The following is a 57,671-nucleotide window of genomic DNA, read 5'->3' as shown; positions in this document are numbered from 1 at the left end:
TTCATCTTGCCCACATTTGACTCACCAAAATAGGCGATGGGAATGTGCGCTTCATCATCTATAAAGCATGGCATACTTAGCGGCCATATTTGCTCTTCACCAATATTATCAATAACGAATTTATGGATATCTTTTAACTGAGAAATCGTTTTGGCAGCACTGTTTTCTGGCGGCGTAATGAATTCAAGCAACGATTCAGAAAAGTCTGTTGTGATTGAGTCATGGGTTAGCGCAGATCCCAGCGGTTTAGGATGGGGTGTTTGTGCCAACGTACCGTTCGGGTTTATACGAAGGGCTTCGCGCTCAACGCCGCGCTTAATATCTTTTAGCGCAGCGAGAAATTCGGGTGACTTAAGCGCAGCAATGCGCGCATCAAAACGGGATGAGTCTACAGTCAAAATGGTGGTCCGTTATGTCAATATAGCCCCCTGTTATGGGGGGCAATAATGTAAATTCAACAAAAATCAATCTATCAGTTTAACGTTTCTCGGGTATTACTCTCTACTGATAACTCGATAATTGGCATCGATAGCGCGTTTAACTGAGGCAAAATTTTAGCTTTATCGCCTACTACAATAATTTGCATCTTATCAAGATTCAAATATTGCTTTGCCAAGGTATCCATCGTTTTCTTATCAATATTGTTGATAATAGCAAGCTGCTCTTCACGATAGCCTTTATCAAGACCATAGCTAAGCAATTGCCTTAAAAAGCGCGCTTTACTGGTAGGTGTTTCAAATTCAAGTGCGTCGCTTAACGTAAAGGCATTGCGCATGAACGCAATTTCTTCCTCGGTTACACCTTCAGTGCGGTAGCGATTAATCTCTTTTAAAATTTCAGCGATACCTTCACCTGTGTTAGCAGCAGTGAGGTCGGTACTTGCTTCAAACCAGCCAAGGGTTTTGCCACCAACGAAACCACTATTTGCTCCATAGGTGAAGCCTTTATCTTCTCGAAGGTTCAGATTTATGCGGCTATTAAATGCTCCCCCTAATGGGAAGTTCATAAGGCGAGACTTAAAGTGATCGCCTGTCGCATCAAAAGGTAAGCTTCTATCAACAATAAATACTACCGACTGAACCGCTTCTGGGCTATCCACTAGGAAGATTTGGTTTTCTTCGTACTTGGGAAAATCGCTGTAATCAGCAAATTCATAGGAATTCCCCTTCCACTGACCAATAAAGTCTAGTGTATTCACCATGTCTTTTTTCGGTAAGTTACCAACAACGACGATACTCGCTTTATTTGGCGAATAGTAATTGGCATAAAACGTTTTAACATCTTCCAACGTGATATTCTGCACAGTTTGCAGCGTGCCTTCATCCGGCAGGCTCACGCGGTTATCTTCACCAAAAAGAACGAGGTCACGCTCGCGGCGAGCTAAGCTAGATGGCGTTTTCGCTTGTTGCTGCAAGCCTTGTACAACACGCTCTTTCATGCGGTCGAAATCTTCTTGAGTGAACGCAGGGTTGAACAGCTTTTCTTTTAACAGCGCTAGGGTTTCATCTAAATGCTTGGTTAAAGTAGACACGTAAACTTGTGAGTATCTACCTGCAGTACTAAATCGGATAGCGCTACCCAGTTTTGCAAGTTCGCTGGCTAATTCTTCGTTGCTGTAATGCTTTGTAGTTTCATTCATAAGTAACGCGGTTAAGTAGGCCGTACCCGCTTTCCCCTCAGGGTCTAGCAACATGCCTCCATCCATACCTAATGTAAGCGTTACCGTTGGCGTTTCGGTGCTGGTTACGCCAAGTATTTCAATGCCGTTAGCAAGTTCAGACTCCCAATAATCAGGAACTTCCACAACCGGTGCCTCACCGGCTTTCGGCATTACGCTTCTATCAAAGCTAGGGGCGGTATTGGTAGATAGGGCACTGGTAACAGCTTCATTTTCAAACACTTCTACCGTATCGATTTGAATATTTCTCACCGGACGTTCAAAGGTCTGCTCAGCCGCAGCGAGCTGAACCTGCCCTTTGGGCACCACGCTTAATACAACGCTATTGGCGTCTTTAATATATTTATTGTAAACACGCATAACGTCTTCAGCAGTTACGGCGTTATAACGCGCAATATCTTCGGCAATCAAATCTGGCGCTTGGTAAAAGGTTTCGTTAGCGGCGAGGGCTGACACTTTGCCAGACACACTTTGTAAGCCAAATACCGTACGCGCTTCAATTTGTCCTTTTGTACGCGCTAAATCATCTGCCGTTACACCACGTGCCTCAAACTCTTTTAGGGTTTCATTCAGTACGTTCTGGAGAGTAGAAAGTGAGGTAATTTTTGCAGGATTAGCCAAAGCGAGTAGCTGGAATTCACAGGCAAGTTCGCGGCAAGGGTGAGACACCACGGCTTGCACCGCCATGCCTTCTTTCACTAGGTTTTTGTAAAACAGTGAGGTTTTTCCACCGCCTAAAATATCGGCCAATACGTCCAGTGGCGCTTCGTCTTCATGGCGACCATACACTGTAGGATAAGTTATTTGCAGAAGCGGAAGATGAACTTTATCTTCTAACGTTACATAACGGGTTTCGTCTAGCGTTACTGGCTGAGGCTCAGGCTCTTCTACTTTAGGTCCTGATGGGATTTCCCCAAAGTACTTGTTCACCCACGCTTTGGTTTTGGCTACGTCGATATCGCCACCAATAGTTAGGACCGCATTGTTCGGGCCATACCAGCGCTTAAAAAAGGCTTTTAGGTCATTGACGTCAACCCGGTCTAAATCTTCTACATAGCCGATAGTCATCCACGAGTATGGGTGCCCTTCAGGATATAGCGCTTCACCATTAAGCTCGAAACGCAATCCATAGGGCTGATTGTCCACACGCTGCGCACGCTCGTTTTTAACCGTTTCTCTTTGGTTTTCAAACTTAGTTTGGTCTACGGCTTCTAACAGATAGCCCATTCTGTCAGATTCTAGCCAAAGGACTTTCTCCAATTGGTTAGCCGGTACGGTTTCAAAATAGTTTGTGCGATCGGTATTGGTTGTGCCGTTTAAGTTACCGCCCGATTCCGTAATAACCTTAAAATGCTGCTCATCGGCAACGTGTTTTGAGCCTTGAAACATCATGTGCTCAAAAAAGTGAGCAAAACCCGATTTACCTACCTCTTCTCGCGCAGAGCCAACGTGATAGGTAACGTCAACATGAACCAGTGGATCAGAATGGTCTTCGTGGAGAATGACGGTAAGTCCGTTTTCTAATGTGTACTTTTCGTAAGGAATAGACACGGTGTTCGACGAATCAGCTACTGTGTTTAGTTGGTTATTCGTCTTCTCTTCCTGTACGTGCTGACACGCTGTTACTGCAATGACGCCTATGGTCATAACGAAGGTACGTAGGGTCAGTTTTCCTGACATGATGATTCCTTTTAAATTACTACACATTCTTCACTCTGCCTTTTCACTCTATATTCACTGAGTGGTACTTGGCTTATTGGGTGAAAACAGAGGTTGCTATCTCTATAGCGCAAGCGAATTTTCGAAGACTACCAGACTTTTTAGCGCTTTACTTGCTTCGACTTTGCTATGATTGTATTAATTTGTGTATTTCTGAAATACACTTACACTTCATAGTCTTTTGTAAAATAGGCTTTAGCCAGTTGAATTCGCTAAGTGGTACGAATGAACTGACAAACGGTTTCCATTTGGAATAGAAATAGCCCAATAGAAGTTGCGAAATAAAAAGGATAGTTGCATGGATCAGTCAACAACAGTAGTCGATATTGATTTTGGAATGTCACAGCTAAGTGGTAACAAAAAACTGTTGTTCACCCTACTTGGTAAGTTTACGGACGAATACCGTTCTCTTGATGCTGACTTGCAGGCGCATGTTGCTAAGGGTGATTTTAATAAGGCTTACTCTATTGTTCACACACTAAAAGGCGTGACAGGAAACCTAGGGCTTTTTGCTTTGCACAATGCGAGCAAGCCTGTAGAAAGCGGCTTTAGAAACGACAAACGCGTTGCTGAACAATACCCTGCTTTTATCGCAGTACTAGATGAAACCATTGCTGCGGTTGATGCGTTGATCAAAGAGCCAGAAGTCACAGCTTCTGCCCCGGCACCGGCGAATGGAGCAGCAGCTGAGCAAGCGCGAAAACAGTTAATGACAGCGCTGAAAGCGAGCGAGTTTATCGCCCAGGACAAACTGGATGAATGGCTAGATGCCCTTGCTTTACCTCAAGACAAACGGGCCGCAATTATTGATGCAGTCGACGAGCTTGACTATGAAGAAGCCATTTCAGAGTTAGAAAATAGCTAGTGCAGCCGATCCCCGTTCTCTTTGAAAATACAGACCTTATTATTGTCAACAAGCCTATTGGCATTGCTATGCACGATGCCACCAAAGAGGCTGACTTTGGTGACAGTACTGCCGAAAACGGTAAAGCAGAGAAAGTAGAAGGCATTGTTACCCGGTTAAAAAAGCAGTTGAGTTTGACAGAACTGCATCTTTGCCACCGTCTAGATACGGGCACTTCGGGTTGTTTGTGCCTTGCTAAAAATGCAGCTGTAGCCAGTGAAATTGGCGAGCTTTTCTCATCAAGACGTGTGAGCAAATACTACTTGGCGCTAAGTGATCACAAGCCTAAAAAGAAACAAGGCACGATAATGGGCGACATGAAAAATCGTCGAGGCGGCCAGCGGATTTTGCTAAAAACCACAGAAAACCCGGCTATCACTCAGTTTTTCAGTAGCGCGGCTAAGCCCGGCACACGGGGCTTTATCGTAAAGCCTCACTCGGGGAAAACCCATCAAATTCGTGTGGCGCTTAAAAGCATTGGCGCACCTATTTTGGGTGATACACTTTATGGTGGTGAGGCATCAGACAGGCTGTATCTTCATGCATGGCATTTGCACCTACCTTTGTCTTCTGGTGAATTATCGGTTACGGCACCTTTCGATACAGGTGAAGTCATAAACGAAGCCGATGTGCAGACTTGGTACAACGGGCTTAATGCGCCTGAGACTTATCCATGGCCTTCCCTGCCCGCACGCTTTTTGCCGGCGTGCTAGGGGAAAACGCGAACGGCCTAATAGGTGCCAACCTAATAGGTGCTAATAGTCATAAGAAAATAGAAGCTACTTTGAATGTTTAATAGGTGCTAATGGGTAAACTACATATAGTTGGCGGCGGTGCCATAGGAAGCCTGATTGCTGCAAGCGCCCAGAAAAATGGCGTGCCGTATGACTGCTACCCCAGAGACATGAAAACCATGCCCTCTTGCGCACACTGGCAAAACGGCCAAACCACTGCGCTAAAACCTGCGAAGCCTTCACCTATCGTGTTACCTAAAAGTGATGTGCTGATAATCCCCTTAAAAGTATATCAACTTAAAGCAGCCCTATTGCAATGGCTTCCCTATCTCACACAACAACCTACCGTTGTGCTGCTTCACAACGGTATGGGCGGACTTGAGATCGCAAGAGATTTACTAGGTGGCGATTATCCGTTGCTTCTTGCTACAACCAGTCATGGCGCGTTAAAAGTAAGCGCGTCGAGCGGCGATTTTCATGTTAAGTATACTGGCGTTGGCGCAACGCAAATTGGCGCGCCTAATGTAGATAAGCCATCACCTCAAACATTAGACGCCCTTTCACAAATAGCGCCACAGCTAGCTAGCGCAATTGCGACGTTAGATAACGCACTTCCGCCGGTGCAATACCAAAATAATATTCTAAAAGCACTATGGACGAAGCTTTCCGTTAATGCTGTGATTAACCCACTAACGGCGCTTCACAATATCCAAAATAAGCATATTGCTAAGCCTGAATTTGAACAAAGCCGTATTTCAATTTGCAATGAGTTTACTCAGGTAGCGGATGCTTACGGGCTAGATTTTGATGCACTGTCAGTTCATGAAAATGTGCTGTCTGTAGCCAAGGCGACCGGAGAAAACTACTCAAGTATGCATCAGGATGTTGCTCACGGTAGACAAACAGAAATAGACGCCATCAACGGTTACATTGTAGATATGGCAACAAAAAAGGGTATCCCCGTTCCCGAGAATACCCTTTTAGTAGAGCGTGTTAAGACGCTGAAGCTTTAACAGCGCCGAGCACCTAAATCACGCTATTTGAGGATTAAGATTATTCTTGTTCACCCGCTTCTTGCGCGTCTTTTGGCGCCTGAGGCTTCATGTGTGGGAACAAGATAACATCTTTAATTGTTGAGCTATCAGTAAATAGCATAGCTAGACGGTCAATCCCGATACCTTCACCCGCCGTTGGCGGCAAACCATATTCAAGCGCGCGAATGTAATCGTCGTCAAAGTGCATGGCTTCATCATCGCCTGCATCTTTTTCTTCAACTTGCTTCGCAAAACGTTCTGCCTGATCTTCCGGGTCGTTAAGCTCGCTAAAGCCATTCGCTAATTCACGTCCACCTACAAAGAACTCGAAGCGGTCGGTAATGAATGGGTTGTTGTCGTTACGGCGCGCAAGCGGTGATACTTCCCACGGATATTCTGTAATGAACGTAGGTTGAATAAGCTTCTCTTCCGCGGTTGCTTCGAAGATTTCGCAAAGGTACTTACCCGCACCCCAAATGCCGTCAACTTCAGGCTCTTTAATGTGAAGCTGTTTCGCCATTGCTTTAAGCGCGTCAAGGTTCGCCTCTGGGTCGCGAATAGCTTCCTCGTTAGCTTCTGGCCAATACTTAAGAATAGCTTCGCCCATGCTTAAGCGGTCAAACGGCTTACCAAAATCGTATTCAACTTCAGACGTTACGTTACCTTCAGCGTCTTTAGTTGTGTTTTTGATAATGCTTGTACCAAGAATATCTTCTGCCAGCGTGCGCAGCATATCTTCGGTAAGGTTCATCAGGTCGTTGTAGTCTGCATACGCTTGGTAGAACTCAAGCATAGTAAACTCTGGGTTGTGACGAGTTGATAAGCCTTCGTTACGGAAGTTACGGTTAATTTCGAATACACGCTCAAAACCACCAACCACTAGGCGCTTAAGGTAAAGCTCTGGTGCAATACGCAGGTACATATCGATGTCTAACGCATTGTGGTGAGTCACAAACGGCTTCGCCGTCGCGCCGCCAGGAATAACCTGAAGCATCGGTGTTTCTACTTCAAGGTAGTCACGTTCGGTAAGATAATTGCGAATACCGTTTACGATCTTGCTACGGATCATGAACGTTTTGCGCGTTTGTTCACTTGTGATCAAATCAACGTAGCGCTGGCGATATTTCGTTTCCTGGTCACTCAAACCGTGGAATTTTTCTGGCAATGGACGAAGTGCTTTGGTTAGCAACTCGTATTGCTCCATGTTCACGTAAAGGTCGCCTTTACCTGACTTATGCAGCTCACCCGCCACGCCAATAATGTCGCCAATATCTAGTGCGCCATATTTTGCTTTAAGGGCTTTTTGCGTGTCTTTATCTGCGTATGCCTGAATGCGGCCAGTCATATCTTGAAGCAACATGAAAGGACCACGCTTTGCCATAATACGGCCAGCGATGCTTACTTTGTTACCCTGCTCTTGTAGCGTTTCTTTGTCGAATTCACCGAACTTAGCTTGAAGCTCATCCGCATAGTTTTCGCGACGGAAGCTGTTTGGGAAACCGTTTGCACGGCACTGCTCGCGAATAGCGCTTAGCTTAGCACGGCGCTCTGCAATCAATTTGTTATCGTCTGTTTGTTGGTCAGTCATAACCTTTCACTTCGTTGTTCGGTTTACAGCCCGGATTTCAGGCTGGCTTCAATAAATTTGTCCAAGTCGCCATCCAGCACGGCTTGAGTGTTGCGTGTTTCCACGCCAGTACGCAAATCTTTAATGCGGGAGTCGTCCAAAACGTAAGAGCGTATTTGGCTTCCCCAGCCGATATCAGACTTGCTGTCTTCCATCGCTTGTTTTTCAGCGTTTTGTTTTTGCAGTTCAAACTCATAAAGTTTGGCTTTTAACTGCTTCATCGCCTGATCTTTGTTTTTGTGCTGCGAGCGGTCGTTCTGACACTGCACCACAATGCCCGTAGGTTCATGGGTAATACGTACCGCTGAATCTGTTCTGTTTACGTGCTGGCCACCCGCGCCCGATGCGCGATAGGTGTCTATACGTAAATCAGACGGGTTGATTTCAATATCGATGTCGTCATCAATTTCAGGATATACAAACGCAGATGAAAACGACGTATGACGGCGGTTGCCCGAGTCAAACGGCGATTTACGTACTAAGCGGTGTACGCCTGTTTCTGTGCGTAGCCAGCCAAACGCATATTCGCCCTGAACGCGCAGCGTAGCACTTTTAATGCCCGCGACTTCACCTTCCGACACTTCAATAAGTTCCGTTTTGAAACCGTGCGCTTCGCCCCAACGCAAATACATGCGCAGCAGCATATTGGCCCAATCTTGTGCTTCTGTACCACCAGAGCCCGACTGAATATCAATATAGCAGTCGTTTTCGTCGTTAGGGCCAGAAAACATGCGGCGAAACTCAAGCACTTCTAGCTGCTCAATTAAGCCTTCAAGCTCACTTTGAGCCTCAACGAAGGTATCTTCATCTTCGGCTTCAACGGCCAATTCAACGAGACCTTCAACGTCTTCAGTTCCCTGATCGAGCTTGTGGATCGTCTCTACGATTTGCTCCAAGGCCACTTTTTCTTTGCCAAGGGCCTGCGCTCTGTCTGGCTCGTTCCAAACGTCAGGACTTTCTAACTCTCGGCTAACTTCTTCTAAACGCTCTGACTTTGCATCAAAGTCAAAGATACCCCCTAAGCGCTTCAGTGCGCTCGCGGATATCTTTTATCGCATTCATAACGGGGTTTATTTCAAACATAGTCCGCTTATTTCGTTAAAAATTTAAGACCGCGGATAGTACCGAATTTGAAGGAATTTTGATAGGGGTTGGCGCAAATATTGCGACACTGAGCTTGTGCTAATTTTCGTATGGATTTTAAGCACCTTCGTTGAAGCGAGTATTTTCACCGTTCAATGGCGCGCACATACTGTTGGGTAGGCTGTCTTAACCCATACAAATAGAGTAAACGTTTTTAAAGGCAGCCTACAGCTGCACTAGTTTGGAGCATTATTGCTTAGTGTCGCGTGCGTTTAGAGTGCGAATTGTTTGGAAAATCTTTTAGGAAAAGTATGTCGTTCAATAATTTGTCTTATGCCGTTATCGGCGTACTTCTCGGTCTTTTTGTATTGGCCTTGGGCCAACTCGTCGATTGCCAGAACCTTGCGGGGGCAACGATGGCGTTGCAGTGCCCCAACGGCACGCCCATTTCTAAATTGTGGCTTGCCACGTCAATGTTAATAGCGGGAAGCGGAATTTTCACTTGGCTATATCGCAATCGTAAATATTAACCGTAACGTGCAGAAATGACTCGGTGAGTATCAACGGTGTTAACACATCACTGCGTATAACTGTTACGTAATGAGTCTAACTGCTGACTGACGAAAGTAAGATTTAGAACGAACAACATGTTTTAAGTGCTGTTCGTTCTGGTAAAAAAGAGCCATGCTCATTTTTAATGGATTGCCCCTTTTTCCTGAGCAAAGTGTTTTTTACACACCCGCTGGAATTTCCGGCTATTTAGCAAAAGAATAATCTGTGTAGCCCTTCTGACCACCGCCAAATAACGTATCGGGGTTGTGCTCATTCAGGGGTACATTATTCGCTAGTCTGTAGGGTAAATCTGGGTTCGCCACGAAAGGTCGACCAAAACCAATCATATCTGCCCACCCTTCAGTTAGAGCTTGTTCGGCACGCTCTGTGTCGTACTTTCCGGCATAAATGAGCAGACCGCTATAGGCTTCACGAATAGCCATCTTGAATGATATTGGCATTTGCGGCGCATCATCCCAGTCGGCTTCAGCAATATGCATATAGCCAATCTTGAAACTATTAAGCATGGAAGCAATCGCAAGATATGTCTCTTCGGGATTGTCGTCGACTGTCCCGTTTAATGTTGTTAGGGGCGCCAAACGTACACCTACTTTATCAGCGCCAATTTCCTCAGACACAGCCTGCACCACTTCTTTCAAGAATCGAATACGGTTCTGTACACTTCCGCCGTATTCATCAGTTCTTGTATTACTTTGAGAATCAATAAACTGGTTAAGCAAGTAACCATTAGCCGAATGCAACTCAATGCCATCAAATCCGGCATCTACGGCATTGCGCGCCGCAACGCGATACTCTTCCACCACGGCTTTTATATCTTCAATGTTCATTTCTCGGGGCATGACCGACTCAACAAAGCCAGGGTTGCCGCCTTCATCAACAAATACTTTTACGCCTTTTGCTTGAATCGCCGATGCGCTAATTGGCTGCTGCCCCTCTGTATTTGAAGGATGGGATACGCGGCCCACGTGCCAAAGTTGCGCAAACATCACACCACCCGCTTCATGGACTTTATCTGTTACCAACTTCCAGCCATCGATTTGCGCCTTGGTATAAATACCCGGCGTCCACGCATAACCCTTACCGAGTGCCGAAATTTGTGTGCCTTCACTCACAATAAGCCCTGCACTTGCGCGCTGAGCGTAATATTCAGCCATAAGGGTGTTGGGCACATCTCCCGGCTGCGTTGAGCGGGAGCGGGTCATTGGCGGCATAACAACCCGATTGTTCAGCGTTTTTCCAGACAGCGATAGGGTTTCAAATAATTTCATAATACGATCCTTTGAACTTTATTCTTGCAATTTACACGTTTAGATAACGGTAAATATAAGGCCCTATAGCTGGCTTAGAACCCGTACTTTTAACAAAGCACTTTTGCATTTTTCACAAAAGTACCGGTGTATTTCGACGACGTTACCCCAAATTTCATGCATCTCCTCTTGACGCAGAAAAAATTAAGCTTACACTTGTGCGCTGAGTTGGCGTACAAGTGTAAGCTAAAATATTTTCATCCTTTTTGTATTTAAGATATTCCGACGAAATAAAGGTGTGATTTCTACATTGAGACTATTACTAGATAAATTCACTGATCGCATTTTTCACCATGCCTCTTGGAAGGGCTACTGGGAAGTGCTGATGCAGCAAGTTAGACCCGCGTGGCGCGATGGGTATTTCAGAGCTAGGGTCGTGACCGTAAAAAAACTGAGCACGGATATGCTCGAGGTGTTACTTATACCAGAGAGGTCTTGGCCAACGCATGTTGCAGGGCAACATATCGCATTAACCATAGAAATTAATGGCAGGCTCACCACTCGCGTGTTTACCATAGCGAGTGGTGCTAACACCCGACAAAAAGAAAAGCAGATTCGTCTTGTAACCAAGGTTAAAGCTCAGGGCGCATTAACACCTTATCTTCACTCTTGTGTGCCTAATCAATGGGTAAATATCTCAGCCCCTATGGGGGAATTTATCTGGCCGAAGGTTGAAAAGCCCCTACTTATGATAGCGGGCGGCTCGGGTATAACTCCTTTCATTGCCATGCTTGACGATGCCGTCAACAACGCGCAGCTAAACCATACACCGGTACACTTACTTTATTTTGCTAAGCCGGACGAGCATGTATTACTCAATGAATTATCAGCGTTCAGTCAGCGCTGTGAGCACTTCACCTATGATATTTTGAGCAAACAAAAAAACGGAGACGTAGAAGCGCATTTGTGTAACTTTGCCAATGCACACTGGTTAGTGTGTGGTCCACATGCCATGTTCGAGCAAGTTGAAAGTTATGCAAAAGTGATCAACGTGCCTGTTTCGAGCGAGCACTTCGCTGCGCTTCCTGTGGTGAGCAACACCAGCCTTACCGAAAACGAAACCTTTTCCTTGGTACACAACGGCCAATCTTTAACTGTCGACAATCAGCAAACCCTACTTATACAACTTCAGCAAGCAGAACAACCTGTGATTTATGGCTGTGGCATGGGAATTTGTCATCAATGCCAATGTGTTAAGAAACGGGGCGTAGTGAGAGATACCCGCACGGGTGAGCTTTCAGATAGCGCAGAGCAACTTATTCAGCTGTGTGTATCACAAGCCGTTACTGATTTGGAGATTCAACTATGAACACCAGCGTTGCAATAGACAACCAACACCGTGAAGAAGCCATCGAACAGGCGCATTCTCCGATAAGTGAAACCAAAGCTATTCGGTCAACGAGCACTAAAGAGAAACCGAACTACGAGTTACTTGCCGCACAGCTTGATGAAATTAAAGCTGACATTAAACGAAAAGTGGGTGCTGAAGATGCGGCCTATATCCGACGTATTATTCTTGTTCAGCGAATTTGCGAGTGGAGCGGACGGATACTTTTAATGTTGGGGTTCATTCAACCGCTGCTCTGGGTTGCCGGCGTATTGAGTTTAGCTACAGCAAAAATTCTCGATAATATGGAAATAGGCCACAACGTAATGCACGGCCAGTACGATTGGATGAACGACAAACACATTAATTCGAAAGGCTATGAGTGGGATATTGCCTGCGATGGTGCGAGCTGGAATCGCGTTCATAATTACGAGCATCACACGTATACCAATATTATTGGGAAAGACAGAGACTTTGGCTACGGCTTGCTTCGCCTGTCTAACGATTTTAGATGGCGTGTAAAAAACCTATGGCAGTTTGCGACTTACATCGTACTTAGTGTTTTATTTCAGTGGGGTGTGTCGTATCACGAAATGGCCGCTGAGCGGGTCTTTTTTGGAAAAAAGAAGGACAACCGTAAGAATCAGGTTACCCATAATGAACTTAAGAAACGCTTTTTTAGTAAAGGCGCACGTCAGTTAGTAAAGGATTATGTACTATTTCCTTTGTTAGCTGGGCCGTTATTTTTATGGGTATTTACCGGCAACCTTATCGCCAATTTACTACGCAATTTATGGACATCTACTATTATCTTTTGCGGCCATTTCACTGGCGACGTGGAAACGTTTAAACAAGAAGATTGTGTTAATGAAACCCGAGGGCAATGGTACTACCGACAAGCGCTGGGCTCGTCGAACATAAAGGGCGGAAACCTGTTTCACGTGCTTACTGGGCATTTAAGCTTTCAAATTGAGCACCACCTGTTTCCAGATATCCCAGCCAGACGCTACCGAGAGATGGCCCCCAAGGTAAAAGCCGTATTCGAAAAACACGGCATGCACTACAACACTGGCAGCTTTTTAAAACAATACGCCAGCGTGTTAAAACGCATTATTCGCTACTCTTTCCCTTAACCAGTTGAAACCCTAACCAGCCGGCCATAGCGCTAGCGCTGGTTAGGCACGTACCCCACGCCCAGTCAATCAACATGATAAACAAAGTAAAACCTTCAATAATGCTGTACGCCGTTAAGTTGTAGGCGCCATAACTGGCCAACCCTAGAAGCGCGCCATCGATCCCTGCATAAAGTAACGACTTATCTCTGTTCGCCACCACAGCAAGTACAAACACCACACATCCATACATGAGGTAAAAAACCACCCAAGGCCACGTGATAAATTGACTTCTAAGCAGAGGAGCCATTTCACTTTGATACCAGCCATCCGCAATAACGCCAAGCCACAAGAAGTCGAGCACACCAAAACACACAAAGATTGCAATTAACGACACGACGATGTTTTTCGCAAAGCGAATGATGTTGGAAAGCATGGAACCTATCCCTGTAAATAAGCAAATTGCGGATGCAAGTGATTTAAAATATGAATACGCAAGTGTTGCACAATAAGCGCATCACTTGAATGATAATTCAAGGTAATGCGCATGGGATGGTAATTCACTTAGCTTTTAAATACTCAGCTTTTCATTTTCGCAGCAAGTGTTGCACGCAGAGTTGCAGTTGGACGACCAAGTAGTGATGATAAGGTGCCGCTGTTATCTTGGAGCCACCCCGAGGCGGCGTAATGCTCTGAATCTGCTAATGCTGCTGCCATACCTTCAGGCAGCCCAGCTTTAATGAGTGCTTCTCTATAAGCGCTCTCATCCATGTCTAAAAAACCAATATCTTCGCCGGTAATCTCAGATATGATGGAAGCATACTCCATAAGCGTAAAGCCCGTGTCGCCAGCAAGCTCATAAATTTTACCTGCTTGATTTTGCGATGATAAAAGAACGGCCACTGCGGCGTCTGCATAATCTTGTCGGCTAGCGGTAGACAAAACTCCCTGCTTTGCAGCGCCTGCCACCGCTCCCATCTGCAGTACGCTGTCTACATTATCGGTGTAATTTTCCGTGTACCACCCATTTCGAAGAAACACGAAAGGCGCTGACACATTTTTAAAGTAAGCCTCGGTTTGTTTATGTTCTTGCGCTAACAGCAAAGGAGACGTATCTGCTTTCAACAAACTGGTATAAGCAATGAGGCTAACGTTTTGTGCCATAGCTGCATCTATTACCGCTTTGTGCTGCTCAAAGCGTTTCCCAAACTCTGTACCTGATATTAGCAACAACTTCTCAACACCCTCAAAAGCTGACTTAAGCGTTTCCGGGTTATTATAGTCGGCCTGCCGTACTACTACTCCCAACTGCTTTAATACGTGTGCGTTATCAGGGTTGCGCACTAGTGCAACAATTGTGTTTGCCTTCTCTGTATTAAGCAGTGTTTGAATAACTTTTTGACCTAATTGTCCGTTAGAGCCGGTTACTGCAATCATAATCTATCCTCTATCAATTAAATGAGTACTGGTTGAACACAGAGGTGATTATGTGCGTGAAACACTGTTATGATAAGTAGACATATGCAGAACAAATTGTCACGAATATGAGTACAATTAACTATTCACATCTTAAGGCACTCGCCATATTTGCCAGCGTAGTAGAATGTGGAAGCTTTGCGGAAGCTTCCCGCCGTTTAGGCACCAGTCGATCTAGAGTTAGCGAGCAAGTGGCAGGTTTAGAAGCATCTCTTGACGTGCGATTACTGCAAAGAACTACTCGACAGCTCATGCTTACTGACGAGGGAAATGCTGTATTTTCCCATGCGAAAAAGTGCCACGAGATTTTGCATGGTATTGATGAAGAGCTGCGTCAAACAGCGCCAAAAGGAAGAGTATCAATAACAGTCACCAACGACATTGCACACAAGTTTTTATTACCGTTGCTGCCTGAGTTCAAGCGCCGCTATCCTGAAATAGATTTACACATAGTGAGCAGTGACGATAAGCTCGACCTTATCGCTCAGAATATTGATGTAGGACTTCGAATTGGTTTGCCACGAGACGACTCGCTCGTCGGTAGGGTCTTATATCAAGAACAATTCGCCTTATATGCTAGCCCTGATTATCTCAAGAAATATGGTGAACCTAAGACTATTGCAGAACTGAATAATCATACCTGGATTTTGCTATCTCAGTTAAATTCACGAATCATGCATTACCTAATGCTGGACAACACACCAATCGACATTACACCCAAACATTACGAGCTGTGTAATTCTCCTCACCTTGTTCAAGAAATGGTCAAAGCAGGGTTGGGAATATCTACGCTGCTACCTTCAACTGTGCAAAAAGAAGTCGCATCTAACGAACTGGTACGAATTTTCCCTTCACTTGGAAGTGAAACCTTGTTGTTTACCTTGGTTTATCCTTCTCGTAAGCATGTGCCAAGCCGTACCCGAGCACTTATTGACTATCTGGTTGAGACTTGTCGCTTCGGCAATGCCGCTTCTTTTTGACGTAAAATGCATAACGTAATGAGTGTTGCTTGTAACGATACGCTCGTTATGAAGTTTGCATACCGAAATGCTTTACTTAAAACTTACACTGGGTGCTGCAACTAAAGAGGCGTTTGAATCTCAAAGTGACGTGGTTCAAATAAGCGTTAAATAAAATGAATAAAACACTATTAGTAATAACGACCTCTTTGATTGTCAGTGCGTGCGCTCATAGGCCACCACCTTTAGACATGGATGAAATATTTTTTGAAACGAAGATCAAGCAAGACGGTACCAAGCTCTTCGCCTTTAGCATTCCGTTAATGCAGCATCGTGACAGTGCCAAAGGTGGCGGTAAAGGCGGCCGTGGTCAGGGAGGCGAGCGAAGTGGTCGTGGCGGTCGCAAAGGACAGGAAAGTCGCGAAGGCTCGTCACATAGCAGCGATAGAATGACTGAGCAACTTTATACATCTCTAGATGAGAAACTGGATGAGACCGGTTACTGCCAAACGGGCTTTCTAGAAATAGATACACACCAAACCGAAGATAGGCTTCACCTATTAGGTGAGTGCAATGAAACGGCGAGCGAACTGGACAAAATCGAGTTCCCCAACGTTAATTAACCCGCGTTGTTGTGAAGCGCATTGCCGATGGCGTGCGCTTCATTCAACGTTCGTTTGCTAAACAACCTCTTAGTCAACACACAAGGTATGCTCCACAACGCCGTTAGACACATAGGCTCTACAGCCGAATAAGTCCGTACTTTCTAAACACACGCCGCGCGCCTTTTCTCCCGCTTCCATATTATTGTTTTCCATAACACAAGCCACTTCGCACTCGCTGCTGTCATTACACGCATTACCGGCATCGTTTGCTGGGAGCACACAAGCATGCGCCTGCTGTCGGCCTACTTTCTTCCAGTTACCACCGTGTTTATCGCACACTTTTTCGGACTCAATGGAATAGGCCTGCTGTACCAAAGGCAATGAGGTATCAACAACTTGCTCTAATCTTTCGACGTCTTCAACACTCGCGATTGGCTCATCAATAGGTTCTGGGGGCTGAGCGCCACAAGCAGACAAGGCTGCACACACGCCTGCTATTAACCAGATCCTAAAACGCTTCTGTGCTCTACTGCTTGCTTGTTTCATTTTTTCTCTCAATTTATTTTACTTTTTAAACCACTACTATTTAAGCCCCACATTACTTAAGACCTAATTTATTTAAGACCGCTGCTACTTATGACAACCGCTATTAGATAAGTTCTTATTTTGTCGATAAATCCTTATTTGCTTATTGCGCTATGCCTAATAAATTATCAAACCTATGAAATTTTAGTGCTACCTCGACGGGTCTCTACATACACTTCGCAAAACTAGCAGTATTTACGGACGCTTTATGACACTAAACCAAACCGAAAACATGGTCACCGCATTGCTCACTTTTAGCTTCGCAGTTCTTGGCCTAACATTTTTATTGGGTGCAAACCCCAATGCACTTATCGCTACATTTAATTTCTACTCGTTAGACACTGTGTTGAGCAAGAGTGCCCTTGGTGCTTTTTCAGGTATCGCATTGCTGTTACTACCGTTAATGACCATTGCAGCACGTTTTAGCCTTGTTTCAGCAAAAGCAGTAACAATATATGCCGCTTTTGTAACTGCCATTCCATTGCTGACGTTATTATCACCAACAAGATGGATGGCCGATTTAGGGGGCTTCCCGATTATTGGCAGCGGTCAAGGCATCATCAAGTACTTCGCAGTATTACCACTTTTCCTATTCTTGTTTTATCGCGAAAAATTTTCGCACAAGCAACTGACATACCTCAACTTTGCTCCTGTAGCCATGGTCTTATTATGGATAGGAGGCATGAAGTTTTTCGAGTTTGAAGCTAATGCGATTGTGGGGCTAGTTGAAACATCACCGTTTATGTCGTGGCTATATGCTGTGTTTAGCGTACAGGGGGCATCGAATGTATTTGGTGGGTTTGATGTCCTCTTTGCACTGCTATTGGGTGCGGGCATCTTTACTAAGAACAAGCCGATGCTCATTGCGAGCGGATTGGCTTGTTTATCGGTTTTTCTGATGACACAAACGTTTTTGTTTACTGTGCCGGATACCTTTAACAGCACGACTATCGTCAACCGCCTAGGTCAATTCGTTATTAAAGACCTTTGGTTTGTCGCTAATCTTGCTGTGGTGGCTTACTTTACGCTGTTCGAGGCAGTTTCACGAGAACGCGAAGAAGCGCAGTTGGGACAATCGCCACAGTAAGGCTTTACGGCAAAGTCAGGTTAAAGATGTTGTAGTAATTAACCACTACCCCACTTATCGTTTATTCGAAAATGGTCACTTGGTTGCGGCCATTTTCTTTTGCAGTGTAAAGTGCTTGGTCGGCATGGGTTAACATTCTGTCGTGATCTCTCGCGCCATCTGCACTTGCTACACCAATACTGATTGTGACTTTCAGCGTTTGCGCTATAAAACTGAAATCATGTGCTGCCACGATTTTTCGAACATGATCCATAGCTACCCTTGCATTTATCAAGTCATATTCGGGTAACAACACAGTAAACTCTTCGCCGCCCCACCTTGCACATTTAGCATAATGCGGAACTTCGCGATTTAATATACGGGCCACCTCAGTAATGACTTTATCCCCTACTAAGTGAGAGTACTGATCATTTACCTGTTTGAAATGGTCAATATCGATAACGGCAAGACATAGAGGAGATTGTTTCGCTTTAGCCTCTTCAAAATATTGTACAAGCCAGCGGTCGAATGCTCGTCTATTTGCAATGCCGGTGAGATCATCATGAGTTGCTTGGAACTCGAACCGCTTGGTTTGTAATTCTAGTGATCTGGTTTGTTCATCGACTCTTTGTTTTAAAATCATTTCTGATTTTTTCAAGTGATGAAAACGTACTTTATAAAGTGCATAGATAACAAAACAGAAGAAAAGAAAAACCGAGAATTTAAAAGCAAATGTCTGATAAATGCTTGGTAGCACGCGAATAGAAAATGGTGACGTAATCTCTTGCCAGGTGCCTCCAATGTAACGAGCACGTACTTTAAACTGATAACGACCAGGTGCTAAATTAGTGTATTCAGTCATTCTAAATTGATGACGGTTAACCCAATCTTGGTCATATCCTACTAACATAGCCTGATACTCTATACGCGAAGGCATAGCGAAACCCAACCCTGCATACTGAAACGCAACTCGCGTGGTTAACGGCGTTACGTCTACTTCCCTTTTATCCGTATCAAATTGCTGGTCAGCACCGTCCAGTAGTACCGCCTCTATACTTACCGGAATAGGGAATTCACTCAACATGGCAAGGTTTGCAGGCGTCACTGTGGCGAGCCCTTTCGCAGTAGGAAGCCAAACATTTCCGTCTACATCGACAATCTGAGATGGCTGTGATCCACCATTGATTTGAATACTCGCCAGGCCATTTTCTTCCTTAAAATGCTCAAATTCCAATAATGCACTTGGATGTGTCAGACACTCCTTAAGACTTGATAGTGAAGTGAGAATGACCCCTTGGTTTGAACTTAGCCATACACCGCTGTTGTGATCTATACCGATTGAAAACAGTTTATCTACGGGAAGCCCCTGCGACTTTTCGATTACACTAAGTGCCTGAGTAGCATTGTCAAAATACGCAAGTCCTCGATCGGTTGTAATCCAAGTTCCCTTTTCAACAACGCTAAAACTGAACGCGTGCTGCGCATCTGAATGTTCAGGAAACGAAACTACGTGCACAATACCCTGTTGGATAAAGGCTAGCCCTATCCCTGTAGCAATCCAGATTCGTCCTTCACGATCTTCTGCCAAGCCCATCGAAAAATGGGCAGGTAGCCCATTTTGTTCATTAAAATGGCTTAGCTTTCCATCTGGTGTTTGTTGAACTACACCTTGCGCCGTGGCATACCAAACACTGTTATCACTCGCTAAAAGAATGGCCCTTACTTCATTACTCGGTAACCCTAAATGTCTATTGAGGTACGGAGTAAGTTGGTCGTTTTCATATCGCAGTACACCTTTTGTGTAGGTGCCAACTAACGTTACCTCTTCAGTTACCGCTGCCAAACTGAGTACAGAAAAAGCTTCACCCGTAGTAAGCGATGCGCTGGAAAACGCATCATTGGAAAATATATCTAATCCAGCACTTCCACCTGATAAAAGTTTGCCATCAGACGTTTGCAAAACAGTTCGCAAAAAGTCTCCACTCATTCCTTGGCTTTGCGAGAATGTGGTAAATAGCGCACGACGCAGCCTAAACAAACCACCATTAGTGCCAATCCAGATATTTTTTTCCAAATCTTCAAGCAGTGAAAAAACACGGTTATTGGGAAGACCTGCAGTTGCATCCAGTTTTTCTAGGCCTAAGTCACTTAGACGATAAAGGCCATGATTGATGGTGCCTACCCAAATGCTATTTTGATGATCAAGCAAAATACTACTAATTGATTTGTCGGCAAGTGAGCTGTGAAGTAGCGCGAAGGTACCGTTTCTTTGCTGCCAAACACCGTGTTCCGTGCCAACTAAAACACGTTTTTTGCTATCAAGAGCGAGAGTAAATGATGGACCAGAGAGTATGTTGTGGTCGGGTACAGCTAGCTGAAATTTATCGTTTATGTATTTGAATAACCCTTGGTTTGTTGCAAACCAGATTACGCCAAATCCGTCTTCGATTATGCGGTAAGCACTCGAATTTACAATGTATTCTTTTTGCGTACCGTCAGGCGTTCTCATTGCAATCCCCGTGTCTTCCAGCGCAAACCACAACACGTTATTACTGTCTCTGAATGCATGATTAACCATTGAAGACAGGGGCGCTTGAGCATGCCACTGCTCGGCAATAAGCGACGTTATACCGCCTCGGTTTCCTGCCACAAGTAGCTCGTCGCGGGGCTTGTTGTAATACAAGCTTCGAATGCCGGAGTCTGGTAATCCTGTTTGCGCGCCGCGGGTAAATACAGTGAACTGCTGACCATTAAACCGAGCAACACCTTCCCAAGTACCCGCCCATAGATACCCATTGGACGTTTGTGCTAATGCGTGAATACTATTGTGAGGAAGCCCGTCTTTCGTTCCCCACGATTGAGGGAAATACCGGTTGAGCGGCATGAGCTGAGAAGACTCTACCGAAAAGCCATCTATGGGTATCACCCACAGCAAACACATCACAAAAGTGAGAGACACAAACTTCAATGGCTTCTCGGTACATTATTAGATAGACGATGTAATAATACCTCTATCTATTAACTAACACAAAAATTGTGGTTTTTAGTTATCTTCGGTCAACGACAAGCTAATCCAGACTAACCTGTGATCTGAGCTGGCTTCACGGTCTTTAACTAATCGATATAGGTCACTGGTTTTTGCAGGCCAGAAAACGCCAGCATCGTTCACATCGAAGCCAAATCGAGATGGCAAAACATAGTCAGCTCTGGCTCCCCAATAGGCAGTAAAGCGGTTACTAAACTCTGCACCTGACGCGCCTGCACCGCCTGCGCTTGTTGGAATGATGTCGTTATTAACTAACGGGTGCTCGGTCAACTGTTCAATCACACCCTCGCGATGTTTATCTCCAATATCCGCCGCGTTAAAATCACCAACAAGTACAAAACGCGCGTTCTCTGACAGGCTGACTTTCTCGCCATTATCATCGTAGATGTAGGCTCCTTTATCCGGAGAAAGGTAATCTGCCATAAGCCTAATTTCGTCAAAGTTGCGCTTGCCGTTGCGGTCCTCGCTCCCATCGAAATTAGGTGGTGTTGGATGCATAGCAAGTATGTGTACGGTTTTACCTCCTACTTTCACCGGCACATCCCAGTGAGACTTAGAACTCAACCTTAGCGCGGCCCACTCTTCTACGTCGTACCATGGCTTGCCCTTATCAGTACTTCCGCTCTCATCGGGAATAATAGGAACCTGTGGATGAGGCATGTGATGCCATTTAAACGTCTGAAAGGTGCGAATACCATCAACATCAATAGGGTATTTTGACAAAAGCGCCATACCATATTGCCCGGGATAAAGCCCAAAACCATATGCATCGCCACCAAAACCGTCTGCTTTGCCATTGTTATCTAAGTCGAATTTCGTGGGCTCCCCTGTGTTGACTGTGGCCACATACGTATACGGGTAATCCACAGGCTCAAGGCCGTCTTGTGAAACATTCAGGTAGTTCTTAACAAATGCTTCTACCCCTTTACGCTTATCTGCAATGTAGTCAAATTCATTCAACATCAAGATATCGGGGTTAACGCGTTGAATAATTTCAGCAATGTTTTTAACTTGGCTATGCTCACCCGTTGAAAGAACGTGTTGAAGTACCTGATCGCTTGGCTTCATACCCAACGCTTTGTAGTTAGTGGCTTCCATACTTACATTAAACGTTGCGACTTTAAGCATTTGCTCTTCTTGCGAGCTAGCCAGCGTAGATACGAATAATGCGGGTAAAAGAGCTATTGCACAGAAAAGCGCCCTATTTTTCATGTTGTTACCTGTAAGTAAAAGCGAAATGCAAAGATAGCAACTTTAGCGGCTTATCTGAACTTTTTTGTTTTATTAAAGACCGTTGTATCAACAAGACAAACATGCTCTCGCTCTTACACAAAAAAGAAATTTATTTTCACAAATGAGACCAAAGAAAGAAATATTTTTTACTATAAAGCCCTAAAGCTAAAATAATAGAATCAAATACTCGTTCTTAACTGGTATTCTATTTTTGTTTTATACAGCTAGCATTAAGCGAACTACGCTTAACGTTTCGCATTTCGGGTGAATGAGAGAAGGTTATGAAAAGCTGGGTTTCAAAAGCGATCAATATTATCAATGCAGATTATCAACGTTCGGCTGATACGCACTTAATCAAATTAGAGCAGATCGCCTTTAGAGATATTGATATCTATCTTAAAGATGAAAGCACCCATCCAACAGGCAGCCTCAAGCACCGTCTAGCCCGGTCCCTTTTTCTGTACGCCCTTTGTAATGGAAAAATTGTAGAAGGAACTACTGTGGTTGAAGCCTCGTCAGGCAGCACAGCGGTGTCTGAAGCTTATTTTGCTAAAATGATTGGCGTTCCGTTTGTTGCGGTTATGCCTAAATCTACCGCCCAAAGTAAAATCGCGCTTATTGAGCGATATGGCGGGCAGTGTCACTTTGTAGATTGCCCTACGCAAATGCACAGCGAAGCAACCAAAGTAGCTCACGAGCTTAATGGTTATTTTATGGATCAGTTCCTTTTCGCAGAGCGCGCTACAGACTGGCGAGGCAATAACAATATTGCTGAGAGTATCTTTGAGCAAATGAAAGCCGAGCCCCACCCTATTCCACACACCGTGGTTATGAGTGCAGGTACAGGTGGAACATCAGCCACCATAGGGCGTTACATTCGCTACAAAGGTCTCTCTTCTCAGCTTGTCGTGGTAGATCCAGAATTCAGTGTGTTTTTTGATAGCTTCAAAAACAACGATCATACACTTACTGCTACCCGTGGTAGCCGCATAGAAGGGATAGGACGCCCTAAAGTGGAAGCCTCTTTTCAACATGACGTTATAGATGACATGATTGCCGTTCCCGATGCCGCCAGTATTGCAACCATGCATTGGTTAAACAACACCATGGGGATTAAAGCCGGCCCATCTACCGGCACAAACCTATGGGGCGCATTAAGTATTGCTGAACAAATGAAGCAGCGAGGAGAAGTGGGATCGATCGTAACGCTTATGTGCGACAGCGGAGAGCGGTATAGTGAAACTTACTATAATGCTGGTTGGGTAGAAAAGACCATTGGCTCTTTCGCTGAATACACCACCAAACTAGAGGCCATCGGGGCCCCTGCTTAAATAGCCTGTTTCTGCTGTTTAAAGTGCTGGGGCGTTATGTATCGCGCAGCACTTTATTCAAAGCGTTTATCTCTATACATTGGCGATATACTTCTCATTGATAAAGCGCGCAAAATTATGATCAAAATAAAAAACGTTGTTAGCTGTACAGTTGCATTTGCCACAGCGTTTGCTGCACACACTACCTTTGCTACTAGTACGTCGACTGTTGAAACTGCGAACACAAGCAACACTAGTATTAACCGAGCCGCAGACGCGACCGCCAAGACTGACGTCCCTAACAACAATTACGAAAGCGTTTTTGCTAACCTCGCGCTTCATTGTATTCATCAAGAGTTTCCAAATGTAGTGAAACACATGATGAATAACGGCGATGACGTTAAGGCACCAAATCAACTATACCCTTCATTTTATGGTTGTTTAGACTGGCACTCGTCGGTTCATGGCCATTGGCTTTTAGTAAGAATGCTAAACACTGCGCAAGATGCAGTGGATAAGGATGAGATCATTGAAAAGCTCAACATCAGCTTCACGCCTAAAAATATCCAAGGTGAATTGACGAGCCTTAAGCGTGAAAACAATGCCTCATTTGAACGCCCCTATGGTCTTGCTTGGTTCCTGCAGCTAACCGCTGAACTACGTCAATCTTCCCTTCCTGAAGCAACAAAATGGCTAAATACTTTACGTCCTCTCGAGGACGAAATTGTAGCCAGAGTAAGCGCATGGTTACCCAAATTAGCTTACCCAATCCGTACGGGTGAACATAGCCAAACCGCCTTTGCTTTTGGCTTAATGTTGGATTGGGCGAAAACAGCAGGTAATAAGGAGTTTGAAGCACTGTTAACGTCCAGGGTGAAAGACTACTATCAAGACGATACACAGTGCCCTCTTGCCTACGAGCCTTCGGGACAAGATTTCTTATCACCGTGTTTGGCCGAAGCTGATTTAATGCGAAGAGTAATGTCTAAAAAGGACTATAGCCAATGGCTTTCAGCGTTCTTTCCAAGCCTCACAGCTAGAACATCAAATTGGCTAGCTCCCGCTACAGTGACTGACAAGACGGATGGTAAACTCGCTCACCTAGACGGGCTGAACATCAGCCGAGCGTGGATGATAGAAGGCATAATGCAAGCTTTGCCTGAAGGTGACAAACGCTTACCTGTGCTTAAGAAAGCATTAAGTTCACATCGTGAGGCCGGGCTCAACGCGGTGTTTGGTGACATGCACTATATGGGCAGCCATTGGCTTGGCAGCTTTGCCAGCTACTTAGAAACACAGCGCGGTTTGAATTAACTTATATCCTACTAAAGTGTGAGATGAATGAGCACTAAAGTGCTATTCGTCTCACACGCCTACCGTGGCATGCTCATTCTATGGTGATATGAATAAAGCGCAGCTATGGAAATTTTACTTGTTGATGATCACGCAATAGTGAGAGAAGGCTTTTCTACACTGTTATCTTCGGTACTCGAAGGCGCTGTCGTCACCAATGCAAAAAATGCGCAGCAAGCCACAAATGCACTTCGTGCCAACCACTTCGACCTCATTATTTTAGACATTAATTTAGGAACCACCAGCGGACTCACGCTAGCAGAATATATTGTTCAGCGCTGGAAGCACGCAAAAGTACTTATGTTCAGCATGTTCGATGATATTTCCATCATCGATAGAGCTATGAAACTAGGGGCAATGGGGTATGTTAGTAAACAAAGTGAACCTGATGTACTGATAAGCGCGGTGACATCTATCATTAAAGGCCGCCGTTATTTAGAACACAATACTGCCATTGAGCTCGCTACATTCAACCTGTCACATTCTGGAGGCAACTTAACAGATCTGACACAAAGAGAGTTGGATATATTCCTTGGTATAGCGAACGGGCTTTGCCGAAAACAGGTCGCTGAAAGCCTCAACATTTCTGAAAAGACGGTCTCAAACGTTATCACCCAGCTCAAGCGAAAACTTGAGCTACAGACAAATGCCGAGTTTGTTCACCTTGCCATAAAGCAGGGTTATATCAAAATTGCCAGCTAAACAAGCGCCACTAAACAAGGTCGGGAAAACTTCCCTGTACTTTCGTATCTTTTTTATACCTCTTTGGTACTGACTTTGTCTCATGATAAAGATATCTCATGTAAATCAACATATTAGCGTTTTTGTTACACTTCAATCTAAGGGAATTTTTCCCGCATTTTGAAGGACGGAATCCGTTTATCAGGGCCTCTACTTAGTTACATACTGTTAACACAACATCAAGGTAACAGTGGAAATAAAACTATGGCTAAGTTCTATTCAAAGGCTTCATTGGCCTTAAGCGTAATTATTGGTTTAGGTACGAGTTCACATTTATATGCGGACGATGGCGTGACATGGGCAGACATTGAAAATGATGCCAAGACGCCTAAGAACGTGCTGATGTATGGTATGGGTCCTGAAGCTCAGCGTTACAGCGGACTTGATCAAATCAACAAAGAAAATGTACACATGCTATCTCCGGCTTGGGTGATGAGTTTTGGTGATGAAAAGCAACGGGGTCAAGAGTCCCAGGCAATCGTGTACGACGGTATTGTCTATGTAACCGGTAGCTACTCCCGTATCTACGCCTATGAAGCAAAAACAGGTAAGAAGTTGTGGGACTACGCCCACCGCCTTCCAGAAGGTATTCGACCGTGTTGTGACGTGGTAAATCGCGGCGCAGCAATTTATGGTGACTTAGTCTTTTTCGGTACGCTGGATGCTGGCGTTGTTGCCCTTGACCGGCTAACGGGCAAAGTAAAATGGAAGAAGCGCTTTGAAGACTATCGTGCAGGCTACACCATGACGGGGGCACCTACGATTGTTAAAGACCAAAAGTCAGGAAAGGTCATGCTTATTCACGGTTCATCAGGTGATGAGTTTGGTGTTGTAGGAAAACTGTTTGCACGCGATCCTGAAACCGGTGAAGAGATTTGGATGCGTCCATTTGTTGAAGGGCACATGGGCAGATTAAATGGAAAAGACAGCACACCCACGGGTGGTTCATACGAAGTGACAACGTGGCCAAAGGATGAAAACGGCGAAATGGTTGAGGCTTGGCACCACGGTGGTGGCGCACCATGGCAGAGTGCAAGCTTCGATGTTGAAACTAACACTATCATCATAGGTGCAGGTAACCCCGCTCCTTGGAATACATGGAAACGCACCGCCAAAGGTGGCGATCCGCGAGATTGGGATAACCTTTATACTTCCGGACAAGTGGGTGTAGATGCAACCACTGGTGAGGTTAAATGGTTCTATCAACATACACCTAACGACGCATGGGATTTCTCTGGCAACAATGAACTTGTTCTATTCGACTATTACGATAATGGAAAGCTCATAAAAGCGACGGCTCATGCAGACAGAAATGGCTTTTTCTATGTAGTTAACAGACAAAACGGTGAATTCATCAGAGGCTTTCCCTTTGTAGATAATATTACGTGGGCCACACATATAGACCCTGACACGGGTCGCCCAGTTGAAGTAGACGGACAGCGCCCGCCACTGCCTGAGCCGGGTGAAAAACGAGGAAAGTCAATAGAGGTATCGCCTCCATTCTTGGGCGGAAAGAACTGGAACCCGATGGCCTACAGCCAGAATACCGGCTGGTTCTATATGGGCGCAAACCACTGGAAAGAAGACTACTGGACGGAAGAAGTGACCTATAAAAAAGGTGCCGCTTACCTAGGACAGGGTTTTAGAATTAAGCGCATGTATGACGACCACGTGGGCGTACTTCGTGCCGTAGACCCCATTTCAGGTGAAATTAAATGGACGCACAAAGAGAAACTTCCTATGTGGGCTGGGGTACTGGCGACGAAAGGCGGACTCATTATTACCGGAACGGGCGATGGCTATGTCAAAGCTTTCGATGAGGAAACCGGTGAAGAACTTTGGAAGTTCCAAACGGGCTCGGGCATCATTTCATGCCCTATCACCTGGGAAGAGGATGGTGAGCAATACATCGGCTTAGCGTCAGGGTATGGTGGTGCAGTACCTCTATGGGGAGGAGATATGGCTGAACTCACCAAACCTGTCGCGCAAGGTGGTTCGTTCTGGGTATTTAAACTTCCTAATCACAATAAAAAGCAAAACGTAGCTAAACAATAGCTTTACCTTTGCAACAAACCCAACCGAGAGGCGGTGAAAACGCCTCTCGGCATTAAGGAGCTCTTATGCGCTTACGTTTTCAAGCAACCAAACAACTCACCATATTATTAGTTGTCCTACATTCAGCAACTGCCAGTGCCATTCCCGATTTCGAAGATGACGTGAAAATTATCAACGGATGTGAAATAAAACCAAAGACAGTGTGTAGCGATACAGACTTAAGCGGTGCTGATTTGAGCCATGCAAATTTGCACGGGGCAGTATTCACCAACGTTAACTTCAACAAAACAGATTTAAGGCACGCCAACTTAAGCTATGCGACGTTTAAGAAAAGTAACCTAGATCACGCTGATTTAGCTACCGCCAATTTAAAACACGCAGATTTACGCAGCTCAAGAGTTCGCAACGCTAACTTAGAAGGCGTAGATGGCTGGGCGCTTTTCGGTCAAGGGGTTGATTTTACTAACTCTAACTTTTCAGGTGCTAACCTGGACCAAGCGCGTTTATCAGGTGCGACAATGGTAAACACCAACTTACGTGCCGCACGCTTAGAGCGGGTTTGGATGAACAAAGCAAACTTTGAAGGTGCTTCACTGATTAACGCCAATATTCAGGAAGCAAAACTGAACGATGCAAGTTTGTATCGAGCGAACCTAACCGGCACGCGCATCCACTACGCAACATTTCAGGGCACTTTCATGGACGAATGTATAAACTGTCCTATTAACTGGTAACTGTGATTGGGTGGAAAGAAAACATTGAGCCGTTCGATGTAGCCAGCGCCCATTACCTTCACTAACACCCATTCATACTTACTTTCTTAACATCCCCACTTTTGCTCCCATTCATCTAAAAGAGGGGGACATTCAGAGAAAAGCGTTGGGTAGTTCTCATACTTTTGCATTGAAGACTTATACACTGGTTGACTAACTTGATAGTAGCTCGGTGTTTGGAACAAAGGCGAACTATTACTTTCTAAGGTCTTAGTCTCCCCTTCTGTCAGCCCTGAAAACTGATATATGGATGCTATAGAAGATTCAGGGTCAGCAACAACATCTTCATATTTAATGCTTATTGCTCTGTCCCTTAAGATTGGTTCCATTTTTTCCCAGCACGTGAAGACTTTATTATAAGCCTCAGCGAATTGCTCAACGGTGTACAAGTTTATTTCCTCGAACTGTAAACAACTCAACGCAACTGCCTTCGGGTTACGTAGGCAACAAAGTACTTTTGCGTTAGGAAATAAGGTCAACATTGCAGGTAAATAAGGGAAGTTAAGCGGCATCTTATCTACGATGAGTTTATTGCTGTCAACACTAGGAGAATAAGCCGTTAAATGCTCAAGATAGTCATTTGCCAAAGCGTCTAGTTCACTTTGGTTTGTCCGCTTTATATCACCCGTCTCAGGGTCAACAATCTCGCGTTCAACCATCTGGTTATAAAAGGTTTCGACAGCATCTGTTTCTTCTAATAACTCAACATTCGCATTTTTAAGTAACAAACTTTCTATCAATGTCGTTCCCGAACGAGGAAATCCAACAATAAAGAGAATGTTTGTGCTGTTACTTGACGTGTTAACGATAGGAGAAGGTGATACATCAAAACCATTGAGCATGACGCCAGAGGACAAATCTGCGAATTTACTGGAATGAAGGTTATTCACGTTATGTGCGATAAACCTGATGACCTCTTCGGCATCGCTAAAACGCTTGAGCTTTTCAAGGGTTCTAATCTTCTGGTAAAGATGAGGAAGGCTTTTGGGTTGTTTTACTAAGAAGTGCTCGTTAATTCGCAGCCCCTCTTCAAACTCTCCTTTTGCGAAGGCCAACAGCGAACGTTTTAACTCGTGTTGCTCCTTGTCGCCCTCAGCTTGAATTAATTGAATTTTGCCAAGAAACTTCTCAGCTTCAGCTAGCTCACGCCTGTTTTCGTTAATATTAAAGGCCAGCTCTAGTAACTGAATGTTATCGGTGTTTTCAAACTTTCTATTGAGGACATCAAGGTTGTCTTTAGTGGCATTGAGTAGCCAAGAAACATAGTCTAAGTACGTCAGTAACTCTTCTTTATCCGATGAATCAGCGAGGGAAAGTGATTTTTCAAGATGACGCTTTGCATGAACGTAACGCTTCGACTCCAATGCTGACAACGCCAAAAAATAGTGGATCGAATAAGAATCTGAGTACGTTGAACTTAGCATATTACTCTGCTTAGCTAATTCTCCTCTCGAATGAATTCTGTAACATGCTTCTGTATACAGTTCAGCGCTAAGTTTATCGCTTAGATGAAGACCCTCTCTTTTAATATGCGCGACCAACTGAGACCATTTTTCCTGCTGATAAAGACACTTACTCAGGCTTTGTCCGTACTGAATATTTTTAGGATTTTTTGCTATTGCTTTTTCATATACTAACTGTGCTTCTTCATATCGGCCAAGCTCAGACATTAAATTTCCAAGTGCATGAAAAGCAACGTGGTAGTTTGGGTTAATTGCTATCGCTTTTGAAAGCTGCTTTTGTGCGTCATCAAACCGCTCAGCTTCTTTTAGCAATAGACCATAATTATACGCCACATCAGTGTTTTGAGGATAATCAGACTGAAGGCTTTCAAATATTTCAAACGACGTAGCAAATTCAGCAACCTTTCCTAGTGCCGTAGCATATACCATTTTTGCCATTGGATGCTGCTCATAGACAGGAGAAAGCGTCGATATGACTCGGCTAAATTCACCGGCACCGAACGCCTGCATTGCTTGATTTATTATTTCTTGAGTAAGTTTCATGAATATTTTATTTTTGGAGATATGTGCGTCTGTAGCAGATTTTGCAGTAATGATTTGTCTATAGTAACACGCTAAAAGTTGAATTTAAGCACCCTCAACTAACCGTGCACAAAACTAAAACCTCGAACATTCACCGAAGACTAGCCACGTGTAGATACTGCAATTACAAGGTGGCCAGTCTTTATTTAGTAGGCTTCAAATTTGATTACCTACTTTCAGCTATTTTACTTTGGCGGCAAGCTCGGCAGTTTCTTTACCCAAATTTTTAAGCTGCTTAATCGTCTTTTCATCCGTAATTGCGCCATCTTCCATAAGCGTATTTACCTTCGCAATAGCCTTTTGGTTCGGCAGCACCATAGTACCTAGATTTTCAAGTAACATTCTCAGTACCACCAGCACGCGCATGCCGCCTAGCCCACCAGCAGACGCAGCCATAATTCCAGCCACCTTACCGCGATATGCTTGTAATGGCTTTTCGCCTTCCCCCATGCGCGATGCCCAGTCGATGGCATTCTTTAGCAGTGCGGGATAGCTTGAGTTGTATTCTGGTGAAGCAATAAGAAAACCATCATGGCTCATTAGCAATTCTTTGAACGCCTGTGCTTTTTCAGGCATACCAAACTCGGCTTCCTCATCTTCATTAAACAACGGCATTTGAAAGTCAGCGAGGTCTATAACGGTAACCTCTGCGCCAGCTTCACGTGCGCCCTCTGCGGCAACTTTCATAATAGCTTGGTTGAATGAACCTTTACGGGTACTACCTGCAAATGCAAGGATCTTAGTCATTTGAGTTTCCTGTCGTTAATTTAAGTAGTGTTCTAATTGTCTGATTTATAGGAAGCTATCGCCCTTTTGGTTCTAATCGAAATGTAATACCACTGTACCTGCGGTTACTCGCCGCGATTACGAACATTTAAAATCTCGCTGAGTACGCAATAATCTATGCCCACTGGTATAAGGATCACGATTAGCGCAAACGAGCGTTGTAGGGTTGACGCTTATGTTTCGCATAAAAAAAGGCTGACAATCAATGTCAGCCTCTTTGTTATCAATATGTATGTTGTACCGCGAACACTACATTTTTTCTAGTGTTTCGATGCCAAGTAGGGTTAATCCTTGCTCTAGCGTCTTGGCAACCAGAGCTGACAACGCTAGACGGCTATCGCGTACGGCTGGCTCAATACCGTCTTTTAACATCGGGCACGCTTCGTAGAATGACATAAATGCTGAAGCCACATCATAGAGGTAAGTACACAGTACATGAGGCGTGGCTTCACGAGATACTGTACCAATCACCTCTTCAAACTGCATAAGTAATACAGCTAGCGCGTGCTCTTGTTTCTCAGCAATATTGATATCTACTGGCATGGTGGCCATATCCACACCCGCTTTTCTGAACAAGCTTTTCACACGGGTATAAGCATACTGAAGGTAAGGCGCGGTGTTACCTTCAAAGCTTAGCATGGAGTCCCAGTTAAACATGTAATCAGTTGTGCGGTTTTTAGATAGGTCAGCGTATTTCACAGCGCCAATACCCACCTTGTGAGCGACTTCTTTAAGCTCGTCTTCGCTTAAATCGTTGTCGCGCTCGGCGATAAGTTTGCCCGCACGCTCAACGGCTTCATCAAGCAATTCGACCAGTTTAACTGTACCGCCAGTACGCGTTTTAAATGGCTTACCGTCACTGCCTAGCATCATTCCAAATGGGCAATGCTCGTAAGTTTGCTCTTCTTTCATAAAGCCCGCTTTACGGCCCACAATTTCAGTTTGCTTGAAGTGCAGTGCTTGGCGAGCATCGGTAAGAATCAGCGTACGGTCAGCGTTTAACTTGCCGCTGCGATAGCGCATTGCCGCAAGGTCTGTCGTTGCGTATAAATAGCCGCCACCCGACTTTTGAACGATGTAAACCGCAGGGTTACCTTCTTTATCAGCAAGCTCAGGTATAAACACCACCTGCGCACCTTGGTCTTCTACTGCAAGGCCTTTCGCTTTAAGGTCACTGATTACGTTGGCTAAATCGTCGTTGTAAGCCGACTCACCCATAATATCTTTACGGGTCAGGCTTACGTTTAGCTTGTCGTACACTTCTTCTGAGTGGGCAATAGACACGTCAATGAACTTTTCCCATAGCGCCAGACACTGAGCGTCACCGCCCTGCAGCTTAACTACGTATTCGCGGGCGCGGTCGGCAAAACCTTCTTCTTCGTCAAAGCGTACTTTGGCTTCGCGGTAAAAGTCTTCAAGATCAGAGAGTGCAGTTTCAGCCACTTCATCTTGTAGCTTGTCTGAAAGGTGCGCAAGCAACATGCCGAACTGTGTGCCCCAGTCGCCCATGTGATTTTGACGAATAACGTTGTGGCCCAAGAACTCAAGCACTTTAACCACAGCATCGCCGATGATAGTAGTACGCAGGTGGCCCACGTGCATTTCTTTGGCCAGGTTAGGCGATGAGTAATCAACAACAATGTTTTGTTCTTTTGACTTAGCAATACCTAAACGTGGGTCGGTTAGCGACAACTCACACTGATTAGACAGCCATTCGTCATTTAAATGAACGTTGATAAAACCAGGGCCCGCCACTTCTAGCTTGCTGGCAATATCGTCGAGCTTTACAGTCTCAACAATTTTCTCTGCAATATCGCGCGGCTTTTGCTTAAGCTGCTTGGCTAGCGCCATCGCGCCGTTAAACTGATATTCACCAAATTCAGGTCGAGCGCTGCGCGAAACTGGCACTGGCGCATTTTCTACGCCCATTTCTTGTAGAGCTTCAGTGAAACGGTTAACTAATAGTGCATGTATATTCATAATATATTGTGTCTTTGTTTAATCTTTATTAGCTTAATTTTCGCGCGTGTTCTTGAACTGAATATCAGGGTAGCGCTCTTGCGCTAGCTGTAAATTCACCATAGTAGGTGCGATGTACGTCAAGTTATCGCCGCCATCTAGTGCAAGGTTTTGCTCACCTTTACGGCGGAATTCATCAAGCTTCTTCTCATTGTCAGAGTAAACCCAGCGGGCAGTGCTCACGTTAATATGCTCATAAAGCGCGTCTACGTTGTATTCGGCTTTTAATCGCGCGACTACCACGTCAAACTGAAGCACACCTACTGCGCCCACAATCAAATCGTTGTTGGCAAGCGGTCTAAACACCTGTACCGCCCCTTCCTCAGAAAGCTGGATCAGCCCTTTCAGCAGTTGCTTTTGCTTAAGCGGATCTTTCAAGCGGATGCGTTTAAATAGCTCAGGCGCAAAGTTTGGAATACCCGTAAAGCGGTAGTTATCGCCTGACGTGAAGGTGTCCCCTATGCGAATGGTACCGTGGTTGTGCAAGCCGATGATATCGCCGGCATAGGCTTCTTCTAGCAATGAACGGTCACCAGCCAAGAAGGTTAATGCATCAGAAATACGCACATCTTTACCTAAACGGCTGTTGCGCATTTTCATGCCTTTTTCGTACTTGCCCGACACAATACGACAAAACGCGATGCGGTCACGGTGTTTCGGGTCCATGTTGGCCTGAATTTTAAATACGAAGCCACTGAACTTACCATCGGTACTTTCGATAGTCCCCTCTTCGGTTTCGCGTCCAAGTGGCGCAGGTGCCCACTCAACCAAACCGTCAAGCATATGATCAACACCGAAGTTACCTAATGCTGTACCGAAAAATACTGGCGTTAACTGGCCTTCCAAGAAAAGCTCTTGTTCAAATTCGTTAGATGCACCGCGTACAAGCTCAAGCTCGTCACGCAAGGTTTCAGCGAGGTCACTTCCTACTGCAGTATCTAACTCAGGGTTATCTAACCCTTTGATGATGCGCACGTCTTGGATAGTGTGACCCTGGCCACTTTGATACAAAATAGTTTCGTCGCGGTGAAGGTGATATACACCTTTAAAGCTCTTACCACAGCCAATTGGCCAAGTAATTGGTGCACACAGGATATCAAGCTCGGTTTCTACTTCATCGAGCAGTTCCATAGGATCGCGAATATCACGGTCAAGCTTGTTCATGAAAGTCACAATCGGCGTATCGCGCAAACGGGTGACTTCCATAAGTTTACGGGTTCGGTCTTCTACACCTTTCGCTGCGTCGATAACCATAAGGCATGAGTCAACCGCCGTCAGTGTTCGATAGGTATCTTCAGAAAAGTCTTCGTGCCCCGGAGTATCCAGCAGGTTTACTAAGTGATCGCTATATGGAAACTGCATGACCGAGGTGGTTACCGAGATACCACGCTCTTTTTCCATTTCCATCCAGTCAGATTTAGCATGCTGACCTGACTTTTTACCTTTAACGGTACCGGCAGTTTGCAGGGCGCGTCCGAATAACAATACTTTTTCGGTAATCGTGGTTTTACCCGCATCCGGGTGCGATATGATTGCGAACGTACGTCGCTTTTTAATCTCTTCTAGAAGCTTCTTATCTGACATCAATACTTATCTTCGTTATCTATTATCCCTGTAAATCAATTACTTACAGGCGCGTTTCATAACGGATAAGCAATGCTTTTCCGCGCAAATTCAGTATTGCGGTAAAACGCTTGATACGGCTTGGTAATTAATTGCGCGGATTTTAGCATTTTACTGCACGTAACAGTAGAGCGAAATTACATACTCCCTACCGCTTAATTTGCTATGCGACCACTCACTGCTTTTTTTCATGCATACACACTTTCACATCGTTAACCTATTTCAAACATTGTTGTACACACCGTTTACAACACAAGTGACAGACCCTTTTTATAAACCCTATTTATAAAAATAAGGACAACGCCCTGTGATATTGTTTCTAACTTGCGTAGCCGCGCTTATTGCTGGCTACTTTATATATGGCGCCTTTGTTGAGAAGGTATTTGGCGTCACACCAGCACGCCCCACTCCTGCACATAGCCAAAAAGACGGCGTAGACTTTGTTCCCATGTCTACACCGAAGGTGTATCTCGTTCAGCTTCTGAACATTGCTGGCGTAGGCCCTATATTTGGTCCTATTATGGGTGCACTGTATGGCCCAGCTGCCATGCTTTGGATTGTATTAGGGTGCATTTTTGCCGGCGCTGTTCACGACTATTTCTCAGGCATGCTGTCAGTTCGCAACAATGGCGAATCTGTGCCTAGCTTATCTGGCCGTTATTTGGGCCGAGGCGCTAAGCACTTTATGAACTTGTTCGCTATTGTGCTGCTTCTACTGGTAGGTGTAGTTTTTGTCTCAGCGCCCGCAGGCATGATCACAAATCTCGTTAATGATCAGACATCATGGCATGTTGAAGTTGGCACTATGGTCGCCATTATTTTTGCCTACTATATTTTGGCTACCATTGTTCCCGTAGATAAAATTATTGGTCGTTTTTATCCGTTTTTCGGAGCCCTTCTTATTTTCATGTCGGTGGGATTATTAGCCGCGGCCAGCTATTCTGACCAGCACTCGATACTTAGCCAATTCACGGCAAGTGATATGCTGACGAATTTAAATCCTAACGATATGCCTCTTTGGCCAGCGCTCTTTATCACTATCGCTTGTGGCGCTATCTCTGGATTTCATGCCACCCAGTCCCCGCTTATGGCTCGCTGTATGGAGAACGAGAAGAACGGACGTTTTGTGTTTTTTGGTGCAATGATAGGTGAAGGTGTGATTGCCCTTATCTGGTGTGCCATTGCCCTTTCTTACTTCGACAATTTAGAAGGACTATCGGCAGCTATTACCAATGGTGGCCCTGGAAACGTTGTCTATGCCTCATCATTCGGTCTTTTAGGTGTTGTTGGTGGCGTACTGGCTTTTCTTGGCGTGGTTATTCTTCCTATTACGTCTGGCGACACCGCATTTCGCTCAAGTCGTCTTATCATGGCCGAGTACTTTAACGTTGAACAAAAAGGTATACGTAACCGCTTGTTCATGGCCGCCCCTTTGTTTGTGCTTGGCGGTATTCTTACCCAAGTCGATTTCGGCGTTATTTGGCGCTACTTCGGATTTGCCAACCAAGCAACAGCCGTCATGATGCTGTGGACCGCGTCTGCATACTTACTAAGACATAATAAACTGCACTGGATAACTACGGTACCAGCAATATTTATGACGGCCGTTTGCGTTACCTTTATTCTAAACAACGACACCTTGGGTTTCGGTATGGCGATGAATGTATCGACAACCATCGGGCTTATCGCATCGCTAATAACCACGGTTTACGTCATTCGAATTTCCAAGGGGAAAGGTGAAGCGCCGCTTGAGCCATCATCTGTGAATGTTGAAAAGCCCTCCCAACCGGTAGACGCGTAACTACCTACACTAAACACGTGTAATATGATGAGCCGCCCTTTATATAGGGCGGCTATTTATTTTGTACTTTTGACAAGGGTTATAATGAGGCTCATTTTTAACCGGCGGTAATATTGGCAAGCATGGAACTCATACTTTCGCTACTTCAACAAATGTGTGTGTATCTTGTGCTCGCATATATGCTGAGTAAAACACCGCTTTTTCTTCCTATTCTCAGCATTTCTTCTCATCGCAAACACCGCTACTTGGTGTATGTAGTTTTTTCTTCCTTTTGTATTCTGGGCACGTATTTTGGTCTGCAAATAGACGACGCCATTGCCAATACCAGAGCCATTGGGGCAGTTATAGGAGGATTACTAGGCGGTCCAATAGTTGGGTTTGCCGTAGGGTTGACCGGCGGCCTCCATCGTTATTCATTGGGTGGTTTTACTGATGTTGCCTGCGCTATTTCCACCACGCTGGAAGGTCTTATCGGCGGCCTCATGCACGTTTACTATGTTCGCCAGAACAAAAGTCTAGATCTTTTCAACCCATGGAAAGTTGGTGTCATTACCTTTGTAGCAGAGTTGTTTCAGATGGCTATCCTGCTTACCGTTGCTGAGCCTTTTGAAAAGTCTTACGCACTGGTCAGCGCTATAGCCGCACCTATGGTTATTGCAAATTCTGTGGGGGCCGCACTTTTTATCAGTATCTTATCTGACAAAAAAACGATTTTTGAAAAGTACTCTGCCACTTTTTCACGACGTGCACTATCCATAGCAGATCGCTCAGTGGGCGTGCTCACATCTGGATTCACCCCAGTTAATGCAGAAAAAGTAGCACGTATTATCTATGAAGAAACGAATGTGGGTGCGGTAGCGATTACTGATAAAGAAAAGATTCTGGCGTTTATCGGAACGGGTGCCGATCATCACCTACCAAACACCCCCATATCGTCATCAAGTACGATGGAGTCACTGAACAATAACAAAATAGTCCATTTAGATGGCGCTGAGCGCCCTTATCAGTGCACATTAAACACAAATTGTCCGCTGGGTTCAGTGTTGATTATTCCACTTCACTCAGGCTCTGAGGTGGTAGGTACCATTAAGCTTTACGAACCCAAACGGAAGTTTATGTCGACGGTTACCCTGTCAATGGCAGAAGGTATCGCTCAATTACTGTCTAGTCAGATTGTTTACGGCGCGTATCAGCAGCAAAAAGATCTGCTCTCACAGTCTGAAATCAAGCTGCTGCATGCACAGGTCAACCCTCATTTCCTATTTAACGCGCTCAATACGATTAGCGCTATTATTCGTCGCGATCCCAAAAGGGCCAGAGAGCTCGTGCTAAGCTTGTCACGCTTTTTTAGAATAAACTTAAAGCAAAACACCGCGGTGGTGACACTAAAAGAAGAGATTGACCACGTTAATGCTTATCTGGCAATCGAGAAGGCGCGTTTTGCCGAACGCCTGCAGGTTACCATCAAGTGTGACGATGCTGCCATGTCAGCGCTTCTACCAAGTTTTACGTTGCAGCCACTGGTTGAGAACGCGGTTAAACACGGTATCGCCCAACGAATAGAGGGTGGGCATCTAACTTTGAATGTACGATGCACAACAGATAACCACATTCACATTCTCGTTGAAGATAATGCTGGCTTGTACAAACCCAAAAAAGAACAACACGCAGGTTTAGGGATGGATATTGTAGATAAACGGCTTATTCATCAGTTTGGTCAACAAGCAGGCCTGGTGATCGAGTGTCGAACTAACCAGTTCACTCGGATGTCCTTTTCCATTCCACACACTCATCACCATTCTCATCAGGGCTAACAATGACTAAGAACTCAGCATTTCGCGCGCTTGTTATTGACGATGAACCGCTCGCCAGAGAGGAGCTTTGCCAGTTACTCAACGAAACCAATGAAGTACAAGTCTTAGCCGAGGCCGCAAATGCCATAGAGGGGTTGGCATTAATTAAACAACACTGTCCGGATGTTATATTTCTTGATATAGAAATGCCCCAGCTCTCTGGACTCGATATGCTGGCTATGCTTGATTTAGACACCATGCCTTATGTTGTGCTGGTCACCGCATTTGAACAGTATGCCCTTCAGGCATTTGAAGATAACGCGTTTGATTACTTGCTCAAACCTGTGGAACCAGAGCGGCTTGATAAAACACTCGCCAGGCTTAAAAAGAGAACTCAGCCCCAAACTGACATTGACGCCGTTGCCTCCCCCACATTAGTACATATTCCTTGCGTAGGTCATCAGCGCATATTACTGCTGCCCGAATCTGATATTCAGTTTGCTTACAGCGATGTGGCGGGCGTACATGTTAGATCGCTAGAACAACAAGCAGACACGCAGCTCACATTGAAAACCTTAGAAGAGAGAACCGCGCTTGTTCGGTGTCACCGGCAATACTTGGTGAGGTTATCATGCGTTGCGGAAATTAAACTCTTGGATAATGGCCTTGCTACGCTCCTAATGAAGACGGGAGATTCAGTTCCCGTGAGCCGTCGATATCTCAAAAAGCTAAAGTCGTTATTAACGCTTTAATCACACCACAAAGGCTGTATTAACTTAAAAAGGACTGAGAGAGTATGCCTGATTTTCAGGCACCGTAAGACAAATAGCCCCATTTTCCTGCTCGATGGAGAGCCTTCACCCGTTCAATTCACGCTCAACTTGCAAAATCTCTTTCTCATCTCAATGGCATTTACTTAGCATGCTAAACAAATAAAATAGTTAGCATGCTAAATAAATCAACGGTTTTTACATGTCATTTTCAGAACCTATGCCACTTCAACTTATTGCGCTTTTTGCCCGCACTGCGCAAAAGTGCAGAAGAACTGTCACTGAATCGGTCGCTCATCTCGATCTTACAGAGTCTAGATGGCGCGTAATGATTCACATGTCATTACTTGGTGAGGGCTGTACGCAACAGATGGTGGCTGAAAGCTTGGAAATAGAAATGCCTAGCTTAACTCGCACAATTAAACAGCTCGAAACTACCGGGTTAATCAAACGCGTTACCGATACTAACGACAAACGAAGTCGCTTACTTTACTTCACAGATATGGGCAAAGGTCGAATGAATGATATCGAAAGTACATTGATGGCGCTGCGAGATGAAGTGTACGCAGGAGTATCTGAAGAAGAGTTACGCATTATGGCTAAATGTGTTCAAAAAATTGAAGTTAATGCCGCAAAATTATTGGAGTCACTTAAGTGAGTCAACGAACCCCAGATCAGGAATTTGCTAGGTACATAAAGCTGGCTTTGGTCGCTTTTGCCATCTGCTTTATCTACTTTATTATTGCAGATATACGCATGCCAATGACACCACAGGCGAGAGTCTATCATCAGGTCACGCAAATCTCTCCTCAGATAAATGGGCCGATAAATGAGGTGCTTGTCAAAAATAACCAAACCGTAAAGGAAGGGCAGGTTTTATTTGTCATTGATGAGACACCTTACCTAATTGCCCTTGAAAAGGCGCAAATTGATTTGGCAAATGTAGAGTTAGAGAATGCTCAGATAGATGCGAAAGCGGAAGCAATTAGAGCCAAAATAGAGGCTGCATCGGCGGTTTACGACGAACGCAACAGTGAATTTCAACGACTCAATTCCTTAGTTCAAACTAAAGCGGTATCTCAACAAAACGTGGACAAAGCGTATGCGCAACTTAAAAGCGCTGAAGCTGAAATTAGTGCGCTTGAAGCCGATCTAAACCAGCAAGTTGTTGCAAGAGGTAAGCAAGGTGACAAAAACCTAAAATATCTAGAAGCGGTAAATGCGGTTAAACGGGCAGAGTTGAACTTAGCCTATACCAAAATTAAAGCACCGCATGACGGCATAATGGCAAACATGCAGGTAACTCAAGGCACTTATGCTAAACAAAGTACGCCCCTTGCCTCAGTTGTCGATAACACGCTAGATGTGGTTGCAGATTTTCGAGAGAAATCACTCGCCAATGTAAAAGAAGGCATTCGCGCTAACGTCGTTTTTGATGCACTACCGGGTAAAGTATTTGAAGCTAAAGTGGAAGAATTTGAAGCTGGTGTAAGCGACGGCCAACTTGCCGCCAACGGCACCCTTGCAAGCGTTGAAAAGTCGAATCGATGGGTACGAGATGCACAGCGCCAACGTGTCCACATTAAGCTTGTAGAACAAGAAATATCGTTAAGCCACCTCACCAGTGGCGCTCGCGCTACCGTGCAGATAGTTCCAGACAACCCTATTGAAAGTGTGGCAGCGAACATTCAAATTCACTTTATAAGCCTGCTGCACTTCATTTACTAGACTTAAATTATGGATTCACAGCTAAGTAAAAATGATGTCCAGCAGATGCTTAGGATCGCCTCCGGCGCCACGTTGGGCTTTGCTATATCGAAAGCGCTGGATTGGCCTAATCCGATATTTTTTACCTTGTACCCTATTTTGTTGCTTGGACTGGTAGCCGTTTTAAATGGTCACATTATTCGACAATTTCTTGCCGCAACTATCTTTCCGGCGGCGGCTGTTTTAGTGGTATACGGCTTGTTCGGAAGCCACCCATTGCTGATCACGCCGCTAATCGCCATCACTTTCGCTTTTCTGTTTTGGCAAATGAGTAAAGGTACGCTGTATTTATTCGGTGCGTTTTCCCTTGTAGGACTTTCGCTGCAGCTACACTTTGCCAGCTACAGCAGCGATGGAATAGATATCTACGCATTAGTGATATCAAACATCGGTGCAATTCTGTTGGCATTGATAATTGCATTCGCTTTGCATATTGTTTTTCCCGATGAGGAGCCGCGCACGCCTTTACCCAAAGCGGCAAAAGATAAAGCAAGTATTCGCCACGAAGTCATATTATGCACCACTGTCGCCACGCTATCGTTTGCTGTATTTCAAACCTTCGACTTAGTAGATTCGATATCAGCACAAGCAGCAAGTGTATTGATTCTTTTTCCACTGTGTTGGAAAGGAGCCACATTGAGTGGCTGGCAGCGAGCGCTGGGCACGCTAATTGGATGTAATCTTGCCCTGCTCGCCCAGCTCATTTTGCTCAACTACAGTGACACGTTGTTTTTCGCAAGTTTCAGCTTATGGATATTGGTATTTTTCATCAGCCGCCAGCATGTGCTTAGCGGTGGTGGTGCTGGCACGGGCTTTGGCGTACTTACCACGTTTGGCATTTTGTACGGCCAGTCACTCTCTCCACAACAGGATATTATTTATAGTGCGCTGTATCGCTTTTCATCGGTAGTCGTAGCTATTGCACTTAGCCTGTGCGTTATTTATGTCGTACACAGTCTACTTAACAAATTCCAGCCTACACGACACCACACGTTTACTTAAAAGGCCTGTAGTTATAACGCATACTGGTTAAAATTTGTGGACGAAAAGTTGATTTGCTACTTCTAGGGCCTGTTGACCTTGAAATGTACTGACCCAATAAAAAAGGCTTCGACGATATCGTCGAAGCCTTTAGGCGAGCAGAGGAAGTCCTTTAGATCGCTAAGGATAGAGAAGGACCTTAATCATTCCGGCTTTATGAAACCGCAACCACTGCCTTTCGCTTGTCTTCTTTTGAAAATTGCAGCGCGTTGTTCAAATTATCGAATTCAAACATGTTAGGTATTTCGACAACCAACGTTTGCGCAGCAACTTGCTCAAGTAGAGCCTCACCGTCTTTCACCAAACGCTGCCACTGTGACAAATCGCCGTAATCATGCAGCGCACCTAGCGCTATCTCATGATAAGAAATAGTACGCGTGAAAGGCGCATCAACAGGCACTTCAATACGACCTAGAATACTCACTACGTGACCATTAGCTTCAAGAAGCGGTACCAGTGACGCCGCATAGTCTGGACCATTCGCGTCAAAAAGCGCGTAAAAGGTCTGTCCTTCAGGTTTACCGCGATGGATGGCTTTTACACCCATCTCATCGGCTTGCTCTTGCGTAAAGCTTCCTGAGATAACATGTACATTAAAACCAGCCTGAGAAAGCATTTGCGCCAGCAATTTGTTAACGGCGCCCATACCGCTTACTAACACGTTAGCTCCCTCTCGAACCGGCACTTTACTGAACGCTTGCCAGGCAGTAAGCATTGGACATGGCAACGCAGCAGCTAGTGCAAAATCAACGCTTTCTGGCACAACCATTACACGGCTTGCGTACACTTCACTATGATCGGCAAAGCTTCCGTTTTCACCCAGGCTATGATGGTAAGCCACCCGCTTACCCAGAAGGCTGTTATCAACGCCCTCACCTACAGCGACAACAACTCCAGCACCGTCCACACCGGGGATATGCCCTTTTTCCCAGTCGCGCGGGTTATCATCAATAAACTTCCAGTCAACTGGGTTAATGCCAATAGCATAGTTGCGCACGACAATACGCCCTGCCTTCGGCTCAGAAAACTCACGTACCTGCTTTACCAGCGATGCGCCAGCTTGTTCAAATTGCCAAACGTTAGCTTGCATAAAAGCTCCTTAACAAGGTGATTTTTCCGATTAGTCCCACGCAGGTGAAAAATCTGGGTTAGCTTGACGGTCACCACAGTCTAGCGCGTCAATCTTTGCGATATCGTCAGCGTCTAAGGTAAGTTCAAGGGCTTTAAAATTGGTTTCCAGATTTTTGCGCTTGGTCGACGATGGAATAGTGACTAAACCATGAGCCAGCTCCCAGGCTACAACTACCTCAGCAGTGCTCACGCCATGCTTATCTGCAATCGCAATGATGGTCTCGTCTTTTAGCACTTTACCAACAGCAAACGGCATATATCCTGTCACTGTGATACCGTGTTTCTCGCACGCTGCACGCACTTTTTCATTGGTAAGATAAGGGTGTACCTCTACTTGATTCGTGGAAATAACGCCCTCGCCCAAGATACTCACCGCTTCTTCAATTTGTGCCACGGTAAAGTTAGAAATACCTATTTCTTTTGTCAGGCCCAGTTCCTTAACGCGCAGCAATTCACCTAGGTACTCTTCCATGCTTTCACCGTTTTCCGGTGACGGCCAATGAATAAGTAGTAGGTCAACGTACGACAGTTGAAGCTTTTTCAAACTCTCTTTTACGCTATCCACAAAGCTTGCTTTATTCAGCTTGTCATTCCACACCTTAGTGGTGACGTAAAGGTCTTCGCGTGCAACAAGATTGTTTGCAATAGCGTCTTTAACAGCGCGACCTACCGCTTCTTCATTGCCGTAAATTTGCGCCGTATCAATATGACGGAAACCCACTTCAAGTGCCATTGTCACGCTGTTATAGGCTTCGTCATCTTTTAAGCGAAACGTGCCTACACCTAGCGAAGGAATTTTAGATTGTGACTGATTTACATTCGGCATGATGCCTCCTTGTTGGTTCCGTTATTTATGAAAGTGAGGTAATACGTTGTCAGCAATGCGCTGCATCGCGCCTTCTACTGGTTGCGTATTACGTCTGAAGTGCAGGCCAATATGATCAACCCCCGCATCTTTCATTGCATTGAGTTCTTTGATAAGCCCATTTACACCAGTTTCAACCCCGAATCGGTGGCGTTTTATGGGCGCTTCATCGTCTTCAACCAAATTAAGATGAATAAAACTAACGTAAGGCTTGTTGCTCGCGACATTTCGCCATAGTTCTACGCGCTTTGCATGGTCGTTCGGTGTACCTGGATACGCCAGCCAACCGTCCATATTTTCTCCAACCCACTGAGGGCTTTGCTGAGCAAGTCCTGCAACGTACAAAGGCGGCGTGGTTGAGCGCGGTAACAGGGACATGCCGGGCTTAAGGGAATTCTCACCGTGCTTTATAATTTCAAGTGACTGCCTGAATTGCTCGCCGCGACTGTCAAAATCGACATCGAACAACGGATACTCAACCGGTCTATCCCCACTGGCTACACCGAGTATGAGGCGGTCGTTACTTAGCTGCTGCACCGTTGCTGCAGCCTTTTTAACAAGCCATGGCTGCCTAAGAGGTAAAACAACAGCAGCTGTGCCTAATAGAATATTGTCTGTGATACCCGCTAAATAGCCCAGGTAAGTGAAGGTTTCGAAAACCTGAGCGGCGTCACCAAAGCTAGGGTCGTAAACCGGTACATCTCGTACCCACGCTGCTTTAAACCCTAGTTTGTCGGCTAGTTGAATACGGCTGTGATGCTCGGTCATATCAGGTACGCCGAATGGCGTACCTTTTGTGGCGTCGAAATGCGCCCAGTCGTTATCTAGCGGAAGCTCTACACCTACTGAGAACGTATGTTGTGCAAGCTTATCAAAGGTATTTGTCGTCATTATGATCTCCCTACGCGCTCGTTGTGTTATTCGCCGTATTCGCAGTACTGAGTGCGCGCTTGTCTAAGTAGCCGCTGTAACGTGTAACAAGTAACGCTGCAACAGAAATAATTGCGCCAATCCATGCGGTATCAGATAACTTCATGCCGTCTACAATTGCACCGCCCAGAATTGAACCCACTGCTATGCCGATGTTAAATGCCGCGATATTTAAACCTGACGCCACATCAACAGCATTAGGGGTAAACTTCTCTGCTAATTGAACAACGTACACCTGAAGTCCTGGAACATTGCCAAAGGCAAAGGCGCCCCACACTAAAACGGTGATCACTGCGGCAACTTTACTGCCCATGGTAAACGTCAGGGCAAACAAGATGACTGCAAGGGCTGAAAAGATGATAGTTAACGCGCGGATTGGGCTTTTTTGTCAGCAAGCTTGCCGCCATAAATATTGCCTACAGCGACAGATACACCGTAAACCAGCATAATTAAGCTGATGGCTGAGGGCGCAAACCCCGCCTCTTCCTGCAATATAGGAGCGAGATAGGTGAATGCCGTAAATGTGCCGCCATAGCCCAATATCGTCATTAGATACACTAATACCAGACGAGGTTGAACCAACACCTTCATTTGTTCACTCAAGGTGGCCGGTTTACTTTGTTTAAGGTTGTTCGGTACCAGCAACGCACTGCCTATTAGCGCAAGTGTGCCAAGCGCGGAAACCACAAGGAAGGTTGCTCTCCAACCGAAGTTTTGACCAATCCAGGTACCCAAAGGTACGCCAGTAACCAAGGCTACGGTTAAGCCCGTAAACATAATGGCAATAGCACTGGCTTCTTTTTCTTTAGCCACTAGCCCTGTAGCAATAGTTGACCCTATGGAAAAGAACACACCGTGCGCTAAGCCTGTCAAAATGCGAGCTAAAATTAAGCTCTCGTAGCTAGGCGCTTGCCAAGCGAGAATATTACCAGCCACAAATAGCGCCATTAGGCTAAGCAGAACATGCTTTCTATTCCACTTTCCCGTAAGGGCGGTAAGAACCGGTGCGCCAACGGCAACACCAACGGCGTACAAGCTTACAAGTAAGCCTGCGCTCGGTAACGTAACGCCAAGATCAGTAGCAATGGTGGGGACAAGCCCCACTATCACGAACTCTGTTGTGCCAATAGCAAACGCACTTAACGTTAACGCAAATAATGCAATAGGCATTTCAATTATCCTCAAAAAGTAATTAACGAGATGGCTTGATTAACAACGCCACCATTGGCTTCTAGAACGAATAACTACACCGTTTTTTGAAAGCCATTAATAAAGTGCGTACAGTTTGACGATAAATTTATTTGCAAAAAACAGCACTAATGACAAAATACTTTTGCGATATTTGAAAATATAAGGTGTGCGATGCCAGTCTCATCAAAAACTGAAGATTTAGAAGCGTTCCTAACCGTTGTGGATACAGGTAGTTTTTCCAGTGCTGCCAATCTACTCAATCAGCAGGTTGCAAAACTTAGTAGAGCAGTTACTCGTCTTGAAAATGGCTTAGATGTAACTCTATTGAATCGCACTACCAGAAGGCTGGAATTAACAGAAGAAGGTGAGCTTTTCCTGCAATATGCCAGAGACGGGCTAAATATATTAGAAAAAGGTGAAGAGGCATTACGGCTATTAAAGCGCGCTCCTTCTGGAAAACTTCGGGTTGATGCTGCGAGCCCCTTTGTGTTCCACCAGCTAGCGCCGTTAGTGGGTGAATTTCGAGAAGCATTTCCTGACATAACACTCGATATCACCAGTCACGACAGCATTATCGACCTGTTGGAACATAAAACCGATATCGCAATACGTATTGGTGATTTAAGCGACTCTAACTTGCACGCTCGACGTTTAGGAAAAAGTAAGCTGCATATTGTGGCAAGCCCACAGTATCTTGAAAAATATCCCATATCTGAAGGTGAGGATGGAATTAGCACGCTAAACAAACACAAACTGATTGGCTTTAGCGACTCACCAAGTCTAAATAAATGGCCGCTCAAGCAAGATATTAACTTGCAGTACAGTCTTCGTGCGTCAAGCGGCGAAACTATTCGCCAGCTGTGCTTGGCAGGTCAAGGTATCGCGTTACTTTCTCACTTTATGGTACACAAAGATATCAGTGCAGGCTCGCTGGTAGCGCTATTTCGCGACGATATCGTCAGTCCAAACCGTAGAGAGTCGGTACAAGCGGTATACTATAAAAATAGTGCAGTATCGTCTCGTATCTCTGCGTTTTTAGATTTTATACAGCCTCGACTAACTCTTTAACTTACCTTTATTTCGCGTGGCCTTTACCTAATATCTTTTTAAGTGTGCTTTGAGGAAGGCCATTTACTATTAGCGCGGCTATCATCAATATTGCACCGGCCATAACCATAGGCAGCAGCGTTTCTTTAAGCAATATCACAGAGCTTACATAACCCACTATCGGCGTGAGTGTACTAATAAGAACAATTTTATCTGGGGGTAATTTAGGCCCCGCCGCTACCATGAGGCCAAAACCGAGACCCGTTGCCACTGGCCCAATGTACGCCAATAGTAACCAATCGCTTATATCGTAAGCCCCAAAATTAGGTGTTGGTTCAACTATCAGTGCAATAGCAAGCATGGCGAAACCTGCGATGGTAAACTGCCAGAAGACAGCTTCAATGACGCTTCCCTTCCACTTATGAAAAGACACTCTTCGAATAGCGACCGCCCACAATGCAGATGCCAGCAACATACCAAAGAGCGGTAGCCATGCGCCCGGTTGTCCCGAAGCAAATAAAATCATTGCACAGCCAATGGTAGATATACCGGTTAGAATTAATCGCTTAGAAGGCGGACGCTGCCGATACCATAGAGTGTCGATAAGCAGCATCCAAAGCGGTGTAGTGTAAATAAGAATACTGGCCGTGCCGGCAGGAATAAACTGCAGTGAGACAGTAATAAGCCCCATTGATAGGATAAACTGGAAAAAGGCAACGACAAACACCACCGAGCGATCTTTACGATTGAGCACCGGTAAACGTTTTTTGGTGATAAGTACAAACAGCGCAAGTACAGGAAGACTTAACAAAAAGCGCAAGCACACCATCCATACAGGCCCTACAATCTCAAGCCCTAACTTCATGCCTGGCCAGTTAAGTCCTAAACACAACACCGCAACCAAAAGCATTTTAATGCCTTTTGATTGCTCTTTTTCCGCCACCGATGATGAAGACATGCGTTTTAAAAAATCCAATTACACGAACTGCGTTAAGAGAAGTTTCTACCGCCCGGTAAGCTGAATGTAGGCGGAGAATTTTAAGGGCGCAAATATAAGTGAATTAGCAAGGGATTAAAACCTTCCTGACCGTGTATACACGCCAATTTATCGACCAAATGGTCAACTTTTTAAAACCTTGTGGAAACTTTGCTATACGGGTGGTTAATCACTGATAAACACTTTGACCTACAGGTACAATGCAACTGACAGCAGCTTCCGCTCACCTCTTTCTATTTTGCTTACGCTGTGCATGTACTTATCTGGCCGAAAAAAGTAAATGCGGTTAAAGAGATTAAAGATGACTTTCTCTGCCCAAAATTGACCGCCGCGCTTCGGCTTTTTTAGTACTACATTAAATTTAAAGTAACGCCCGCTGCCCATAGGGTCATTATGCTCTAACACGCTATGACCCTCTTTGTAGGTAACCACATTAATAGCAAATCGCTTCGATGAGACTATCGCTTTGTTGAGCACTTTAGCCATGCTGATTCTACCTTAGGTGAAGAGAACGTGATGCGATTTAAACACGCGCTACTATAAGCTGGGAAGCGTATGCTGAGTTCAGATAGTGCTTTGATATACGCGAAACGTATATGCCTAGGAATACAAACACTAGGCCAAGGTGGGGTTTGTCCACTTCATGATTTTAGCGTTTTCTTTTTGTGCGCTGTTTCCATTACTCTTGTCATGCCCGTCATCATTATTTTTTACGGTGTAATAATTTTTGCGGGTTTCTATATGCTCAAACCCCGAGCTCTCATAAAGCGCAATAGCAGTATGGTTACTTTCACGCACTTCTAGCCACATTTCACGCATTGCATTTTTTACCGATGTCTCAATGACAAAATCAACTAAAGCGCGACCTACCCCCTTGCCTCTTGCGCCACTGTCTACCGCAATATCCATCAGCGTAGCTTCATCAACGACTTCAAGCATGATGGCATAGCCAACAATCTTGTCATTTTCAAAGGCAAACACCCCGTAATAGGGTTTGGTGAAACAATCCGCGAAGGTACTTAGTTTCCAAGGCGACACTTGTGCCTCTTGATGGATAGCATGCGCAAGTTCAATGTGCTCGTTAAAGCCTTGTGGCGGTACGATTGTTAACTTCATCGACGCGACTACTGGCCGTTAGCGGAGTGGTTTAATTCGCGTGCTGCGCTGATAAGCTGCGCCCACAGTTCCCGTTTCTGCACAGTTGAGAGTTTTAGCGGTGTGGCTGGCAATATAATGGCCGTTTCGGTTACCGATAGCGTACGGCCAATCATTATGGTGCTAGCCCACTGTGACGGTATACCCAACTGAACACAGGCTAGCTGCAAGTCCTTCAGCCATTGCTGTGATTTAGCTTTCTGTTCGGCACTTAACGGGATACCTTCAGGCGATACCGGCCCTTTTGCGCCAATAGACTTTGTTAAAGACTCTTGCGAGGTAACCGCATTGTCGAAAGACGGCGAAATGTTGTGTGACTGTGAAGCACCTGTTTCGGTTTGCCCTGCTTTCCCGTCATTGTGCGACCCGCCAGGTGTGGAAAGTTTTGCTGCCCCGCCGTCTTTAGGCTTAGCCTTATCTTTCGTGCTACTGCCAACATTTGCCCGCAACTGAGCAAGCCGTGATTGCTTTTCTTCTTGAGATATTGGCTTTGAAGGCGGCTTATTGGTTTGAGCGTTTTGGCTGTAGGGTAACTGTGTCGATGAACTATTTGTACTGCCGACGTTGCGTTGTGCTGCATTGGCGTTGTTTTGTTTCGCTTGGTCTTCCTGCTTTAGCTCAGTGTAGGCGTCTTTGGTGATCCAAACCGGGATCCCCATTTCCTGTAAAACCGCCTGCTGATATGAAGTAAGAGACATTGCGCAAAAACACCTAACGTGGATAGTTCATTGTATTTGTTTAGTTTACTAAAGTTGCAGGCTTGGTTGAATAACTATCGCGTTCTTTTGCTCGGATTGTACCTGCAGTTTAATGCTCAAGCGTTAATTCATAAGCGTTGATTCTTAAGTATTATTCGCGAATTTATAATGCCTAGCCCTTGGTATAAGAGGAAATAAAACAGCTGCAGCAAATTAAGCACTAGCAACAGAAACCAAAAAAATTTAAGAAGAATTTAACAAAGAAACGATTTAGAATTTGAACGTAAACGTTCACAAGAAGAGAAAGTGGCAGGGGTGGAGGGACTCGAACCCCCAACCATCGGTTTTGGAGACCGCTGTTCTACCAATTCGAACTACACCCCTAGCGCGCTGTGCATTATACGGATGACATTAAAAAGGTAAAGCCTTTTTATCACTACCATGCACTGCATGCTTAATTAACACGCAATGCGCTGTTTTTTCAATCGAATAACACCAAATAGGCTTTATCCATCACCTGTGTTTTGTCTTATTGCCCGCTTTTAAACCGACTTCTATACAGCGTCACTTTTAAATGCGGAGCAGTTTATGACAATTAGACCTTATTGGCGTTAAGCGCAGCAAACCACAGGTCATTAGTGATAGCGACAATCTCGGTGTGCAGATCAAATTTCGCTATCGCGTCGTGCTCATCGATATTCATTAGCTTGGCGTAATGCTTAACGAGCTCTCTACTTTCATTGATTTCAAGTTTATTGATAAGGCAGCAACTTGCTAAATCGAAGTAGCGGTTTCCCATGGCGGCATATTCCCAATCAATAATTTTGAGTGAGTTATCTGCGCTCAGTAATAAGTGATTAGTTAGCAAGTCATTATGACATAACACATAGTCGTCATCGTCTTGTTCACTTTTTATTACTTGTTTCCGCAATGATTGGGCTTTTAGATAAAGCTCACTGCTCATATCGAGCTGTGCAACATTAATATAATGCTGCCATCTTGATGCTAAATCTAATGGCCTAGCGGTAATGGGCAAAGAATGAATACGAGCGAGGGTGTTGGCCAGCTCAAGCATTGAAAGCGTCGCACTTTCACTGTGCTCTAGCCACTGCTCAACCCAGATGGTTTCATCATCGCTTAACCATATAGGTTGCGGCGCTACTCCCAACCTATAAAGCTGTTGCTGCAAAGCAAATTGGTGCGCACGATTAACCCCACTAAAGTCATCATCGCCCATCCATTTCACCGCTAAGTCGACAGGGTTATGATCCGACTTTGGTTGCCCACTACTTTGAAGGTTATTTGCAGTCAAGGGTAACTGACTATCTGCGAGCTCTTGAACGCGGTAAACGTGATTTACCGCTCCAGCAGGGTGTGACGAAATTTTCGCACTGTCGCTAAGATTAAGCGCCTTTTGCAGCGTGGCGATGATATCCAACCTGTTCACCTTGTTTTTTATATTGTACTAGCCACTGGTAATACCCAAATACCGCAAAACCAACATAGCCTAAGAACAGGCAAGCAGATAATGCATAACCCACTTGCAGGTATAAATAGGCGGACGCTAAATTGATGAAAAACCAATAAACCCAGTTTTGCAGGATTTTATGCGCCACCATAAATGTTGTGACTACACTCAATAAATTAATGCTCGCATCTAATAGTAGGTACTCACTATTGAACTGTGAGCCTGCCACCTCAGACAGAACCCAAGCGAGCAATAACATACTCGGCACAATGAGCAAATGAGCCCAGAGAGGCCAATGAAGCACTGGCTTAACATCGCCGTCTTCCGCCCCTTTCGACCACTGATAATAACCGTATCCCGCCATTATCATATAAAAGAAGTTAAGCGCAGACTGAAATGGCAAAGTCACCTGCCAAAATAGCCAGGTGTAAATTGCGGTACTCACAAAGGCGCACAGCCAACACCAGCTGTTCTGTTTTGCGGCTAACAGCACATAGGCAATAGCGAGGACAACCGCTACCCACTCTAACAGTGAAGTAGCGGCAATTTGAGAAGTGAACTCAGAAAAAAAGTTAGCCATTAAGATGATTTTCTAGATTGCATGGCATCAAAATTTAAAAACTTAGCAACGAAAATAGCCTGCCCCACTTCTTCATGGGTCCTTTGCATTTCTTCACCAAGTACTTTCATAACCACACCATAGTCACCTGTAACCTGCGTGCTGGTTGAACTTGTTGAAACTGCAATATCACTATAGCTATTTAACCTATCAATGAAATCTTGAATAGGTGGAATGTATTCGTTAACCAATGGGTACAACGACAGTTCAACCATAACTTGCATGTCTGTTTCCTTTTATTTTAAAACGCGTACTTAACAGTAACGCCAAACTGACGACCGTTACCTATTTGGTAATATGGCTCATCGAAGGCATACTCATCGCGAGGGTCGTTGCTGAAACCACCGAATCCACGGGTGTAGTACTCACGATCAAACGCATTTTGTACCCACAGTGATGTCTGCCAATCACCGTGTAACATCACAATCTCCGAATTAACCAGCGTAGTACTTGGCGAGGTTACATCATGGCCGTCAGAAAAACGGTATTCGCTTTTGTAATCTACATCTACACGCAAAAGCATGTTATCTGTAAGTGCGTACTCACTATACAGGTTTGCGGTCCACTTAGGTGATTGAGCCTGTCTTTGCTCAGACACTTCAGTACCGTCTGCAAGCGTATACCCTTCAAAGGTAGCGCTTAGGTAACCAACACTTGCATCAAGCTGCCATGCATCACTAGCAATCCAGCTAAGCTCCAGCTCGGCTCCTTTGTTTGTTCCTAAATCAGCATTATCAATAATATCTACGAACCCTGCCGTACCGTCATCACGAGTGATAACGTCAAAATCGCTCACCTGAGTATCTTTTCTATCCATATAGAAAATTGCAGCACGAGCAATTAGGTCAGGCGTAAGTAATGGGCCCTTAACGCCTACTTCGTAGTTCCAGTTATACTCTTCGTCGAAGAATCGCTGATTGTCATTCACGCGGCTGTCGGGGTTAAAGCCTGCCCCTTTATATCCGCGTGAAATACTGCCGTAATAGAAGTGATCGCCCTGTGTATACTGAAGCGCGACTTTCCCGCCTACCATGGTGGTGTCGAACGCGCGAGTGAGCTGGTTGTTATCAGCGTAATCAAAATCGTAGTTTTCTACTCTTAACCCTGCTACAAGTACTAAATTTTCGTTCAAACGACTTTCAGTCTGAGCATATATAGCGGTCGTCGTAGGCGTGTATTCACTGGCAAAGTCACTATCCAAATAAGTGTACTGACGCAGCAGCTTTTCTTCCGTGCTTTTATAAAATACGCCTATTGTCCAGTCAGTCATACCATCAAAAAGTGCGGCACTGTCAGATGACACGAAACGCATCTCTCCGGTCTGTGTTTCTACATCGCGATAATAGGCGTCAAAAGACGTATAACCCCACGGGTGAAACCCTGTGAATGTCCAGTCTTCATCGTATCCATAAGCAATATTGTGAGAAGCATGGGTGGCAATTAGAATAAAGTCGCCCGCTGCTGTATTGGTTGTAGAGCGCGCGCTAACAGCGTGGGTTTGGTGTTCGTCAAATCCAGGTTCATCAGACAGCGTTTTGTTGTCATTGTCTAGCGAGAATGCATCGTAACCGTTATCGATATCGTACCAGCGATAAGTAAGCGCTAGTGTGGTTCGCTCATCTACACTGCCTTCAACGGCAAAGCGCAGTGCGGTTTCATCGATATTCGCGGTATCGCTTCTATTTAAGAACGTATTTTCTACAAAGCCATCACTGCGATTATGAACCAGCGCAACACGATAGCCCCAATCCGTGTTGATATCATCACCAGTGGCGCCTTCAATACGGTAACTCTCTTTGTTCCCAATGCGGGCTTCAACGTAGTCTGGGGCGTCGCTACCCACGTCATTACTGGAGAGTTTAACCGCTCCGGCCAATGCACCTGTGCCGTATAAGGTAGCCTGAGGTCCGCGATATACCTCTAGTTGTTTAGTATCAAAAATAAGACCTGCCGCAGCAAGGCCTGAAAAATCAAATTCATCGACGATAAAGCTTACAGAAGGATTGATAGGCTCGGCGAACTGACTACGCTCTCCAATACCGCGAATTTGCACGAAGCGGCCGCGAGACGCACCAGCTGCAAAGTTTACGTTTGGAATACTGTTTAGCACACTGTCGATATGGCTCGGCTGTCTACTGCGAAGACGCTCTTGATCTAAAATGGTCGCGCTAGCACTTAACTGGTCGAGTGTAGTTTGACGAAAATCACCAGATACGATGACGCGCTCAATATCTGATGGCGTGCTATCTGAAGTGTTACTTACATTGGTTTGTTGCGCATAGGCCGCAACGGAACTAGCAAGCAGTGAAAGTGTGAAAAGTGTTTTATACATGGGATCTCTTATTCTTATTTAAGAAAAAAGATCCGGGTCTAACGGCAGGTGATAAGGCTATATTGTGAACCATCCCTACGCCGGTATTATCCGGATCAGGTTTAAGGGTTCCCACGAATGTGGATCTCAGACCGAAAACGGACACCCCTTGGTATAGTGTTGCGCTGCTAAAACTAGCAAACTCAACTTCTGCGACGGAGTCTACCAGTTCGATACACGCCGTCAAGCAGATAAGACGTTAAGCTAACGTAAGGTTTTATATATGATATAAGGCGTTGAAAGCTTAGGGCTATTCAGCGTCAATATTCATATTTAGGCGACGTACTTCATCGTCAGTTTGTGCTTTTAAACCTTCCAACGTTTTGCCGTGTGCGGTTGGTTGACGCGTATCAGGGTCAACCTTTACGAAAACGATATCGTCTGCAAAACAGATGGTTTTCTTGGTTGCTTTGTTGCGTACCAAGCAGCTTACGGTAATAGACGTACGGCCTACAGCTTTAGTTTCTAGACCAAACTCTACGATATCACCCTGCATAGCCGGTGATTCGAAACTAATTTCACCAATATGCTTAGTTACCAAGCAATTAGTTTCTAGCTGACAAATAGCCCAAATTGCAGCTTCTTCGTCTATCCATTCTAACGCGCGGCCACCGAACAAAGAATTGGCGTAATTAAGGTCGTTTGGCATAACTAGACGCCGAGAAAGAAAGCGCATTCGAATTCCTCATAATAAATCGCTACTATAGCGTTAGATTATACCGAAAAAACTGATTCATGGCGCTAACTCAATTACGCGAATGGCTATTAGCCCCCTACTTTGAAAATAGCGGCGAAAATGGCTGCAAAAAAAGCTCTCACGCTTCACACTTATCAAACGTGACTTGCCCGCTTCACCGGAGAATGCTTGTAATATCTGGCAATGATGATTTTTGTGAAGCTGCCATACGTAGCGTTCAAGCCTTTGTAGATGAAGTTTCATCTATAAGCGTTGTGAATTTTGCTGGCGATACACTTAAGGGAAAGAACCGCAAACAAGTACTGGGGAGCGAATGTGACATTGCCACATTAGACTGTCGCGATTCATTCAAACCTGGCGACGTGATGGCAGTGGCGGGGATCGTTAAACGCAGTGGTTGTTTAATACTTATTTGCCCTGCATTGAGTGAATGGGTCAACAATATTTCGGTCTCGTTCCTGTCGGAGGGGTTTACGCTTACACAAAGTCGATACCTCGAACGCTTTATAAAGCACCTGCGTAACAACGACTACGTGGCATTTCACACTGAAGAAAAAACCACACTTCCAGATACGGCTATGTACCGCATTAGCCAAGGCGTAACATCAAACGTCTATAGAGGCTCACTATTTAAATCAGAAGAGCAAGAGCAGGCATACAGTCGTTTATATCAAGCACACTCACTTAATAAACTAAACGCGCTGATTACCGCCCCAAGAGGCAGAGGCAAGTCATCATTATTAGGTATATTCATTGAAAGCCTAATCAGACAGGGTAAAAATGTACTGTTAACCAGTGAACGGTTCGATAATGTGAAGAACGTGCTTTCACGTATTCAACAGCACGAAATAGCCGGTGTCAAAACACAACAACCATCCACCGCTAACATTCAAGCCCAACTAAGCCTTGGTGATAAGAATGAGACAGCGACGTTTGGAATTGTAAAATGGGTGCCCCCTGACAGTGCCTTGTTATATACCACAGAAGATGAAAAGTATGACGTTGTAATTGTTGATGAAGCGGCTTCAATCCCCCTCCCGGATGTATACCGGATCATAGCCAACCACAAGCAGTGGGTGCTTAGTACTACGCTTTTGGGTTATGAAGGCTCAGGCAGTGGCTTTATTCACAAACTCATCCCTAATTTACCGCCATCAGCTATCCATTTAAGACTATCAACGCCGTTACGATGGTTCGAACATGATCCCATTGAAGCCTTTTTCAATACGACTTGTTTATTTGAGGACAGAGATGCGGCGCGCAATATTGGCGAGATTAATTTCAAAAACAGTATTAATGCATCGATAGATTACGATTTTTTCATAAGTTCGTTTAAAAGCATTTCCGAAGAGGCGCTTCAGCAAATAATGTCGCTACTTTCATTAGCCCATTATCAAACTACGCCCGATGATATTATGCGCTTGATGGATAGCCCGGATGTACTTGTTGCCATACTTAAATTCAACGACAACGTGATAGGTGCTGCAATCATAAACGCTGAAGGTAGCGACTACCTGAACGGAACCGCATTGGGGATTGCGTCTGGAAAACGTCGTCCTAAAGGGCATTTAGGCGCACAGCGACTTGCTCTGTTGTCTGCTGATGCAAAAACAGCAACGTTTAGATATTGGCGTATTAATCGTATTGCCGTCGATACGGTGGCGCAGAGTAAGGGTATGGGCAGTTACTTGCTACAAAGAGTTAGTAATGAAGCCAAAAAGCAAAGTATTGACGCTATCTGTACTTCTTATGGAACGACACAAAAGTTAGACAGCTTTTGGACAAGAAATGGATTTGAGATTGTGGACTATGGGCGAAAGCCTAATAAAGCCAGTGGCGAAACCAGTGCACTAGCGTTATATCCTCATTCCAACAGAGCAAAAAAACTGCTTTCTGAATTGGTAGCGCTAAAAGAGAGCTTTAAATTCGATAACCAGTTAGACAACGTGCCCATTAGCATACTGACAATCTATGTAGAAAAGTTAGTACATTTTACCCAAGGCACACGCACTTTAGATGATGTTTGGCCGATATTACATAAAATTGCGCGTTATGCAGAGACTTACCCTACACCAAGCGCAAATACTCAACTGAACAAGCCAAATAACACAATACTGTATACGCTATGGCGTCTTGTTGAAATCATTACCACGAAGCGCTTTCTCAGAAAAGTACTTACACATTCAGATATGAATGCGAAGCAACTTGTTTCTACATTCAACGAAGAAAACCTAAAAGCAAGTGGGTTAAAAGAAGTCACTATTATTATAAGAGAAGCACTTCTGCCTGCTTTCAAATAATAGAAAGTCTGTAGCCTGAAAGTACAAATAATCAGCTTGGCGTAGAGCCACTATACCTGCGTTAACAAGCCGCGATTACGAACATTTTAATTCTAGCTGAGTGGGTAATGACCTATGCGGACTGGTGTTAAAGCCCTATAAATAAAATCCCATTCGAGAAAAGCTCACTTACTAAATTAATGTGTCGTCCTAATATAGGTTGACAGTTATTAGGCCAGCTCTCGAAGCTGGCCTTTTCTATTATGCACTGCGTTAGG

At 44.9% G+C, this 57,671-nt stretch carries 48 protein-coding genes, 1 tRNA gene, 1 pseudogene and 1 riboswitch (1 of these 51 running past the window's edge); of the genes and pseudogenes, 22 read left to right on the top strand and 28 right to left on the bottom strand.

Annotated features, from left to right (window positions below; genetic code table 11):
* Both gshA and AC0J2X_RS14855 read right to left on the bottom strand, forming a co-directional pair.
* Positions 1-398: the 5' end (the start) of a glutamate--cysteine ligase gene (gene gshA, locus AC0J2X_RS14860; protein WP_472996180.1), read on the bottom strand. The gene continues 1,201 nt to the left of window position 1, outside the view; only the first 398 of its 1,599 coding nucleotides appear in the window; it begins with the start codon at positions 396-398; the stop codon falls past the left edge of the window.
* 74 nt (positions 399-472) lie between these two features.
* Positions 473-3,358, bottom strand: a complete 2,886-nt coding sequence (locus AC0J2X_RS14855; protein ID WP_472996179.1) for a M16 family metallopeptidase — start codon at positions 3,356-3,358, stop codon at positions 473-475.
* Positions 3,359-3,695: 337 nt separating this feature from the next.
* Between AC0J2X_RS14855 and AC0J2X_RS14850 the strand changes: the two genes are divergently transcribed.
* The 3 genes from AC0J2X_RS14850 to AC0J2X_RS14840 all read left to right on the top strand — a co-directional run bounded on the left by AC0J2X_RS14850 (position 3,696) and on the right by AC0J2X_RS14840 (position 6,048).
* Positions 3,696-4,262, top strand: a complete 567-nt coding sequence (locus tag AC0J2X_RS14850) for an Hpt domain-containing protein (RefSeq protein WP_472996178.1) — start codon at positions 3,696-3,698, stop codon at positions 4,260-4,262.
* Positions 4,262-5,014, top strand: a complete 753-nt coding sequence (locus AC0J2X_RS14845) for a pseudouridine synthase (protein ID WP_472996177.1) — start codon at positions 4,262-4,264, stop codon at positions 5,012-5,014. Before AC0J2X_RS14850 ends, AC0J2X_RS14845 begins: the two co-directional genes overlap by 1 nt.
* A 92-nt stretch (positions 5,015-5,106) precedes the next feature.
* Positions 5,107-6,048, top strand: a complete 942-nt coding sequence (locus AC0J2X_RS14840) for a ketopantoate reductase family protein (protein ID WP_472996176.1) — start codon at positions 5,107-5,109, stop codon at positions 6,046-6,048.
* Between the two features lie 40 nt (positions 6,049-6,088).
* Here AC0J2X_RS14840 and lysS read toward each other — a convergent pair whose 3' ends face one another.
* Entirely contained in the window at positions 6,089-7,657 is a 1,569-nt protein-coding gene (lysS, locus tag AC0J2X_RS14835) for a lysine--tRNA ligase (protein WP_075176188.1), read from the bottom strand.
* A gap of 23 nt (positions 7,658-7,680) precedes the next feature.
* Positions 7,681-8,779, bottom strand: a protein-coding gene (gene prfB / locus AC0J2X_RS14830; RefSeq protein WP_101563798.1) for a peptide chain release factor 2 whose coding sequence is annotated in 2 segments (ribosomal slippage) — positions 7,681-8,703 and positions 8,705-8,779 — 1,098 coding nt in all. Because the reading frame shifts where the segments join, the coding sequence is not laid out codon by codon here.
* 311 nt (positions 8,780-9,090) lie between these two features.
* On the opposite strand from prfB, the gene AC0J2X_RS14825 reads away from it, so the two are divergent.
* On the top strand, positions 9,091-9,309 hold the full coding sequence (locus AC0J2X_RS14825) for a hypothetical protein (protein ID WP_014948746.1): 219 nt from the start codon (positions 9,091-9,093) through the stop codon (positions 9,307-9,309).
* 225 nt (positions 9,310-9,534) lie between these two features.
* Here AC0J2X_RS14825 and AC0J2X_RS14820 read toward each other — a convergent pair whose 3' ends face one another.
* Positions 9,535-10,620 carry an alkene reductase gene (locus AC0J2X_RS14820; RefSeq protein ID WP_472996175.1) on the bottom strand — a complete coding sequence of 362 codons (1,086 nt, stop codon included), beginning with the start codon at positions 10,618-10,620 and terminating at the stop codon, positions 9,535-9,537.
* Between the two features lie 289 nt (positions 10,621-10,909).
* Here AC0J2X_RS14820 and AC0J2X_RS14815 point away from each other — a divergent pair, with 289 nt between their 5' ends.
* Positions 10,910-11,968, top strand: a complete 1,059-nt coding sequence (locus tag AC0J2X_RS14815) for a flavin reductase family protein (protein ID WP_472996174.1) — start codon at positions 10,910-10,912, stop codon at positions 11,966-11,968.
* Positions 11,965-13,119, top strand: coding sequence for an acyl-CoA desaturase (locus AC0J2X_RS14810; protein ID WP_283614613.1), 1,155 nt, complete (start codon positions 11,965-11,967; stop codon positions 13,117-13,119). Before AC0J2X_RS14815 ends, AC0J2X_RS14810 begins: the two co-directional genes overlap by 4 nt.
* On the opposite strand, the gene AC0J2X_RS14805 is transcribed toward AC0J2X_RS14810, so the two are convergent.
* A complete protein-coding gene (locus AC0J2X_RS14805) occupies positions 13,097-13,534 on the bottom strand; it encodes a DUF2177 family protein (RefSeq protein ID WP_014948742.1) in 438 nt (145 codons plus the stop codon). The genes AC0J2X_RS14810 and AC0J2X_RS14805 overlap by 23 nt on opposite strands.
* 143 nt (positions 13,535-13,677) lie before the next feature.
* Entirely contained in the window at positions 13,678-14,535 is an 858-nt protein-coding gene (locus tag AC0J2X_RS14800) for an SDR family oxidoreductase (protein WP_472996173.1), read from the bottom strand.
* A 107-nt stretch (positions 14,536-14,642) separates the two neighbouring features.
* Between AC0J2X_RS14800 and AC0J2X_RS14795 the strand changes: the two genes are divergently transcribed.
* Together AC0J2X_RS14795 and AC0J2X_RS14790 are read left to right on the top strand one after the other, a co-directional pair.
* Positions 14,643-15,554: a LysR family transcriptional regulator gene (locus tag AC0J2X_RS14795; protein WP_472996172.1), complete on the top strand. Its 912-nt coding sequence runs from the start codon at positions 14,643-14,645 to the stop codon at positions 15,552-15,554.
* A gap of 230 nt (positions 15,555-15,784) precedes the next feature.
* A complete protein-coding gene (locus tag AC0J2X_RS14790; protein ID WP_014948739.1) occupies positions 15,785-16,156 on the top strand; it encodes a hypothetical protein in 372 nt (123 codons plus the stop codon).
* A gap of 69 nt (positions 16,157-16,225) precedes the next feature.
* On the opposite strand, the gene AC0J2X_RS14785 is transcribed toward AC0J2X_RS14790, so the two are convergent.
* Positions 16,226-16,684, bottom strand: a complete 459-nt coding sequence (locus AC0J2X_RS14785) for a hypothetical protein (protein WP_472996171.1) — start codon at positions 16,682-16,684, stop codon at positions 16,226-16,228.
* Positions 16,685-16,931: 247 nt separating this feature from the next.
* Here AC0J2X_RS14785 and AC0J2X_RS14780 point away from each other — a divergent pair, with 247 nt between their 5' ends.
* Complete coding sequence (locus tag AC0J2X_RS14780; protein WP_338853249.1) at positions 16,932-17,810, top strand: DUF417 family protein; 879 nt, start codon at positions 16,932-16,934, stop codon at positions 17,808-17,810.
* A gap of 61 nt (positions 17,811-17,871) precedes the next feature.
* On the opposite strand, the gene AC0J2X_RS14775 is transcribed toward AC0J2X_RS14780, so the two are convergent.
* Entirely contained in the window at positions 17,872-20,730 is a 2,859-nt protein-coding gene (locus AC0J2X_RS14775) for a ligand-binding sensor domain-containing diguanylate cyclase (RefSeq protein WP_472996186.1), read from the bottom strand.
* 102 nt (positions 20,731-20,832) lie between these two features.
* Positions 20,833-22,047, bottom strand: coding sequence for an endonuclease/exonuclease/phosphatase family protein (locus tag AC0J2X_RS14770; RefSeq protein WP_472996170.1), 1,215 nt, complete (start codon positions 22,045-22,047; stop codon positions 20,833-20,835).
* Positions 22,048-22,349: 302 nt separating this feature from the next.
* Between AC0J2X_RS14770 and AC0J2X_RS14765 the strand changes: the two genes are divergently transcribed.
* The 5 genes from AC0J2X_RS14765 (at position 22,350) to AC0J2X_RS14745 (ending at position 28,261) form a co-directional block, all read left to right on the top strand.
* A complete protein-coding gene (locus AC0J2X_RS14765) occupies positions 22,350-23,399 on the top strand; it encodes a PLP-dependent cysteine synthase family protein (RefSeq protein WP_014948734.1) in 1,050 nt (349 codons plus the stop codon).
* Between the two features lie 36 nt (positions 23,400-23,435).
* Positions 23,436-24,692 carry a DUF2891 domain-containing protein gene (locus AC0J2X_RS14760; RefSeq protein WP_472996169.1) on the top strand — a complete coding sequence of 419 codons (1,257 nt, stop codon included), beginning with the start codon at positions 23,436-23,438 and terminating at the stop codon, positions 24,690-24,692.
* Positions 24,693-24,797: 105 nt separating this feature from the next.
* Positions 24,798-25,433, top strand: coding sequence for a response regulator transcription factor (locus AC0J2X_RS14755; RefSeq protein WP_472996168.1), 636 nt, complete (start codon positions 24,798-24,800; stop codon positions 25,431-25,433).
* Positions 25,434-25,676: 243 nt separating this feature from the next.
* Complete coding sequence (locus AC0J2X_RS14750; RefSeq protein WP_472996167.1) at positions 25,677-27,527, top strand: methanol/ethanol family PQQ-dependent dehydrogenase; 1,851 nt, start codon at positions 25,677-25,679, stop codon at positions 27,525-27,527.
* A gap of 65 nt (positions 27,528-27,592) precedes the next feature.
* Positions 27,593-28,261, top strand: coding sequence for a pentapeptide repeat-containing protein (locus AC0J2X_RS14745; RefSeq protein WP_069943933.1), 669 nt, complete (start codon positions 27,593-27,595; stop codon positions 28,259-28,261).
* An 86-nt stretch (positions 28,262-28,347) separates the two neighbouring features.
* Here the strand turns inward: AC0J2X_RS14745 and AC0J2X_RS14740 are convergent, their stop codons facing one another.
* From AC0J2X_RS14740 to prfC, 4 genes are all read right to left on the bottom strand, one after another.
* Positions 28,348-30,306: a tetratricopeptide repeat-containing sulfotransferase family protein gene (locus AC0J2X_RS14740; RefSeq protein WP_061485118.1), complete on the bottom strand. Its 1,959-nt coding sequence runs from the start codon at positions 30,304-30,306 to the stop codon at positions 28,348-28,350.
* A 219-nt stretch (positions 30,307-30,525) separates the two neighbouring features.
* Positions 30,526-31,092 carry an NADPH-dependent FMN reductase gene (locus tag AC0J2X_RS14735; RefSeq protein WP_014975958.1) on the bottom strand — a complete coding sequence of 189 codons (567 nt, stop codon included), beginning with the start codon at positions 31,090-31,092 and terminating at the stop codon, positions 30,526-30,528.
* Between the two features lie 288 nt (positions 31,093-31,380).
* Entirely contained in the window at positions 31,381-33,111 is a 1,731-nt protein-coding gene (gene argS, locus AC0J2X_RS14730; protein ID WP_014948727.1) for an arginine--tRNA ligase, read from the bottom strand.
* A 33-nt stretch (positions 33,112-33,144) separates the two neighbouring features.
* Entirely contained in the window at positions 33,145-34,734 is a 1,590-nt protein-coding gene (gene prfC, locus AC0J2X_RS14725) for a peptide chain release factor 3 (RefSeq protein ID WP_014948726.1), read from the bottom strand.
* Between the two features lie 346 nt (positions 34,735-35,080).
* Here prfC and AC0J2X_RS14720 point away from each other — a divergent pair, with 346 nt between their 5' ends.
* The 6 genes from AC0J2X_RS14720 (at position 35,081) to AC0J2X_RS14695 (ending at position 41,906) form a co-directional block, all read left to right on the top strand.
* Complete coding sequence (locus AC0J2X_RS14720; RefSeq protein ID WP_061485116.1) at positions 35,081-36,574, top strand: carbon starvation CstA family protein; 1,494 nt, start codon at positions 35,081-35,083, stop codon at positions 36,572-36,574.
* A gap of 122 nt (positions 36,575-36,696) precedes the next feature.
* The gene (locus tag AC0J2X_RS14715) at positions 36,697-38,388 is read left to right on the top strand and encodes a sensor histidine kinase (RefSeq protein WP_061485115.1); all 1,692 of its coding nucleotides are present in this window, start codon (positions 36,697-36,699) and stop codon (positions 38,386-38,388) included.
* Positions 38,389-38,390: 2 nt separating this feature from the next.
* A complete protein-coding gene (gene btsR / locus AC0J2X_RS14710; protein ID WP_014975956.1) occupies positions 38,391-39,119 on the top strand; it encodes a two-component system response regulator BtsR in 729 nt (242 codons plus the stop codon).
* 220 nt (positions 39,120-39,339) lie between these two features.
* Positions 39,340-39,795 carry a MarR family winged helix-turn-helix transcriptional regulator gene (locus AC0J2X_RS14705; protein WP_014948722.1) on the top strand — a complete coding sequence of 152 codons (456 nt, stop codon included), beginning with the start codon at positions 39,340-39,342 and terminating at the stop codon, positions 39,793-39,795.
* A complete protein-coding gene (locus tag AC0J2X_RS14700) occupies positions 39,792-40,865 on the top strand; it encodes an HlyD family secretion protein (RefSeq protein ID WP_014975955.1) in 1,074 nt (357 codons plus the stop codon). The genes AC0J2X_RS14705 and AC0J2X_RS14700 overlap by 4 nt, the downstream gene beginning before the upstream one ends.
* 9 nt (positions 40,866-40,874) lie before the next feature.
* The gene (locus tag AC0J2X_RS14695; RefSeq protein WP_020743114.1) at positions 40,875-41,906 is read left to right on the top strand and encodes a DUF2955 domain-containing protein; all 1,032 of its coding nucleotides are present in this window, start codon (positions 40,875-40,877) and stop codon (positions 41,904-41,906) included.
* A gap of 193 nt (positions 41,907-42,099) precedes the next feature.
* Here the strand turns inward: AC0J2X_RS14695 and AC0J2X_RS14690 are convergent, their stop codons facing one another.
* The 4 genes and pseudogenes from AC0J2X_RS14690 to AC0J2X_RS14675 all read right to left on the bottom strand — a co-directional run bounded on the left by AC0J2X_RS14690 (position 42,100) and on the right by AC0J2X_RS14675 (position 46,041).
* Positions 42,100-43,035: an alcohol dehydrogenase catalytic domain-containing protein gene (locus AC0J2X_RS14690; RefSeq protein ID WP_061485113.1), complete on the bottom strand. Its 936-nt coding sequence runs from the start codon at positions 43,033-43,035 to the stop codon at positions 42,100-42,102.
* 30 nt (positions 43,036-43,065) lie between these two features.
* On the bottom strand, positions 43,066-43,902 hold the full coding sequence (gene dkgB, locus AC0J2X_RS14685) for a 2,5-didehydrogluconate reductase DkgB (protein ID WP_061485111.1): 837 nt from the start codon (positions 43,900-43,902) through the stop codon (positions 43,066-43,068).
* 21 nt (positions 43,903-43,923) lie between these two features.
* A complete protein-coding gene (locus AC0J2X_RS14680; RefSeq protein WP_061485109.1) occupies positions 43,924-44,832 on the bottom strand; it encodes a TIGR03571 family LLM class oxidoreductase in 909 nt (302 codons plus the stop codon).
* Between the two features lie 10 nt (positions 44,833-44,842).
* Positions 44,843-46,041, bottom strand: a pseudogene (locus AC0J2X_RS14675) (MFS transporter).
* Positions 46,042-46,233: 192 nt separating this feature from the next.
* Here AC0J2X_RS14675 and AC0J2X_RS14670 point away from each other — a divergent pair.
* On the top strand, positions 46,234-47,130 hold the full coding sequence (locus AC0J2X_RS14670) for a LysR substrate-binding domain-containing protein (RefSeq protein ID WP_061485107.1): 897 nt from the start codon (positions 46,234-46,236) through the stop codon (positions 47,128-47,130).
* Between the two features lie 7 nt (positions 47,131-47,137).
* On the opposite strand, the gene AC0J2X_RS14665 is transcribed toward AC0J2X_RS14670, so the two are convergent.
* The 10 genes from AC0J2X_RS14665 to AC0J2X_RS14620 all read right to left on the bottom strand — a co-directional run bounded on the left by AC0J2X_RS14665 (position 47,138) and on the right by AC0J2X_RS14620 (position 55,093).
* Complete coding sequence (locus tag AC0J2X_RS14665; protein ID WP_014948714.1) at positions 47,138-48,067, bottom strand: DMT family transporter; 930 nt, start codon at positions 48,065-48,067, stop codon at positions 47,138-47,140.
* Positions 48,068-48,295: 228 nt separating this feature from the next.
* Positions 48,296-48,592, bottom strand: coding sequence for a hypothetical protein (locus AC0J2X_RS14660; RefSeq protein ID WP_061485105.1), 297 nt, complete (start codon positions 48,590-48,592; stop codon positions 48,296-48,298).
* 129 nt (positions 48,593-48,721) lie between these two features.
* Entirely contained in the window at positions 48,722-49,222 is a 501-nt protein-coding gene (gene rimI / locus AC0J2X_RS14655; RefSeq protein ID WP_014948712.1) for a ribosomal protein S18-alanine N-acetyltransferase, read from the bottom strand.
* Positions 49,223-49,230: 8 nt separating this feature from the next.
* On the bottom strand, positions 49,231-49,959 hold the full coding sequence (locus AC0J2X_RS14650; protein WP_061485102.1) for a hypothetical protein: 729 nt from the start codon (positions 49,957-49,959) through the stop codon (positions 49,231-49,233).
* Between the two features lie 307 nt (positions 49,960-50,266).
* Positions 50,267-50,343: transfer RNA gene (locus AC0J2X_RS14645), tRNA-Trp, on the bottom strand.
* A gap of 211 nt (positions 50,344-50,554) precedes the next feature.
* Positions 50,555-51,406, bottom strand: coding sequence for a phosphotransferase (locus AC0J2X_RS14640; protein WP_232375994.1), 852 nt, complete (start codon positions 51,404-51,406; stop codon positions 50,555-50,557).
* The gene (pnuC, locus tag AC0J2X_RS14635; RefSeq protein ID WP_014948709.1) at positions 51,363-52,007 is read right to left on the bottom strand and encodes a nicotinamide riboside transporter PnuC; all 645 of its coding nucleotides are present in this window, start codon (positions 52,005-52,007) and stop codon (positions 51,363-51,365) included. The genes AC0J2X_RS14640 and pnuC overlap by 44 nt, the downstream gene beginning before the upstream one ends.
* Positions 52,007-52,270 (bottom strand): hypothetical protein, encoded by a 264-nt coding sequence (locus AC0J2X_RS14630; protein ID WP_014948708.1) that lies wholly within the window; start codon positions 52,268-52,270, stop codon positions 52,007-52,009. The genes pnuC and AC0J2X_RS14630 overlap by 1 nt, the downstream gene beginning before the upstream one ends.
* A 17-nt stretch (positions 52,271-52,287) precedes the next feature.
* Positions 52,288-54,378: a TonB-dependent receptor gene (locus AC0J2X_RS14625; protein ID WP_061485098.1), complete on the bottom strand. Its 2,091-nt coding sequence runs from the start codon at positions 54,376-54,378 to the stop codon at positions 52,288-52,290.
* A gap of 55 nt (positions 54,379-54,433) precedes the next feature.
* Positions 54,434-54,537, bottom strand: a riboswitch (TPP riboswitch).
* Positions 54,538-54,667: 130 nt separating this feature from the next.
* A complete protein-coding gene (locus AC0J2X_RS14620; protein ID WP_012517742.1) occupies positions 54,668-55,093 on the bottom strand; it encodes an acyl-CoA thioesterase in 426 nt (141 codons plus the stop codon).
* Positions 55,094-55,152: 59 nt separating this feature from the next.
* Between AC0J2X_RS14620 and AC0J2X_RS14615 the strand changes: the two genes are divergently transcribed.
* Positions 55,153-57,414 carry a tRNA(Met) cytidine acetyltransferase TmcA domain-containing protein gene (locus AC0J2X_RS14615; RefSeq protein WP_069943932.1) on the top strand — a complete coding sequence of 754 codons (2,262 nt, stop codon included), beginning with the start codon at positions 55,153-55,155 and terminating at the stop codon, positions 57,412-57,414.
* Positions 57,415-57,671: the final 257 nt, after the last annotated feature.

This window comes from Alteromonas sp. R7 (assembly GCF_055755235.1).
Note: the sequence above shows the minus strand (reverse complement) of the source record. Positions and strands in the feature narration are given on the sequence as shown.

Coding starts and splice junctions, on each gene's coding strand:
- pnuC (WP_014948709.1), bottom strand. CDS start 52,007: ATGGCTAACTTTTTTTCTGAGTTCACTTCTCAAATTGCCGCTACTTCA.
- btsR (WP_014975956.1), top strand. CDS start 38,391: ATGACTAAGAACTCAGCATTTCGCGCGCTTGTTATTGACGATGAACCG.
- AC0J2X_RS14840 (WP_472996176.1), top strand. CDS start 5,107: ATGGGTAAACTACATATAGTTGGCGGCGGTGCCATAGGAAGCCTGATT.
- AC0J2X_RS14660 (WP_061485105.1), bottom strand. CDS start 48,592: ATGGCTAAAGTGCTCAACAAAGCGATAGTCTCATCGAAGCGATTTGCT.
- AC0J2X_RS14785 (WP_472996171.1), bottom strand. CDS start 16,684: ATGAAACAAGCAAGCAGTAGAGCACAGAAGCGTTTTAGGATCTGGTTA.
- AC0J2X_RS14800 (WP_472996173.1), bottom strand. CDS start 14,535: ATGATTGCAGTAACCGGCTCTAACGGACAATTAGGTCAAAAAGTTATT.
- AC0J2X_RS14705 (WP_014948722.1), top strand. CDS start 39,340: ATGTCATTTTCAGAACCTATGCCACTTCAACTTATTGCGCTTTTTGCC.
- AC0J2X_RS14755 (WP_472996168.1), top strand. CDS start 24,798: ATGGAAATTTTACTTGTTGATGATCACGCAATAGTGAGAGAAGGCTTT.
- AC0J2X_RS14825 (WP_014948746.1), top strand. CDS start 9,091: ATGTCGTTCAATAATTTGTCTTATGCCGTTATCGGCGTACTTCTCGGT.
- AC0J2X_RS14850 (WP_472996178.1), top strand. CDS start 3,696: ATGGATCAGTCAACAACAGTAGTCGATATTGATTTTGGAATGTCACAG.
- AC0J2X_RS14740 (WP_061485118.1), bottom strand. CDS start 30,306: ATGAAACTTACTCAAGAAATAATAAATCAAGCAATGCAGGCGTTCGGT.
- AC0J2X_RS14775 (WP_472996186.1), bottom strand. CDS start 20,730: ATGTGTTTGCTGTGGGTGATACCCATAGATGGCTTTTCGGTAGAGTCT.
- AC0J2X_RS14820 (WP_472996175.1), bottom strand. CDS start 10,620: ATGAAATTATTTGAAACCCTATCGCTGTCTGGAAAAACGCTGAACAAT.
- dkgB (WP_061485111.1), bottom strand. CDS start 43,902: ATGCCGAATGTAAATCAGTCACAATCTAAAATTCCTTCGCTAGGTGTA.
- prfC (WP_014948726.1), bottom strand. CDS start 34,734: ATGTCAGATAAGAAGCTTCTAGAAGAGATTAAAAAGCGACGTACGTTC.
- rimI (WP_014948712.1), bottom strand. CDS start 49,222: ATGAAGTTAACAATCGTACCGCCACAAGGCTTTAACGAGCACATTGAA.
- AC0J2X_RS14750 (WP_472996167.1), top strand. CDS start 25,677: ATGGCTAAGTTCTATTCAAAGGCTTCATTGGCCTTAAGCGTAATTATT.
- AC0J2X_RS14735 (WP_014975958.1), bottom strand. CDS start 31,092: ATGACTAAGATCCTTGCATTTGCAGGTAGTACCCGTAAAGGTTCATTC.
- AC0J2X_RS14780 (WP_338853249.1), top strand. CDS start 16,932: ATGACACTAAACCAAACCGAAAACATGGTCACCGCATTGCTCACTTTT.
- AC0J2X_RS14625 (WP_061485098.1), bottom strand. CDS start 54,378: ATGTATAAAACACTTTTCACACTTTCACTGCTTGCTAGTTCCGTTGCG.
- AC0J2X_RS14690 (WP_061485113.1), bottom strand. CDS start 43,035: ATGCAAGCTAACGTTTGGCAATTTGAACAAGCTGGCGCATCGCTGGTA.
- AC0J2X_RS14670 (WP_061485107.1), top strand. CDS start 46,234: ATGCCAGTCTCATCAAAAACTGAAGATTTAGAAGCGTTCCTAACCGTT.
- AC0J2X_RS14695 (WP_020743114.1), top strand. CDS start 40,875: ATGGATTCACAGCTAAGTAAAAATGATGTCCAGCAGATGCTTAGGATC.
- AC0J2X_RS14790 (WP_014948739.1), top strand. CDS start 15,785: ATGGATGAAATATTTTTTGAAACGAAGATCAAGCAAGACGGTACCAAG.
- AC0J2X_RS14795 (WP_472996172.1), top strand. CDS start 14,643: ATGAGTACAATTAACTATTCACATCTTAAGGCACTCGCCATATTTGCC.
- AC0J2X_RS14715 (WP_061485115.1), top strand. CDS start 36,697: ATGGAACTCATACTTTCGCTACTTCAACAAATGTGTGTGTATCTTGTG.
- AC0J2X_RS14805 (WP_014948742.1), bottom strand. CDS start 13,534: ATGCTTTCCAACATCATTCGCTTTGCGAAAAACATCGTCGTGTCGTTA.
- AC0J2X_RS14810 (WP_283614613.1), top strand. CDS start 11,965: ATGAACACCAGCGTTGCAATAGACAACCAACACCGTGAAGAAGCCATC.
- AC0J2X_RS14630 (WP_014948708.1), bottom strand. CDS start 52,270: ATGCAAGTTATGGTTGAACTGTCGTTGTACCCATTGGTTAACGAATAC.
- AC0J2X_RS14765 (WP_014948734.1), top strand. CDS start 22,350: ATGAAAAGCTGGGTTTCAAAAGCGATCAATATTATCAATGCAGATTAT.
- AC0J2X_RS14760 (WP_472996169.1), top strand. CDS start 23,436: ATGTATCGCGCAGCACTTTATTCAAAGCGTTTATCTCTATACATTGGC.
- AC0J2X_RS14770 (WP_472996170.1), bottom strand. CDS start 22,047: ATGAAAAATAGGGCGCTTTTCTGTGCAATAGCTCTTTTACCCGCATTA.
- lysS (WP_075176188.1), bottom strand. CDS start 7,657: ATGACTGACCAACAAACAGACGATAACAAATTGATTGCAGAGCGCCGT.
- AC0J2X_RS14665 (WP_014948714.1), bottom strand. CDS start 48,067: ATGTCTTCATCATCGGTGGCGGAAAAAGAGCAATCAAAAGGCATTAAA.
- AC0J2X_RS14620 (WP_012517742.1), bottom strand. CDS start 55,093: ATGCGCTTTCTTTCTCGGCGTCTAGTTATGCCAAACGACCTTAATTAC.
- AC0J2X_RS14615 (WP_069943932.1), top strand. CDS start 55,153: ATGGCGCTAACTCAATTACGCGAATGGCTATTAGCCCCCTACTTTGAA.
- AC0J2X_RS14680 (WP_061485109.1), bottom strand. CDS start 44,832: ATGACGACAAATACCTTTGATAAGCTTGCACAACATACGTTCTCAGTA.
- argS (WP_014948727.1), bottom strand. CDS start 33,111: ATGAATATACATGCACTATTAGTTAACCGTTTCACTGAAGCTCTACAA.
- AC0J2X_RS14855 (WP_472996179.1), bottom strand. CDS start 3,358: ATGTCAGGAAAACTGACCCTACGTACCTTCGTTATGACCATAGGCGTC.
- AC0J2X_RS14650 (WP_061485102.1), bottom strand. CDS start 49,959: ATGTCTCTTACTTCATATCAGCAGGCGGTTTTACAGGAAATGGGGATC.
- AC0J2X_RS14745 (WP_069943933.1), top strand. CDS start 27,593: ATGCGCTTACGTTTTCAAGCAACCAAACAACTCACCATATTATTAGTT.